The sequence below is a fragment of the Streptomyces niger genome (genome assembly GCF_000718305.1).
In the GTDB taxonomy this organism is placed as follows: domain Bacteria; phylum Actinomycetota; class Actinomycetes; order Streptomycetales; family Streptomycetaceae; genus Streptomyces; species Streptomyces niger.
The window spans coordinates 1-54,899 of sequence record NZ_JOFQ01000027.1 but is presented as its reverse complement, the minus strand read 5'-3'; the positions used below and the strand labels follow the sequence as shown (position 1 = coordinate 54,899).

General features: G+C 70.5%; 59 protein-coding genes and 3 pseudogenes (1 of these 62 running past the window's edge). 31 read left to right on the top strand and 31 right to left on the bottom strand.

The window, feature by feature from the left end; all coding sequences use genetic code 11:
• Together cobF and IF20_RS32985 are read left to right on the top strand one after the other, a co-directional pair.
• Positions 1–326: the 3' portion of a precorrin-6A synthase (deacetylating) gene (gene cobF, locus IF20_RS32990; protein ID WP_052869102.1), read on the top strand. 469 nt of this gene lie to the left of the window's left edge; only the last 326 of its 795 coding nucleotides appear in the window; its start codon lies beyond the left edge, outside the window; its stop codon occupies positions 324–326.
• Between the two features lie 156 nt (positions 327–482).
• Complete coding sequence (locus IF20_RS32985) at positions 483–983, top strand: peptidylprolyl isomerase (RefSeq protein WP_052869101.1); 501 nt, start codon at positions 483–485, stop codon at positions 981–983.
• Here the strand turns inward: IF20_RS32985 and IF20_RS32980 are convergent.
• The 5 genes from IF20_RS32980 to IF20_RS38530 all read right to left on the bottom strand — a co-directional run bounded on the left by IF20_RS32980 (position 961) and on the right by IF20_RS38530 (position 4,938).
• Positions 961–1,461 carry a DUF6314 family protein gene (locus IF20_RS32980; RefSeq protein ID WP_052869100.1) on the bottom strand — a complete coding sequence of 167 codons (501 nt, stop codon included), beginning with the start codon at positions 1,459–1,461 and terminating at the stop codon, positions 961–963. The genes IF20_RS32985 and IF20_RS32980 overlap by 23 nt on opposite strands.
• 112 nt (positions 1,462–1,573) lie before the next feature.
• Positions 1,574–2,800 carry a cytochrome P450 gene (locus IF20_RS32975; RefSeq protein ID WP_052869099.1) on the bottom strand — a complete coding sequence of 409 codons (1,227 nt, stop codon included), beginning with the start codon at positions 2,798–2,800 and terminating at the stop codon, positions 1,574–1,576.
• Positions 2,801–2,833: 33 nt separating this feature from the next.
• Positions 2,834–4,210 carry an NAD(P)/FAD-dependent oxidoreductase gene (locus IF20_RS32970; protein WP_052869139.1) on the bottom strand — a complete coding sequence of 459 codons (1,377 nt, stop codon included), beginning with the start codon at positions 4,208–4,210 and terminating at the stop codon, positions 2,834–2,836.
• Positions 4,200–4,409: a ferredoxin gene (locus tag IF20_RS32965; protein ID WP_052869098.1), complete on the bottom strand. Its 210-nt coding sequence runs from the start codon at positions 4,407–4,409 to the stop codon at positions 4,200–4,202. The genes IF20_RS32970 and IF20_RS32965 overlap by 11 nt, the downstream gene beginning before the upstream one ends.
• A 319-nt stretch (positions 4,410–4,728) precedes the next feature.
• The gene (locus IF20_RS38530) at positions 4,729–4,938 is read right to left on the bottom strand and encodes an AzlC family ABC transporter permease (RefSeq protein WP_324605610.1); all 210 of its coding nucleotides are present in this window, start codon (positions 4,936–4,938) and stop codon (positions 4,729–4,731) included.
• A gap of 20 nt (positions 4,939–4,958) precedes the next feature.
• On the opposite strand from IF20_RS38530, the gene IF20_RS40620 reads away from it, so the two are divergent.
• Positions 4,959–5,090 carry a hypothetical protein gene (locus tag IF20_RS40620; protein WP_267881151.1) on the top strand — a complete coding sequence of 44 codons (132 nt, stop codon included), beginning with the start codon at positions 4,959–4,961 and terminating at the stop codon, positions 5,088–5,090.
• 45 nt (positions 5,091–5,135) lie between these two features.
• Here the strand turns inward: IF20_RS40620 and IF20_RS32960 are convergent, their stop codons facing one another.
• The 9 genes from IF20_RS32960 to IF20_RS32920 all read right to left on the bottom strand — a co-directional run bounded on the left by IF20_RS32960 (position 5,136) and on the right by IF20_RS32920 (position 12,470).
• Complete coding sequence (locus tag IF20_RS32960; RefSeq protein ID WP_052869097.1) at positions 5,136–5,555, bottom strand: TOBE domain-containing protein; 420 nt, start codon at positions 5,553–5,555, stop codon at positions 5,136–5,138.
• Positions 5,556–5,721: 166 nt separating this feature from the next.
• Positions 5,722–6,834 (bottom strand): ABC transporter ATP-binding protein, encoded by a 1,113-nt coding sequence (locus tag IF20_RS32955; RefSeq protein WP_052869096.1) that lies wholly within the window; start codon positions 6,832–6,834, stop codon positions 5,722–5,724.
• Entirely contained in the window at positions 6,831–7,679 is an 849-nt protein-coding gene (locus IF20_RS32950; RefSeq protein ID WP_052869095.1) for an ABC transporter permease, read from the bottom strand. The genes IF20_RS32955 and IF20_RS32950 overlap by 4 nt, the downstream gene beginning before the upstream one ends.
• Positions 7,676–8,497: a molybdate ABC transporter substrate-binding protein gene (gene modA, locus IF20_RS32945; protein ID WP_052869094.1), complete on the bottom strand. Its 822-nt coding sequence runs from the start codon at positions 8,495–8,497 to the stop codon at positions 7,676–7,678. Before modA ends, IF20_RS32950 begins: the two co-directional genes overlap by 4 nt.
• A 323-nt stretch (positions 8,498–8,820) precedes the next feature.
• The gene (locus IF20_RS32940) at positions 8,821–9,630 is read right to left on the bottom strand and encodes an FAD binding domain-containing protein (protein ID WP_052869093.1); all 810 of its coding nucleotides are present in this window, start codon (positions 9,628–9,630) and stop codon (positions 8,821–8,823) included.
• Between the two features lie 163 nt (positions 9,631–9,793).
• A complete protein-coding gene (locus IF20_RS32935) occupies positions 9,794–10,189 on the bottom strand; it encodes a TOBE domain-containing protein (protein ID WP_052869138.1) in 396 nt (131 codons plus the stop codon).
• A 77-nt stretch (positions 10,190–10,266) separates the two neighbouring features.
• Positions 10,267–10,533 carry a hypothetical protein gene (locus IF20_RS32930; protein WP_052869092.1) on the bottom strand — a complete coding sequence of 89 codons (267 nt, stop codon included), beginning with the start codon at positions 10,531–10,533 and terminating at the stop codon, positions 10,267–10,269.
• A gap of 36 nt (positions 10,534–10,569) precedes the next feature.
• Positions 10,570–11,181: a phosphatase PAP2 family protein gene (locus IF20_RS32925; protein ID WP_052869137.1), complete on the bottom strand. Its 612-nt coding sequence runs from the start codon at positions 11,179–11,181 to the stop codon at positions 10,570–10,572.
• A gap of 20 nt (positions 11,182–11,201) precedes the next feature.
• Positions 11,202–12,470 carry a glycosyltransferase family 4 protein gene (locus IF20_RS32920; RefSeq protein ID WP_052869091.1) on the bottom strand — a complete coding sequence of 423 codons (1,269 nt, stop codon included), beginning with the start codon at positions 12,468–12,470 and terminating at the stop codon, positions 11,202–11,204.
• A gap of 165 nt (positions 12,471–12,635) precedes the next feature.
• Here IF20_RS32920 and IF20_RS32915 point away from each other — a divergent pair, with 165 nt between their 5' ends.
• On the top strand, positions 12,636–13,337 hold the full coding sequence (locus IF20_RS32915; RefSeq protein WP_052869090.1) for a response regulator transcription factor: 702 nt from the start codon (positions 12,636–12,638) through the stop codon (positions 13,335–13,337).
• 1 nt (position 13,338) lies between these two features.
• A complete protein-coding gene (locus tag IF20_RS32910; RefSeq protein WP_052869089.1) occupies positions 13,339–14,760 on the top strand; it encodes a HAMP domain-containing sensor histidine kinase in 1,422 nt (473 codons plus the stop codon).
• 103 nt (positions 14,761–14,863) lie between these two features.
• Here the strand turns inward: IF20_RS32910 and IF20_RS32905 are convergent, their stop codons facing one another.
• The 4 genes from IF20_RS32905 to IF20_RS32890 all read right to left on the bottom strand — a co-directional run bounded on the left by IF20_RS32905 (position 14,864) and on the right by IF20_RS32890 (position 17,015).
• Positions 14,864–15,226: an ArsC/Spx/MgsR family protein gene (locus tag IF20_RS32905; RefSeq protein ID WP_052869088.1), complete on the bottom strand. Its 363-nt coding sequence runs from the start codon at positions 15,224–15,226 to the stop codon at positions 14,864–14,866.
• A 47-nt stretch (positions 15,227–15,273) separates the two neighbouring features.
• Positions 15,274–15,918, bottom strand: a complete 645-nt coding sequence (gene folE, locus IF20_RS32900) for a GTP cyclohydrolase I FolE (protein ID WP_234426918.1) — start codon at positions 15,916–15,918, stop codon at positions 15,274–15,276.
• Between the two features lies 1 nt (position 15,919).
• A complete protein-coding gene (locus IF20_RS32895; RefSeq protein ID WP_052869087.1) occupies positions 15,920–16,342 on the bottom strand; it encodes a hypothetical protein in 423 nt (140 codons plus the stop codon).
• Between the two features lie 133 nt (positions 16,343–16,475).
• On the bottom strand, positions 16,476–17,015 hold the full coding sequence (locus IF20_RS32890; protein WP_052869086.1) for a DUF2231 domain-containing protein: 540 nt from the start codon (positions 17,013–17,015) through the stop codon (positions 16,476–16,478).
• A gap of 121 nt (positions 17,016–17,136) precedes the next feature.
• Between IF20_RS32890 and IF20_RS32885 the strand changes: the two genes are divergently transcribed.
• Positions 17,137–17,868 (top strand): helix-turn-helix transcriptional regulator, encoded by a 732-nt coding sequence (locus tag IF20_RS32885; protein WP_052869085.1) that lies wholly within the window; start codon positions 17,137–17,139, stop codon positions 17,866–17,868.
• Positions 17,869–18,106: 238 nt separating this feature from the next.
• Here the strand turns inward: IF20_RS32885 and IF20_RS32880 are convergent, their stop codons facing one another.
• Positions 18,107–19,171: a LacI family DNA-binding transcriptional regulator gene (locus IF20_RS32880; RefSeq protein WP_324605609.1), complete on the bottom strand. Its 1,065-nt coding sequence runs from the start codon at positions 19,169–19,171 to the stop codon at positions 18,107–18,109.
• A 325-nt stretch (positions 19,172–19,496) separates the two neighbouring features.
• On the opposite strand from IF20_RS32880, the gene IF20_RS32875 reads away from it, so the two are divergent.
• From IF20_RS32875 to IF20_RS32825, 11 genes and pseudogenes are all read left to right on the top strand, one after another.
• Positions 19,497–20,825, top strand: coding sequence for an extracellular solute-binding protein (locus IF20_RS32875; protein ID WP_199896867.1), 1,329 nt, complete (start codon positions 19,497–19,499; stop codon positions 20,823–20,825).
• The gene (locus tag IF20_RS32870) at positions 20,822–21,733 is read left to right on the top strand and encodes a carbohydrate ABC transporter permease (protein ID WP_052869082.1); all 912 of its coding nucleotides are present in this window, start codon (positions 20,822–20,824) and stop codon (positions 21,731–21,733) included. Before IF20_RS32875 ends, IF20_RS32870 begins: the two co-directional genes overlap by 4 nt.
• Positions 21,730–22,584, top strand: a complete 855-nt coding sequence (locus IF20_RS32865; protein WP_052869081.1) for a carbohydrate ABC transporter permease — start codon at positions 21,730–21,732, stop codon at positions 22,582–22,584. Before IF20_RS32870 ends, IF20_RS32865 begins: the two co-directional genes overlap by 4 nt.
• Positions 22,581–24,329: a glycoside hydrolase family 13 protein gene (locus IF20_RS32860; protein ID WP_110944770.1), complete on the top strand. Its 1,749-nt coding sequence runs from the start codon at positions 22,581–22,583 to the stop codon at positions 24,327–24,329. Before IF20_RS32865 ends, IF20_RS32860 begins: the two co-directional genes overlap by 4 nt.
• Before the next feature lie 137 nt (positions 24,330–24,466).
• The gene (locus IF20_RS32855) at positions 24,467–25,501 is read left to right on the top strand and encodes a GNAT family N-acetyltransferase (protein ID WP_052869079.1); all 1,035 of its coding nucleotides are present in this window, start codon (positions 24,467–24,469) and stop codon (positions 25,499–25,501) included.
• Positions 25,502–25,579: 78 nt separating this feature from the next.
• Positions 25,580–27,241, top strand: coding sequence for a molybdopterin-dependent oxidoreductase (locus IF20_RS32850; RefSeq protein ID WP_052869078.1), 1,662 nt, complete (start codon positions 25,580–25,582; stop codon positions 27,239–27,241).
• Between the two features lie 101 nt (positions 27,242–27,342).
• A complete protein-coding gene (locus IF20_RS32845) occupies positions 27,343–27,987 on the top strand; it encodes a fasciclin domain-containing protein (RefSeq protein ID WP_052869077.1) in 645 nt (214 codons plus the stop codon).
• Positions 27,988–28,146: 159 nt separating this feature from the next.
• On the top strand, positions 28,147–29,403 hold the full coding sequence (locus IF20_RS32840; protein ID WP_110944781.1) for an NAD(P)/FAD-dependent oxidoreductase: 1,257 nt from the start codon (positions 28,147–28,149) through the stop codon (positions 29,401–29,403).
• Complete coding sequence (locus IF20_RS32835; protein ID WP_199896866.1) at positions 29,400–30,218, top strand: DUF1365 domain-containing protein; 819 nt, start codon at positions 29,400–29,402, stop codon at positions 30,216–30,218. Before IF20_RS32840 ends, IF20_RS32835 begins: the two co-directional genes overlap by 4 nt.
• Positions 30,155–31,523 (top strand): annotated as a pseudogene (locus IF20_RS32830) (class I SAM-dependent methyltransferase). The gene IF20_RS32835 and the pseudogene IF20_RS32830 overlap by 64 nt, the downstream one beginning before the upstream one ends.
• Positions 31,520–32,434, top strand: a complete 915-nt coding sequence (locus tag IF20_RS32825; RefSeq protein WP_052869075.1) for a DUF1295 domain-containing protein — start codon at positions 31,520–31,522, stop codon at positions 32,432–32,434. Before IF20_RS32830 ends, IF20_RS32825 begins: the two are co-directional and overlap by 4 nt.
• A gap of 214 nt (positions 32,435–32,648) precedes the next feature.
• Here the strand turns inward: IF20_RS32825 and IF20_RS32820 are convergent, their stop codons facing one another.
• From IF20_RS32820 to IF20_RS32800, 5 genes and pseudogenes are all read right to left on the bottom strand, one after another.
• Positions 32,649–33,392: an anti-sigma factor gene (locus tag IF20_RS32820; protein ID WP_052869074.1), complete on the bottom strand. Its 744-nt coding sequence runs from the start codon at positions 33,390–33,392 to the stop codon at positions 32,649–32,651.
• Entirely contained in the window at positions 33,389–33,979 is a 591-nt protein-coding gene (locus IF20_RS32815) for a sigma-70 family RNA polymerase sigma factor (RefSeq protein WP_052869073.1), read from the bottom strand. Before IF20_RS32815 ends, IF20_RS32820 begins: the two co-directional genes overlap by 4 nt.
• A 591-nt stretch (positions 33,980–34,570) precedes the next feature.
• Positions 34,571–35,145: pseudogene (locus IF20_RS38520) on the bottom strand (ISKra4 family transposase); the annotation flags it as partial.
• 33 nt (positions 35,146–35,178) lie between these two features.
• Positions 35,179–35,715, bottom strand: coding sequence for a hypothetical protein (locus IF20_RS32805; RefSeq protein ID WP_234426917.1), 537 nt, complete (start codon positions 35,713–35,715; stop codon positions 35,179–35,181).
• Between the two features lie 163 nt (positions 35,716–35,878).
• Positions 35,879–36,592 carry an aspartate/glutamate racemase family protein gene (locus IF20_RS32800; protein WP_199896865.1) on the bottom strand — a complete coding sequence of 238 codons (714 nt, stop codon included), beginning with the start codon at positions 36,590–36,592 and terminating at the stop codon, positions 35,879–35,881.
• 913 nt (positions 36,593–37,505) lie between these two features.
• On the opposite strand from IF20_RS32800, the gene IF20_RS32795 reads away from it, so the two are divergent.
• The 6 genes and pseudogenes from IF20_RS32795 (at position 37,506) to IF20_RS39520 (ending at position 41,548) form a co-directional block, all read left to right on the top strand.
• Entirely contained in the window at positions 37,506–38,402 is an 897-nt protein-coding gene (locus IF20_RS32795; RefSeq protein WP_110944768.1) for a tRNA-dependent cyclodipeptide synthase, read from the top strand.
• Between the two features lies 1 nt (position 38,403).
• The gene (locus IF20_RS32790; protein ID WP_234426916.1) at positions 38,404–39,753 is read left to right on the top strand and encodes a cytochrome P450; all 1,350 of its coding nucleotides are present in this window, start codon (positions 38,404–38,406) and stop codon (positions 39,751–39,753) included.
• A gap of 1 nt (position 39,754) precedes the next feature.
• Positions 39,755–40,351: a nitroreductase family protein gene (locus IF20_RS32785; RefSeq protein WP_052869069.1), complete on the top strand. Its 597-nt coding sequence runs from the start codon at positions 39,755–39,757 to the stop codon at positions 40,349–40,351.
• Positions 40,302–40,670 carry a DUF6092 family protein gene (locus IF20_RS32780; protein ID WP_234426915.1) on the top strand — a complete coding sequence of 123 codons (369 nt, stop codon included), beginning with the start codon at positions 40,302–40,304 and terminating at the stop codon, positions 40,668–40,670. The genes IF20_RS32785 and IF20_RS32780 overlap by 50 nt, the downstream gene beginning before the upstream one ends.
• A gap of 131 nt (positions 40,671–40,801) precedes the next feature.
• Positions 40,802–41,132, top strand: a pseudogene (locus IF20_RS32775) (ISKra4 family transposase); the annotation flags it as partial.
• Positions 41,133–41,398: 266 nt separating this feature from the next.
• Entirely contained in the window at positions 41,399–41,548 is a 150-nt protein-coding gene (locus IF20_RS39520; protein WP_199896863.1) for a hypothetical protein, read from the top strand.
• A 33-nt stretch (positions 41,549–41,581) separates the two neighbouring features.
• On the opposite strand, the gene IF20_RS32770 is transcribed toward IF20_RS39520, so the two are convergent.
• Both IF20_RS32770 and IF20_RS32765 read right to left on the bottom strand, forming a co-directional pair.
• Positions 41,582–42,013: a DUF6234 family protein gene (locus tag IF20_RS32770; protein WP_052869133.1), complete on the bottom strand. Its 432-nt coding sequence runs from the start codon at positions 42,011–42,013 to the stop codon at positions 41,582–41,584.
• Positions 42,014–42,256: 243 nt separating this feature from the next.
• On the bottom strand, positions 42,257–42,781 hold the full coding sequence (locus IF20_RS32765; RefSeq protein WP_052869067.1) for a hypothetical protein: 525 nt from the start codon (positions 42,779–42,781) through the stop codon (positions 42,257–42,259).
• Between the two features lie 435 nt (positions 42,782–43,216).
• On the opposite strand from IF20_RS32765, the gene IF20_RS32760 reads away from it, so the two are divergent.
• Together IF20_RS32760 and IF20_RS32755 are read left to right on the top strand one after the other, a co-directional pair.
• Positions 43,217–44,743, top strand: a complete 1,527-nt coding sequence (locus IF20_RS32760) for a chitinase (RefSeq protein WP_052869066.1) — start codon at positions 43,217–43,219, stop codon at positions 44,741–44,743.
• A gap of 212 nt (positions 44,744–44,955) precedes the next feature.
• On the top strand, positions 44,956–45,363 hold the full coding sequence (locus IF20_RS32755; protein WP_052869065.1) for a DUF3224 domain-containing protein: 408 nt from the start codon (positions 44,956–44,958) through the stop codon (positions 45,361–45,363).
• 130 nt (positions 45,364–45,493) lie between these two features.
• Here IF20_RS32755 and IF20_RS32750 read toward each other — a convergent pair whose 3' ends face one another.
• From IF20_RS32750 to IF20_RS32740, 3 genes are all read right to left on the bottom strand, one after another.
• Positions 45,494–45,979 carry a nuclear transport factor 2 family protein gene (locus tag IF20_RS32750; protein WP_052869132.1) on the bottom strand — a complete coding sequence of 162 codons (486 nt, stop codon included), beginning with the start codon at positions 45,977–45,979 and terminating at the stop codon, positions 45,494–45,496.
• 63 nt (positions 45,980–46,042) lie between these two features.
• On the bottom strand, positions 46,043–46,978 hold the full coding sequence (locus IF20_RS32745; protein WP_110944766.1) for a phytoene/squalene synthase family protein: 936 nt from the start codon (positions 46,976–46,978) through the stop codon (positions 46,043–46,045).
• Between the two features lie 129 nt (positions 46,979–47,107).
• A complete protein-coding gene (locus IF20_RS32740; protein ID WP_234426914.1) occupies positions 47,108–47,893 on the bottom strand; it encodes an immunity 49 family protein in 786 nt (261 codons plus the stop codon).
• 368 nt (positions 47,894–48,261) lie between these two features.
• Between IF20_RS32740 and IF20_RS32735 the strand changes: the two genes are divergently transcribed.
• Complete coding sequence (locus tag IF20_RS32735; RefSeq protein ID WP_052869062.1) at positions 48,262–48,471, top strand: hypothetical protein; 210 nt, start codon at positions 48,262–48,264, stop codon at positions 48,469–48,471.
• Between the two features lie 22 nt (positions 48,472–48,493).
• On the top strand, positions 48,494–49,192 hold the full coding sequence (locus IF20_RS32730; RefSeq protein ID WP_052869061.1) for a restriction endonuclease: 699 nt from the start codon (positions 48,494–48,496) through the stop codon (positions 49,190–49,192).
• Positions 49,193–49,503: 311 nt separating this feature from the next.
• Here IF20_RS32730 and IF20_RS32725 read toward each other — a convergent pair whose 3' ends face one another.
• Positions 49,504–50,397: an NADP-dependent oxidoreductase gene (locus IF20_RS32725; protein WP_052869131.1), complete on the bottom strand. Its 894-nt coding sequence runs from the start codon at positions 50,395–50,397 to the stop codon at positions 49,504–49,506.
• A gap of 70 nt (positions 50,398–50,467) precedes the next feature.
• Here IF20_RS32725 and IF20_RS32720 point away from each other — a divergent pair, with 70 nt between their 5' ends.
• Together IF20_RS32720 and IF20_RS32715 are read left to right on the top strand one after the other, a co-directional pair.
• The gene (locus IF20_RS32720; RefSeq protein WP_052869060.1) at positions 50,468–51,043 is read left to right on the top strand and encodes a TetR/AcrR family transcriptional regulator; all 576 of its coding nucleotides are present in this window, start codon (positions 50,468–50,470) and stop codon (positions 51,041–51,043) included.
• Positions 51,044–51,557: 514 nt separating this feature from the next.
• Positions 51,558–52,253, top strand: coding sequence for a class I SAM-dependent methyltransferase (locus tag IF20_RS32715; protein ID WP_234426913.1), 696 nt, complete (start codon positions 51,558–51,560; stop codon positions 52,251–52,253).
• A 127-nt stretch (positions 52,254–52,380) separates the two neighbouring features.
• Here the strand turns inward: IF20_RS32715 and IF20_RS39515 are convergent, their stop codons facing one another.
• Positions 52,381–52,602 carry a DUF7489 domain-containing protein gene (locus tag IF20_RS39515; protein ID WP_199896871.1) on the bottom strand — a complete coding sequence of 74 codons (222 nt, stop codon included), beginning with the start codon at positions 52,600–52,602 and terminating at the stop codon, positions 52,381–52,383.
• 286 nt (positions 52,603–52,888) lie between these two features.
• Between IF20_RS39515 and IF20_RS32710 the strand changes: the two genes are divergently transcribed.
• Together IF20_RS32710 and IF20_RS32705 are read left to right on the top strand one after the other, a co-directional pair.
• Positions 52,889–53,959 (top strand): hypothetical protein, encoded by a 1,071-nt coding sequence (locus IF20_RS32710; protein WP_199896862.1) that lies wholly within the window; start codon positions 52,889–52,891, stop codon positions 53,957–53,959.
• A 136-nt stretch (positions 53,960–54,095) separates the two neighbouring features.
• Positions 54,096–54,767 (top strand): O-methyltransferase, encoded by a 672-nt coding sequence (locus IF20_RS32705; protein ID WP_052869057.1) that lies wholly within the window; start codon positions 54,096–54,098, stop codon positions 54,765–54,767.
• The last annotated feature ends 132 nt before the right edge of the window (positions 54,768–54,899 follow it).

The following is a 54,899-nucleotide window of genomic DNA, read 5'->3' as shown; positions in this document are numbered from 1 at the left end:
CGCGCCACCGCATTCCGCTGAACCAGGTGGGCAGGCCGGTGCACATCACCCCGGCCCGCAGGCTCTCCGACGTGGGCCGGAACGATGACGGCGACATCGTGGTCATGCTCGACGCGCACGAGTCGTTCACCGGGTTCGAGGGGGCCGACGTGTGGATCTACTGGGGTGCGTACCTCGGCACGCCGGACGAGCTGCTGGTCGCCGGCCCGCTGCGCGAGGTGTCCGACCGCATCCGGCAGCTGCGGGCCGAGGCACGCGCACGCCATGGCTGGATCATGGACACCTACCTGCTGCGCATCCCCGAGCCGGATGCCGAACACCCGTGAGGCAGAGCGTGAGACACAGCACGGGGGCAGGGTGGGAGCCGGGACGGCGGTCTCTTCCGCGGTGCCCACGGTAGGACCGGGTGCGTCGGGAAACGCGCATGCCGGGAGGTTAAGCTTTCCGGATCATTGCATTTCCGAAGCTTTAGGAGCACAGAGATGGCTGAGACCGGAGCCAACGTCTACTTCGACGTCACCGTCAACGACGAGCCCATCGGCCGCATCGTTTTCAAGCTGTTCGACGACGTCGTGCCGAAGACCGCGCGCAACTTCCGTGAGCTGGCCACCGGCGAGAACGGGTTCGGCTACGCCGGGTCCACCTTCCACCGTGTCATCCCCGCGTTCATGCTCCAGGGCGGTGACTTCACCAACCACAACGGCACCGGCGGCAAGAGCATCTACGGCGAGAAGTTCGCGGACGAGAACTTCGACCTCAAGCACGACCGCCCCTTCCTGCTGAGCATGGCCAACGCGGGCCCCAACACCAACGGCTCGCAGTTCTTCGTCACGACCGTCGTCACCGACTGGCTGGACGGCAAGCACGTCGTCTTCGGTGAGGTCGTCGAGGGCCAGGACATCGTCAAGCAGATCGAGGCCCTGGGCTCCCGCAGCGGCGCCACCAGCGCCACCGTCGCCATCAAGGAGTCCGGCACCCTCTGAGTCCAGTGGCCGGGACCCGCTGGGCCCCGGTACGGGCGCGGCGGTAGGTCGAGATGAGGAGCTGGTCCTTCTCGGGGCCGTGGACTTCCCAGCGCAGGTGCCACTCGTCCGGCGACACGACGGTGAAGGTGCCCTCGTAGCGGTCGGCGGCGCACTGGTGCACGGCCGTCCAGCGGCCGTGGCGCAGGTCCAGCGTGTGGAAGGGACGGCCGTCCGCGAAGGACACCTCGGCGGAGCCGTCCGGGAGTGGCACCATGCGCAGGGTCCGGCCGGCTTCCCGCCGCGCGCCGCCCCACTCCAGGACGCCTTCCTCCACGTGCAGCCAGCCGCCGTCCGCGTCCCCGGCACGGAACTCGGCCCGTCCGGTGAAGTGACCGGTGGTACCGCCGGCGGACAGCTCACGCTCCACCGTCCAGTTGCCCGCCAGGTAGGCGAGCGCGTCGGGTACGGCCTGGGCGCCGGTGTCGGATGAGGTCATGCCCTCAGCTTCTCATCGGCCCCAGGGGCGCTCTGCCCCAGGGACGCCTCCCCGCTCCCTGGGGCCGCGCCGGTCCGGGCGGCCGCACTCGCAGGCCGGCGCTGCGGCGACGCTATGTCGCGGGTGCCGACGGGGGCACCTCGATGGGCAGATGCCGTGGGCCGCGCAGGAGTGCGCTGTGCCGGTACGGGGGCGGATCCTCGACGAGGGTGGCGGCGCCGAGCAGGGGGAGGAGCGCGCTCAGGGCGGTCTGGGCCTCGATCCGGGCGAGTGGCGCGCCGTAACAGAGGTGGATGCCGCTGCCGAAACCGAGGTGCTGGTTGTCCTGGCGGGCGGGGGCGAACCGGTCGGGATCGCGGAACCGTTTCGGGTCCCGGCTGCCCGAGGCCAGTGCCAGCACCACGGGCACGCCCTTGGGAAGGGTCGTGCCCGCGACGTCGATGTGGGCGAGCGGCACGCGCGGCAGCAGGTGCACGGGCGGCTCGTAACGCAACAGTTCCTCCACCGCCGCCGGCATCAGCTCCGGTTCGCGACGCAAGCGGTCCCGTTGGTCGGGGTGGCGCAGCAGGGTGAGCGCGCCGTTGGTGATGAGGTTGACCGTGGTCTCGTGCCCCGCGACGAGCAGCAGCGTCCCGTTGGCCGCGAGCTCCTCGCGGGTGAACTCACCGGCCGGGCCCGGGTCGTTGACGAACGCGGACAGCATGTCGTCGGTGGGCCGGCCGCGCCGCCGCTCGGCGAGCTCCACCAGGTAGTGGCCCATCTGCGTCCGGGCCTGGGCTCCGGCCAGCTGACGCTTGGCGGCGTCCTCGCCGGACCGGACGTCGAAGGCGTCGACGATGGTGGTGGACCAGTCGCGGAACACCGGCTCGTCCTCGCGCGGTACCCCGAGCAGCCGGCAGATCACGGTGACGGGCAGTGGGTACGCGAAGTCGTCGACGATGTCGATCCGGGTACGCCCCCGAAGCCCATCGACCAGTTCCTCGGTGATCCGGGCGATCTCACCGCGCAGTGCGTCGATCCGGCCCGGACTGTGCGGCGGACCGAACGGCCGCATGGCCTTGCTGCGCAGGCGGTGGTGCTCGGGGTCGTCGAGCCGGATGAAGGGGACCAGCAGCTCGTCGTCCTCGGACAGGCCGCGGTAGGGCGCGGCGCGGTGGCGGCGGTCCGAGCTGATCCGCGGGTCGTGGAGGAGCGCGACGATGTCGTGGTACCCGCCGATCAGGTAACTGCCGTCCGTCTGCCGCGCCACGCCCGCCGCGCGGAGCTCCGCGTACAGCGGGTACGGGTCGGGGCGGTTGGCGTAGTCGGTGATCCGCTCCAGCAGGGTGTCAAAGGCCATGTGACGGCTCCTCGTGGCAGGAGGGACGGAGGGTCAGCTGCCGGGGCGCACCACGGTGAGCCGGCGGTCCGGCAGATGACCGGTGAGCGCGACGGTGGGGCCGTGGGACAGTCCCTTGGGGTCCGGTACGTCGGAGGGGACCGGGAATTCGGCGACGAGCGGGTGGCCGTCGGCCGCGCCGGGAGCGGGCGGGAACGGCGCTGCGGTCTCGATGAGGCTCTGGTAGTGCTCCAGCCACTTGGCCATGTTGACGGTGACCGCCGCGGTGACGCGGCCCCGGTAGCCGTAGACCGCCACCAGTCGGCGTTCGGCGAGCGAGCCCTGGGCGATGACCACCTGGTCGGAGAAGGTGGGGACGCCCACCGACTTGATGTTGACGCCGAACTGGGTGGACCAGAAGACCGGAACGCCGAGATGCGGGCGCCGGTGCGGCCCCGGGTGCACCATGTTGTGGGCCGCCACTTCGGCCTGCGTGACCGCGTTGCCCCAGTGTTCCAGGGAGAGCAGCTGGTAGTCGAAGAGCGGGTGTGGGAAGCGGGAGACGTCGCCGGCCACGAAGACGTCGTCGGTGACGATGCCGTACATGGTGAAGGCACGGCACCCCGCGTCGCAGGCGACCCCGTGGGGCCCGGCCGCCAGCCCGGTGTCCGCCAGCCACTCGACGTTGCGCACCGCGCCCAGGGCGATGACGCACACGTCCGCGTCGATGTGGCTGCCATCGGAGAGGCCGGCGCCGGTGAACCGCCCCTTGCCGTCGCCGGACAGCGCGGTGACCGTCACGCCGCAGCGGAGGTCCACGCCGTGCGCCCGCTGCAGGCCGGCGGCGAGTTTGGACAGTGTGCCGCCGAGCGCGCCCACCAGCGGCCCCGAACCGCGTTCGGCGACCGTGACCTCGATGCCCTGTTCCCGGCAGGCCGAGGCGATCTCCGAGCCGGTGAAGCCGCCGCCGATCACCAGTACCCGGCGCGGCCCGGCAGCGAGCCGGTCGGCGAGCTGCGCGGCATCGTCACTGGTCCGCAGGGGGAGCACACCGTCCAGGGCGGCCTGTTCCGGATGCGGCCAGGGGCGCGCCCGCGTCCCGGTGGCGATCAGCAGCCGGTCGTAGGGCAGCGACTCGCCGTCGGCCAGCAACACACGCTTGGCGAGCGGGTCGAGCCCGGTGGCGGCCACCCCCAGCCGCCAGTCGGCGTCCGGGTCCCGCCGCGTCGGCAGCCGCGTGGCGTCCGCCGTCGTGGTGCCGAGCAACACCTGCTTGGACAGCGGTGGCCGGTCGTAGGGCGGGCGGGGCTCCTCGCCCACCAGTGTCAGCGGGCCGGTGAAGCCCTCCTCGCGGAGCGTCTCGGCGGCCCGTAGCCCGGCCAGCGACGCACCGACGATGACGATCCGGCCTTCCCACAGGTCACCGGGCATCGGCACGCACCGCCTCCCCGATGAGGATCGCCTGCACCGGGCACGCCGCCGCGGCCTGGCGCACGCGCTCCAGCTGGTCGTCCGGCACGTCCGGGCGGTACAGCAGGGCTTCCTCCCCGGACAGCCGGAACACCTCCGGCGCGAGGAAAACGCACTGCGCGTACGCCTGGCAGCGGGTGAGGTCCACGACGATCTGCATACCGAGCCACTCCCTCCGTCACCACGATTCCCCGGGCCGTTCGGGGCGCGAGGCGGTTCAGACGCGCGTCCGGCTGCTCCGGGGACACCGGAGCCGTGCCGCAGTGTAGGCCGCGCACCCGGCGGCGCGGGCGAGCATGAGCGAGTACCGGCTGTTCGACAGACGGGGCGTCAGGACAGGTGGCGTAGCAGGCAGTTGACCTCTGTACCACGCGGCGCGGGCGACGCGGAGCACAGGGGCGTTCGGCGATCGTGGCCGGCTCGGTGGGAGAAGACGGTGCTGGCCGGTGCCACGTGTACGGCCGTCCCGGCGAGGACGCTCAGCAGGGCGTTGCGGCGCCGCAGGTGTGACGGCCCCGCACACGGTGCAGGGGGGACAGGGTGTAGAAGACGTGCCGCGCCTGTACGAGGAAGGCGGCCACCGCGATGGACGCCAGTGGCGCGACGGCGGTCACCATGCCGATGAGCAGGAACTCGAACGAGCCGCCGTGGACCAACGCGGCGGACAGCCCCGCCCACCACCGGTCCAGCCCGGACTGGACCAGGTGGCGTGGTCGGCCACGGTGACCCGGAGGAAATAGTCGGGGCGGCCGAAGCCTTCATGACCGGAAAGCTCAGCGGCCTGCCCGCCGTGCGCCTCGAACCGCACCTCACCATGAAGACCATCGAGACGGACGGCTGAGGGCCTTCACCTGCGGGCGCGTAGGAAGGCAGGGACCGCGTCGTCTCAGCCGGCGGCCAACGAAACCTCCGTCGACTTGAACAGGACCGTGACGGGGGAGCCGTTCGCGAGGCCGAGGTCGGTCACGGCGTCCTTGGTGATGGCGGCGGTCAGGTCGGTGCTGCCCACCGCGACCTTGACCGAGGCCATGGCGGCGCCGGTGGCGATGTCGCGTACGGTGCCGGGGAGTCGGTTGCGGAGGGAGAGGCCCGCCACCGGGCCGGTGGCGAGGGCGACCTCCGTGGCCTTGACGAGGGCGCGTACCGAGGAGCCTTCGGCGAGGCCGAGGTCCTTGACGGCGTCGAGGGTGATGGCGGCGGTGACGTCCTGGCCGCCGTCGAGACGGACCCTGACCGTGGCCATGACCTCCCCAGGGGTGACGGACACGACGGTGCCGGGAAGCTGGTTGCGGATGCTCAGACTCATGACGGGACGCCTCGCAGAGTGTGGGGATTTGTCTGCCTTGCTGCCTGCGCGGCTACCGTAGCCCGGCGGAGGCGCCCCGTGCCGACGCCATGGCAACCGCGAGGCGAGAGGCGCCGCACGCCTGGCAGATCGACGCCGGTCGGTCGCGTGTCGGCCCCGCCCTCCCTCAGGCGGGGTACGCGTGGGTCTGCGCCGCCTTGACCGCCGCCCAGACCGTGGCGCCGGGGCGCAGGTCCAGTTCGGCGGCGGCGACCGTGGTCAGCGCGGCGGCCAGGGGCAGCTCGCCCGTGAGGTCGGCGCGGATCTGGTCGCCGTGGGTCTCCAGGCCGGCCACCTCGCAGCGCCAGAGGTTGCGGGCACTGGACCCGGCGGGGCGGTCCCGGTACAGGGTCACCGCGCTGGGCGGGAAGGCGACGCACACCGGGCCGGTGAGCTCCTCGGTGGTGGTGATCTCCGGCCCGTCGTCCAAATGAACCGCGTGCCCCTGGGCCTCTCCCCGGTAGAGGTTGAGGCCGACCAGATGGGCGATGTAGTCGGTGCGGGGGTGGCGGGCGATGTCGGCGGGTGAGCCTTCCTGGACGATGCGGCCGTCCTCCACGACGACGAGGTGGTCGGCCAGCACCATGGCGTCCAGCGGGTCGTGCGTGACGAGCACGGCGACCGCTTCGAAGTCGGCCAGGTGGTGGCGGAGCTGGGCGCGGACGTCGAGGCGGGTGCGCGCGTCGAGAGCGGCCAGCGGCTCGTCGAGGAGCAGCAGCCGGGGGTGGGTGGCCAGGGCGCGGGCCAGTGCGACGCGCTGGGCCTGGCCGCCGGAGAGGCGCCGCGGCTTGGACCCGGCGTGCTGGGCCAGGCCCATGCGCTCCAGCCAGGCGGCGGCCTGGGCGCGGGCCGCCGCCTTGGGCGTGCCGTGGCAGCGTGGCCCGAAGGCCACGTTGTCCAGCGCGGTGAGGTGCGGGAAGAGCAGGTAGTCCTGGAAGACGACGCCGACCGGGCGGGACTCCGGAGGAGTACGGTCCAACTCCGCGCCGTCCAGTCGGAGATGACCACCCGACAGCGGGATGAGGCCGGCGAGCGCGCGCAGGGCGGTCGTCTTGCCGGCGCCGTTCGGGCCGAGCAGCGCGACGACGTCACCGGGCGATGCGGTGAGCGCCACGTCGAGCCGGAACGCACCGCGTTCGACCACCAGCCGGGCATCGAGCCCCGCACCGTCCGCACCGTCCTCACCGGCGGAGCCGGCGCGGTGGCGGGCGGATTCTCGAGTGTCGTGCGTATCGGTCATGAGGCGGTCATCCAGCGGTCCCGCAGCCCTGCCAGCACCGCGATCGACACGGCCAGCAGGACCAGGCTGAGCGCGATCGCCGCGTCCGGGTCGTTCTGCAGGGCGAGGTAGACGGCCAGCGGCATGGTCTGCGTACGGTCGGGGAAGTTGCCGGCGAAGGTGATCGTCGCGCCGAACTCGCCGAGCGCGCGGGCCCAGGCCAGCACGGCGCCGGCCGCGATGCCGGGCGCGATGAGCGGCAGGGTGACCCGGCGGAACGCCGTGAAGCGGGAGGCGCCGAGCGTGGTGGCCGCCTCCTCGTACCGCGGGTCGGCGGCGCGCAGGGTGCCCTCCACGCTGATGACCAGGAACGGCATGGCCACGAACGCCTCCGCGAGCACCACTCCGGCGGTGGTGAACGGCAAGGTGATGCCGAAGGTGGCATCCAGCCACTGCCCCAGCACGCCGTTGCGGCCGAGCGCCATCAGCAGGGCCACGCCGCCCACCACCGGCGGCAGGACGAGCGGCAACGTCACCAGGGCCCGGACGAAACCGCGCCCCGGAAACTCGACCCGCGCGAGCAGCCAGGCCAGCGGTACGCCGATCACCAGGCTCACCGCGGTCGCCGCAGTGGCGCAGATGAGGGACAGCTTCAGCGCTTGCCATACCTCCGGGCTGGTCAGCAGCTCCGGGATGGACCGCCACGGGGCCCTGATCAGCAGGGCGACGAGCGGGAGGACCAGGAACGCGAGACCGATCAGTGCGGGCAGGAGCAGGGGGAGCGGGGCGCCGCCGCGGGCACGGCGGCGCCGCGGCCCACTCGTGCGGGGGTCGGCCGCGGCGCCGGTCTTGTCGGGCGGGGTCACGGCTTGAGGAACCCGGCCTGGTTCAGCACCCGCTGGCCCTTGTCGGACCGTACGAGCGCGATGAACGCCTTGGCGGCGTCGGGGTTCTTCGCGTTCTTGAGCCGGGCGATCGGGTAGTCGTTGATGGCCTTGGCCGACTCGGGGAACTCCACGCCCTCCACCTTGTCACCCGCGGCCTTCACATCGGTCTTGTAGACCACCGCGGCGTCGGCCTCCTTCAGCACCACCTTGTTCAGCGCGGACTTGACGTCCTGCTCGTACGAGACGGGAGTGAGTTCGAGGTGGCTGGCGCCCAGGGCCTTCTGCGCGGCGGAGCCGCACGGCACCGTCTTGTCGCACAGCACGACCTTCCGGCCGGACTTGGTGAGGTCCTTCAGGGAGGAGACCTTGTCGGGGTTGCCCGGAAGAGTGGCGATCTCCAGCTGGTTGCGTATGAAGGTGGCCGGCTCGCCGACCGCGTCGCCCTTGTCCGTCACGGTCTTCATCGTCTTGGGGCTGGCGGCGGCGAACACGTCCGCCGGGGCGCCGCTGGTGATGCCCGCCGCGAGGCTGTCGCTGCCGCCGAAGCTGAAGGTGACCTTCGTCCCCGGGTGCTCCTTCTCGAACTCCTTCTTCAGCGTCGTGAAGCTCTCCTTCAGCGAGGCGGCCGCGAAGACCGTCACCTCACCGGACAGCTTGTCCGAGGACGAACCCGACGCGCCGGACTCGGACTTCCCGGCGGAGTCGGAGGACGAGCAGGCGCTCAGAGCCAGCAGGGCGGCGGCGCCTGCGCCGGTCACCTGAAGCATCCGACGGGTCCGGCGCGCGGAACAGGTCATCACGGGTCCACTCCCTCTGGTCCTGAACGGACTCACTTGCGGTCTTTCGACGGCCGTGTCGGCCGGCTCGATCACGCCGACCACCGGAACGCCGGGCTCCGGCCCGGTGGCCGTCGGCGCCGATCATACTGCCGCAGATGCAAGGTGAAAGTCTCCCGTCGCATCGCATGAGCTGAGGCTCCTTGCCTCTGGCATGGCATGTGCGTTTGTACGTACCGGCTGCACGGATACGGTCCTGCGGAAGGCGGTGGCCCGTGCGTCGGTCGTGAGGTGGCAGCCCGGGCTGCCGGTCGGACGGCCACCGTGCGACCGCACCGTGCCGCTCATGCCAGTTCCCGGCGGATCTCCTCCGCGTACCGGAACGTCATGTGGCGCCGCCACTCGGGCAGCCCGTGGATGTCGTCGAACCACTCGTCGTCGGGGACGGCCGAGCCGATCGCCGCCCGCAGCGCCTCGGCGGTCGGCGGCAGCGGGAACCACAGCCGCACGGGCCGGACCGTCGAAGCGGTGACCGTGATCGCGAGTGCGCCGTCCAGCGGACTGGACGCACCGATGACCAGCACGCCGGAGCGCCCGAGCCCGGACAGCGAGGCCTGGCGGAACGCCGTACGGCAGGCCAGCGTCCGGGCCGGCACGGTGACGGACCGCAGCAGCTCGCCCGTTGCCAGGACCTGGCGGCCAGCCCCGGTCACGAAGTCGGCGACCCGTACCCGGCGGCGCGCGCCGTCCTGCGCGATCAGCAGGGTCTCGCCGTCCAGTGCGGCGGTGAGCGAGGTCATGGGGCCGGCCGGGAGGGCGGTGCAGAGGTTGCCGCCGACGGTGGCCATGTTCCAGATCTTGAACGAGGCGAGGAACGCGCGGCAGCACTGCTCGAAGAGGGGCGCCGCCGCGATGGCAAGGCCCTTCGCGAACTCGGACAGCTGGGCGATGGTGCAGGTCGCGGCGATCTCCAGCGAGCCGTCCGGGTGCTGCTGCACGGGCGTCCAGCCGGTGCGACCGAGGTCGATCAGGCGGCGCAGGTGCGGTTGCGGCTCGGAGAACAGATATGTGCCCCCGCCGAGCCAGGCGTCGCCCGGCCGCCAGGGTGCCGGGTGCCGTGCGTCCCGGATCTCCACCACCGTGTTCAGGTCCATGACCGTCAGTGAAGCAACCCGGGCGGGGGCGGGGCGACCGGTACACAGCACGGGAACGACAACCTTCGCCTCCCGGCGGCCCCGGCATCGGAAACCGCCACCCACCGCCCGGCGGCCGTACGAGCAGGGGCACGGCCCCACCACGGCCGACGCGCCCTCTTCCTCACACTCGGTCGATGTGCACGTTCGTCGACTTCACCCGCGCGGTGGCCTCCATGCCGACCTCCAACCGCAGCTCCTCCACGGCCTCCCGCGTGAGCAGCGACACCAACCGGTGCGGACCGGCCTGGATCTCCACCTGCGCCGCGACGTCGCCCAGCTTGATCGCGGTGACGATGCCGGGGAAGGCGTTGCGCACCGAGGTGGAGGAGGCGTCCTCCTCGCCGCTCCCGCCCTTGGCGAGTTCCACGGAGAAGACGGCCAGGTCCCTGCCGTCGATGAGCCGCCGTCCGCCCTCGTCGCGATGGGTCGCCACCCGGCCCGAGTCCGCCCACCGCCGCGCGGTGTCCGGGCTCACGCCGAGCAGCCGTGCCGCCTGGCCGATCGTGTATGACTGCATGAACGCCAAGATAGATCAGCCGCCGAAGCCGGGACGCACTCCCGGCCGGGCGAGCGGGCGCGGGGCTTGGGACGCGGTCAGGGCTCCCGCGCCTCCAGCAGTTCGGTCGACGGCCGGAAGCCGGCGCGTCGGTAGACCGGCACGCTGCGTTCCGACGGCCAGACGATGAGCACGTCCGTACCCCGCTCCCGAATCCACTGCTCAGCCCGTGCCATGGATCGCGTCGGTGCGGAAGAACCGGCTTCCCGGTCGTCGCGATCCTCTTCCTTGAATTCCCATCGCAGCCGCGCCAGGGCGGGCGCATCAGTGGCCTCGGCCCGGCGCACACGAAAGTCGGTGGTCATGGCGGAAGTCTGACGCGCCGCGCCTCGGCCGGCTCCCTATTTTCCGCGGCTCGCACCGAGCGGGCGGACGGAGACGGCGGCGCGGCGGCGGGGGACGGCGCGTGCGTGTCGGCGCAGGGGAAGTACGAGGGCCAGGGCGACGAGGGTGCCGACCAGAGCGCCGGCCGCGACGTCGTGCGGGTAGTGGGCGCCCACCCAGACCCGGGAGGCGGCCATCGCCACGGCGGCGAGCACGGCGACCGCTCCGATGCGGCGCGAGACGAAGAGCAGGACGACCGCTGCCGCGGCTGCGATGGCCGCATGGTTGCTGGGAAAGGACCAGTCATGTGGCGCCGGGCACGCCTCCAACGTGACCGCGCGCAGGCTCCGGCAGGGACGGTCCTCACGCACCAGCAGCTTCACCACGGTGTTGGCGGCGTAGGCCAGCGCCACGATCACCGGCGCGGCGAGTGCGAGCCCCGCCGCGTGCGGCCCGGTACGCCGGGCGCGCCACCAGGCGAGGGCCAGCAGCACCGCAAACAGGCCGAGGCCGTAGGTCGACCACGAGGAGACGAGGGTGTCCAGCCATGACGGGGACCGGCCGGCGAGGCGTACCACGCCGCTGTAGAGGGAGCCGTCGATCGAGGAACCGTCGAAGGCGAGGATCATCCGCATACCTCTTCCGCCGGTCACCGCGCGGGCCGGGCCGGGCGATCGTGTGCTGCGGTACGTACGTGCACCGCGGTACGCATGCGCCGGAGCAGCGCCCTGGAGCGGCCGGTCGCCCGGCCTTTCATGCGCTGCCACGCGCGGCGGTGGCGACTGGTGCGCAGTTCCGTGATGAGGAGTTCGTAACGGCGCAGTATGTGGTCGGGGTCGAAACGACGGGCGCCGGCCAGGGCCGCGGCCCCCATGGCCCGGCGGGCCGGCTCGTCGTCGATCAGCTGCAGCAACGTCTGCGCCAGGGCCTTGGCGTCCCCTTGGGGGACGAGCCGGCCGTCGACGCCGTCCTGGATGATCTCGGCAGGCCCGAGCGGGCAATCGGTGCTGACCACCGGGACCCCGCAACGCATCGCTTCGACCAACGTCATGCCGAACGATTCGGCATCGGACGCGGAAGCGACCAGGGACGCCTGGGCGAATTCCGCTTCGATCGGGGACCGGGCGCCCATCAGCGTGACGTGCGCGTCCAACGCACGGGCCTGGATGAGCTGCTGCAGCCGATCGCGCTCGGCGCCACCGCCGTAGATCCGCAGGCACCAGTCGGGGCGCTTGGCGGCGACGCCGGCGAAGGCGTCGATGAGCAGGTCGAAGCGTTTGCCGGGGACGAGCCGGCCGGCGGCCGCGATCACCTTCGCGGAGTGGTCGGCGGGCGGCACGGCCGGGGCCGGGACGATGTTGGGGATGGCCAGGACGCGGACGCCGGGCAGCGGCATGCGGGCACGGTAGACCGCGGCGTCCGCCTCGGTGGTGGTGATCACGGCGTCCAGCATGCGGTAGTGCCGGGCCAGTTCCCGGCGCAGTTTCTTGCTGTGCGCGTCGTGCCGCAGGTGTTCCTGGGCGATGCGCAGGGCGCGGCGCTGCCCGAAGCGCGCCAGGTAGACGTTGAGGCCCGGCCGTGTGCCGATGACGACGTCCGCGTCGGAGCCCGCCAGGTACTCCTGGACACGTACGTCGTGCAGCAGGCTGTACTGGTGGTGGCGTTTGTCGGTGGCCGGGAAGGCACGGGCGGGCTCGGCCCACCGTGGGTCCTGCGCGTCGGCGCTGCCGATGCGGCCGTCGACCAGCGGCACGATGCGCACCCGCGGATCCACCGCGAAGCGCGGCGTCTCTCGGTGCCGCCCCATCGAGACGACCGCCACCTCGTGCCGGTCGGCCAGTGCGGCCGCGAGGTTGAGCGTGGTACGGACGGTGCCGCCGATGGCGTACGCGTTGTGGAGGAGAAACACGATCTTCATGCAGGGCCTTCCCTCGGCGGCGCCGGACCGGCCGCACGGTAGGGCGCCACAGTGGCGGACGGAGGTAAGGCGGCGGCCCGGCCAAGGTGAGAGCCGGGTAAGAACTGCCGGTCGCGGCCGCCTCGCAGCGCGATCCGGCCCTCTCGACACGGCACAATTCCTGGTGTGCCCCAGACCGTGCTGCTCGCCGAGGACGACCGTGCCATTCGCCACGCCCTGGAGCGTGCGCTGACACTGGAGGGGTATGAGGTCACGGCCGTGGCGGACGGCGTCGAAGCGCTCGCGCAGGCCCACCGGCACCGCCCCGACGTGCTGGTGCTGGACGTCATGATGCCGGGCATCGACGGCCTGCAGGTGTGCCGCGTGCTGCGCGCGGAGGGCGACCGCGTACCCATCCTGATGCTCACCGCACTGGTGGAGCCGGCCGACCGGATCGCCGGTCTGGACGCCGGCGCCGACGACTACGTGGTCAAGCCGTTCGACGTGGAGGAGGTCTTCGCGCGACTGCGGGCCCTGCTGCGGCGTGTGCACGACGGCCCGGCGGGGGAGTGGCCGCAGCCGGCGGAACCACCGCTGACGGTGGCGGACCTGCGGCTCGACCCGCAGGCGCGACGCGTCTGGCGCGGGCAGCGGGAGCTGGAACTGTCCCGGACCGAGTTCGACCTGCTGGAGCTGCTGATCCGTAACGCGGACATCGTGCTGGACCACGCCGTCATCTACGACCGCATCTGGGGCTACGACTTCGGGCCCGGCTCGAAGAACCTGGCGGTCTACATCGGCTACCTGCGACGCAAGATGGACGGGCCGGGTGAGCCACCCCTGATCCACACCGTACGGGGCGTCGGCTACGTCCTGCGCGAGGTGTGACGTGCGACTCGTCCCCGCCAGCCTGCGCACCACCTTCGCCGCGCTCTTCGCGGCGGTCGCCGTCGCCGTCACCCTCACGGTCGGATTCCTCAGCTACAACGCCGCGGCGCGGTTGGTGCGGGTGGACGAGAAGTCGGTGTTCGACGAGGTCGTCCACGACCTGCAGCGACAGGTGCACCAGGAGCGGCTCACGGCTGCCGACTACGCCACGGCCGATCCCGACCACGACGGGCCGCGGGACGACCTCATCCGCCCCACGCGTACGGACGTCCAGGTGCTCGGCCCGCGCGGGACGGTCGCCGACCACGGCAGCCCCCGGCTCACGGTGCTCGACACCGACCGGCGGATCGCCGCCCACGACGTGGCCGGCACCACGTCACACGGGGAGCAGGAGCTGTCCGGTGACGAGTACCGCGTCGCGACCGTCGCACTGGGCGGTGGCCGCGGCGCCGTGCAGGTCGCCCAGCAGTTCAGTGACACCGAGGACTTGCTGAGGCAGTTGCAGCGACGCACCGCACTGCTCGCGCTGACGGTGGTCGTGGCGGCCGCACTGGCCGGCTGGTGGCTGGCGCGCCGGGTCACCGGCCGTCTCGTGCGGTTGACCGCCGCCGCCGAACAGGTGGCGGAGACCGGCGACCTGCGGATCGCCGTGCCGGTGGCCGGCCGTGACGAAGTCGGCCGCCTGGGGCGCTCCTTCGACCGGATGCTCGGCCGCCTGGCGCGTTCGGTGGAGGACCAGCGGCGCCTGGTGCAGGACGCGGGACACGAGCTGCGTACTCCGCTCACCTCCTTGCGTACCAACATCGCGACGCTCCGCCGCATCGACCGGCTGCCGGTGTCCGACCGCGAGGAACTGACCGCGGACCTGGCCGGTGAGGTACGCGAACTCACCGATCTGGTCAACGAACTCATCGAACTGGCCGCCGGCCAGCTGAACGACGAGCCGTACGTGGAGGTGTCCCTGGCCGACATCGCCGAGGACGTCGCGGCACGGGCCCGCCGCCGCACCGGGCGGGCCGTCGTCGTCGAAGTGGACAACACGAACAACGTGAACAACACAAACAACACAGACGACACGGGCGACACGGCCGGCACACTTGTCACCGGCCGCCCCGGCGCCTTGCAACGGGCCGTGACGAACCTCGTCGACAACGCCACGAAGTTCGACGCGGGCGGAACCGAGCCCGTCACCATCGTCGTCACCGGCACCCGCGTCGCCGTGCACGACCGCGGCCCGGGACTCACGGACGAGGAGTGCCACCGCATCTTCGACCGCTTCTACCGCGCCCCCACCGCCCGCGCCCTGCCCGGCTCGGGGCTGGGCCTTTCCATCGTCCGCGAGGTGGCCGGCGCGCACGGCGGCACGGTCTTCGCCGAGCGGCGCGACGGCGGCGGCGCGGTCATCGGCTTCACCATCGGCTGACCGGTGGATGAGCGGGTCCGGAGCGACCTGGGTTCCCGTTGCGGGAAACCCAGGCCGGCGCCGTTGACGGCGCTGTGGCGAACCGCGCTACGGCAGGATCACCTCAGGGCTGCCGCAGAACGGAGCGGACCGCGTCCGGTGAGCGGCCCACCACCGCGCTGCCGTCGTCCGCGGTGATGATCGGCCGCTGGATCAGGGTCGGGTGGGCGGCCAGCGCCTCGACCCAACGAGCGCGGTGGGCCGCTTCCCGCGGCCACGAGGCGAGGTCCAGCTCGGCGGCTGCGGGCTCGTTGGTGCGCGCGATGTCCCAGGGCTCCAGGCCGAGGCGGCGCAGCACCTCTTCCATCTCCTGAGCGGTCGGCGGGTCCGTCAGGTAGTGCCGCACGGTGTACGAGGCGTTCTCGGCGTCCAGCAGCGACAGCGCCGAGCTGCACTTGCTGCACGCGGGATTGATCCAGATCTCCACGACTGAGGTCTTTCGGTAGGTCTTGGCGCAGGGAGCGTTGTCGGGGCTCAGCCCGGCAGGCCGGTGAGGGTCAGGAATTCGCTGCGTGAGCGGGCATCGGTACGCAGCAGACCCAGCAGTGTGGAGGTCATGGTCGTCGTACCGGTGGCCTGGACGCCGCGCAGGGTCATGCAGGTGTGTTCGGCCTGGATGACCACTCCGACGCCCTTGGGCTCCAGTTGGGTCTGCAGCCAGTCCGCGACCTGCTTGGTGAGCCGCTCCTGCACCTGGGGGCGGCAGGCGAAGTGCTCCAGGATGCGGGCGAGTTTGGACAGTCCCAGGATCCGCTGGCCGGGGAGGTAGCCGATGTGGGCGGTGCCGACGAACGGCAGCAGATGGTGTTCGCACACCGATCGCAACGGGATGCTGCGGGCCAGGACCAGCTCGTCGTACCCCTCGTCGTTGGGGAAGGTCGTCAGGTCGAACGGGCGCGGGCTGAACAGTTCGGCGTAGGCGCGGGCCATCCGGCCGGGCGTACCGCGCAGGCTCTCCGAATCGGTGCTGATGCCGAGGGCGTGCAGGAACTGCGCGGCGGCCTGTTCGGCTGCCGCCAGATCCGTCTCCTGCGCGGTCGGGGAGACCACGTGCAAGGGCCGTACCGGGGGTATCTCCGGCTCGGCCGGCGCGGGCAGGGAGGGGGAGGTCCGGGTCATGTCAGCTGTCTCCGATTCCGAGTGCGGACAGCAGGACGAGGACCACAGTCACCACGGCGAACAGCCCGTGCGCGCCGACCACGGCGACGGGGAAGTGCCGCTCGGCGGGAGCGGTCTGCTCGGCGTCCGCCGGGGCGGTGGCGCGGGCCCGGTGGACGGGGAGCCAGCGGGCCAGCATGACGAAGCCGAGCAGCGCGACGGGGACCAGCAGGATGAAGGCGGTCCAGGCCAGCGCGTCCTTGTCGGCGAAGAGGTAGACGATCCATACGACCAGGCCGATCGCGGCGAGCGCGAAGTGGCCGAAGATCACCGGGACGGGCAGGTGGCTGCCGCCGCGGGCGCCGCCGCGTGCGAGCCAGGTACCGAGCATGTAGAAACCGCCGAGAGCGGTGATCACCCAGGTGATCAGTGCGGCGATGTCCATGAGGACTCCAGAGGATGGATGTGTTGGGAGGGGACAGAGAGTCGTTCGTGGCAGAGAAGCGGCCGGGAAGCGGAAGGGAAGTGACAGGGAAGCGGCAAGGAGTTGTGCGGCTCGGTCGGGGGTCAGTCGGGGGTCAGTCGGGGGTGCGTGCGGACCCGGGACGAGTGGGTGTGAACCCCTCGGCCTGGGTCGCCTCGTCCGCGACCCGGACGCCGTAGCGGTACGCGAGCTTGCCGCCGAGCCATCCGGACACGCCGAGCACGACGAAAGCGACGACGTTGAGCGCCAGCGGCCCGGCCGGCACGCTCCCGGTGGGCTCGGGGCCCGTCTGCCGCCACCGGAAGTTGCCCGCGTACGCGACGGTCACCAGCAGGTTCAGCGTCATGTGGAGCAGACCGATCCGGAACGCGCGGGTGCCGGTGGGGATGGCGAAGAGGTCCAGGAAGCCGACCAGCGCCGCACAGAGTGCGCCGATCACGCCGAGCGCGATCAACCACATCGCGCCTCGGGACAGAAAGGCCCCGTCGCCCACGAGGTGGGAAGCGATGTCGAAGACCAGGCTGCCTGCCCAGGCCCCGATCGGAACGGTGACCAGTATCGGATGGAACGGGTGCCCGTAGGGGCCGGCGAGTGCGGCACTGACCGGCTGCTTGGCCTGATGTGGCTGAGCCATCGCGGCCACCTCCTTATTTCACCAACAAATCTTGGTCTTATTCCGGGCGGCGGTCAAGCGCACCAGCCCACGCACGTGCGCTCCATGCATCGCTCACGCGATTTGGAGTTACCGTGAAGGGGTGGCTGCCGACCCGAATCCGCCGTCCTCCGCCGACGACACCGCGATCGACTCCGTCAGCGTGCTCGGCGAGAGCACCCGGCGGCAGATGTTCGCCTTCATCCGCCGCGCCCGTCGGCCGGTCACGCGCGACGAGGCGGCCGCCAGCGTCGGCATATCGCGCAAACTCGCCGCGTTCCATCTCGACAAGCTCGTCGACGCCGGCCTGCTGCGCGCCCGGTACGGACACCCCGCCGGCATCCGCAAGGTCGGCCGGCAGCCCAAGGTCTACGAGCCCACCGACACCCCGATACAGATCAGCATCCCCGACCGCCGCCACGAACTGCTGGCCGATCTGCTCGTCCAGGCCGTCGTGACCGAAGGCGAGGACGAGACCGCCGTCGAAGCGGCCCTGCGCACCGCCAAGGAGCGAGGCGAGCAGCTCGGATCGGAAGAACACGCGCACCTGCGCCCGGGCCGGCTCGGCACCGAACGCGGCCTGACCCTGTGCGAGCGCATGCTGGACCGCTACGGATTCGAGCCGGCCCGAGAGGCGCCCGACCGGGTACGGCTGCGCAACTGCCCCTTCCACCCCCTCGCCGCCCAGGCCCCCGACCTCGTCTGCGGCATGAACCACGCCTTCCTCACCGGATACCTCCAAGGGCTCCGCGCCCCGGCGGTCCAGGCGATCCTGGCCCCCAGCCCCGGCGAATGCTGCGTCGAGCTCCAGGACGCCACGGAAGACGGCGCATAAGCGGCGGACTGACGCTCGCCGCTACTGGCGCTTCCGCGTGCCGGCCGAGGCGAAACCGACGCAGCCGATCGAGGCGACGGAGACGCAGCCGACCGCGGCCCACTGAGGACGGCGACCATCGCCCGCGGCCTGACAAGCACTACGCAACACCGCCACCCGTGCCGCACGACTCGGTACACCGACGTCCGGCCGAAGGGGCAGGGGCGGCGGGCGGCGGGTGTCCTCGCCCCGCGGGGCCTCACGGCTGAGCGGAATCCGACTCCCGCTTCGGCTCCCGATCCGGCTGTGGCACCGGCCCCGTGGTCCCCCGGGGGATCAAGTGTGTGGGCAGTACGACGTGCCGTGTTGCATCGGCGGTCGGGTCGTCGATGAGGGTGTGGGCGAGGGTGCCGGAGGCGCGGCCGACTTCGATGGCGGGTTGGGCGATGGTGGTGAGGTCCAGCCACTCGGCGTGGTCGTGGTCGTCGAAGCCGAGGACGGAGAGGCGGTCGGGTACGGCGATGCCGGAGGAGCGCAGCACCGACAGCACCTCGATCGCGATCTCGTCGGTCTCGGCGAACACCGCGGTCGGTGGGTCGGCCAGGCAGAGCAGTTGCCCGACGGCCTCGGCGGTGGCGCGCCGGCCGCGGGAGGTGGCGACCACCAGGTCCTCGTCGTAGGGGAGCGCCGCTTCGGCGAGCGCCTCGCGGTAACCGAACAGGCGGGTGCGGGAGCTGCACGTGAAGCCGGAGTCGGGCGCCGCGCGGAGGAAGGCGATGCGGCGGTGGCCGAGGCCGCGCAGGTAGCGGGTGCCGCCGCGGGCCGCCGCGACGTCCTCGACGTACACACTGGCCCGGCCCGGGGCGTGCTGGCTGACGTACACCACCGGCACGCCCAGCCCGTCCAGCCGCGCGAACTCTTCTTCCGTCAGGTCGAAGGAGATGACCAGGAGGGCGTCGGCGTTGCGGCGGGCCGGCAGCTGGTCGAAGAAGGCGGCGCGTTCGGCGAGGTCCGCGACGCTGTAGACCTTCAGGTCCAGGCCGGCGTCGCGCAACACCTCGCTCAGACCGCGCAGTACCTGCCCGACGAACCACGAGCCGAGGGTGGGCGCGAGCACGGCGACCGTGCCGGTCTTGCCGGTGACCAGGCTGGACGCCTGCCGGGAGATCACGAAGGACAGCTCGCGGGCCGCCGCCTCCACCTTCGCCCTGGCTTCGTCCGAGACGGTGGACAGGCCGCGCAGGGTCCGCGAGACGGTGGAGACCGAGACTCCCGCCCGTTCGGCCACGTCGGCCATGGTGGGGTGACGCTGCGCTGGAAGCATGGTCCGGAACGTAGCACAGGTGTAGCACGCATGGACCCGGTCGGTGACAGCGTTATCATCGACGGGAAAGATCAGGAGTCCGGAGGGATCCCGTGTGCCCGGAGGGATCCGATCAGGCCGGGCGGGTTGGGCAATCTGCGGCAACCCGGCCATGTCGGCTGCTTCTTCGTACGAGTGGACGCCTCTTCCCGTTGCTGCGCACGCCATTGACAGCCCCTGAGGCCGTCCCTAGCGTGCAAGCGTTGTCAGGGGTGCTCCCCGAGAGCCTCCTTGCCGCACCCTCCCCTCAGCGTTCTCCCTCGGTCAGGAGCGCAGCGTCATGCCGTTGAGCCGCAGATCCCTCTTCAGAACCACCGCCGGGGCCGCCGTCCCGCTGGCCGCCGCGACCGGCTGCGGACGTGCCCTCGCACGCGGCCCGGACCTCTCGCACGTCACCGAGGTGCCGCGCGGCCCGGTCACCATCCGCTGGTGGGCCGGGCGGGTCGCGGCCCGCGACGGCAGTGACCTGCGACCCGTCCTGGTCAGCGCGTTCCGGCGGAAGTACCCCGACGTCACCGTGCGGCTGATCGCCGCGCCGCCGACCACGGACGTGTCCCGCGCGACCCTCACGACACAGGTGGCGAGCGGCAGCCCGTCGCCGGACGTCTACATGGGCGACCTGGCCTGGCCGGCCCAGTTCGCGCACAACTCGCTGGCCCTGGCGCTGGATCCACTGCTGCCGAAGGGCTATTGGCAGCGCTATCCCGAGGAGTTGGTGCGGGCGCTGACGTACCGGGGACAGGTGTACGCGTTTCCGTTCTACCTGGACGAGGCGTTCCTGTACTACCGCAAGGACCTGCTGCACAAGCACGGGCTGCGGCCGCCCGGTTCGTGGGAGGAGCTGGCGGCCACCGCCACCAAGGTCCAGCGGGCGGGCGACGCCGACTTCGGCTTCGTCTGGCAGGGCACGGTGTACGAAGGGCTGACCGCGAACGTCGCGGAGCTGGTCGCCGACGCGGGCGGCAGCATCCTCTCTCCCGACGCCCGCAAGGTCACCTTCGACGGCCCCGCGGGGGAGCGGGCCCTGTCGTACCTGCGCGACCTGATCACCCGTGGGGTGACCCCGCCCTCGGTGACGACCTTCGTCGAGCAGGACAGTCTGGACGCCTTCACCAGCGGCCGGTCGGTGTTCCTGCGCAACTGGCTGTACGCGTGGGGGGTGGCGGACAACCCGGCGTCCTCGCAGGTGGCGGGCAAGATCGGGGTGATACGGCGGCCCGGCTTCGAAGACGGCACGGGCGGCCGCAGCTGCCTGGGCGGCTGGTGCAACTACCTCAACCCGCACTCCCCGAACCTCGGCGCGGCCCTGGCGTTCGCCCGCTTCCTCGCCGAGGAGGAGGGCCAGTCGATCCTGGCCCGCAAGGCGGCCGTGCTGCCGCCGCTCCTCTCCCAACTGCACGGCAAGGCCATGGCCCGGTCGGCCAACCCCGCCTTCGCGCTCGCCCGCGACGTACGGCTGGTCGCCCGGCCGACCCGCACCCCGGAGTACCCCATGGTCAGCAAAGCGGTGTTCACACCGGTCAACGAAGTGCTCAGCGGGGGCATGAGCGTGCGGCAGGCACTGACCCGCGCCCGCGGCGACCTGCAGGCGGCGCTGCGTGGGGAGGCGCTGTGACGGCCCCTCGGCCGACCGGCCTCGCGCGCCGCCGGGCCCGCATCGGCTGGCTCTACACCACCCCGGCGCTCGTGGTGATCGCGCTGGTGACGATCTTCCCCATCCTCTACTCCGTCGTCCTCAGCTTCAGCAAGGTCCGCTTCACCTTCGGCGGCCTGCACGTCGAGGAATGGACGCTCGGCAACTACACGACCATGCTGGCCAGTCCGGCCTGGCTGGAGGCGCTGCTCTTCACGGTCGGGTACACGCTGGTGACGGTCGCCGTGGAGATCGCCCTCGGCATCGCGGTGGCGGTGTTGCTGGACCGGCTGGAGGCCGGACGCGGCTGGATCCTCGCCCTGCTGCTCATCCCCTGGTCGCTGATCACGGTGGTCTCCGCGCAGCTGTGGGACTTCCTGTACGACGCCACCTTCGGCGCCGTGACCTGGCTGTTCGGGCTGGTCATGGACCAGCCGCCGGTCATCCTCGGCACGCCCGTACCCGCGATCACGGGGATGGCGGTCGCCGACATCTGGAAGACCACGCCGTTCGTCGCGGTGATCATCCTGGCCGGCCTGGTACGCATCCCGCAGGAGCGCTACGAGGCGGCGGAGGTGGACGGCGCGGGAGCGTGGACCACCTTCTGGAACGTCGTCCTGCCCGCACTGCGCCCGGTGGTGTCGGTGGCGGTCCTCTTCCGCGTCCTCCAGGCCTTCGGCATCTTCGACCTGCCGTTCGTCCTCACCCAGGGCGGCCCCGGCACGGCCACCCAATCCCTCGCCGTACTCGGCTACAAGACGCTCTTTCAGAACCTCGACATCGGCATGGGAGCGGCGATCGCCACGAGTACGGGCGCACTGGTCATCGTGGGCTGCCTGTTGTGCCTGCGGATGTTCCGCAACCAGGTCGACGAAGGGGGTGCGGCATGAGCGTCAGGCGCGGCCGCGGGCGCACGGGCGTGCGCCGGTATGTGAACGTGGTGAACCTCGGGGCGCTGATGCTGGTCGCGGTGACCGCCCTGCCACTGCTGTGGATGGCGGTGACCTCGTTCAAGACGGCGCGGGAGAACGGCACGCTCCCACCGACCCTTGTCCCGCACCACCCCACCCTGGCCAACTACCGGCAGGCACTGGGCTCGGCAGGCTTCGACGGCTATCTGCTCAACAGCGCGGTGGTGGCCGTCAGCGCCACCGCCCTCGTCCTCGGCCTCGGACTGTTCGCCGGATACGCGCTGGCCCGCATGCCGATGCGTGGCCGCGGCCCGGTGATGACCGCGCTGTTGATGATCTCCGTCTTCCCGACCATCGCGGTGGTCACCCCGCTGTACCTGGTCGAACGCCAACTGGACCTGCTCAACAGCTACTGGGGCCTGATCATCCCGTACACCGCCTTCCACCTGCCGTTCGCGATCTGGATCCTGCGCAACTCGCTGCTGGGCATCCCGTACGAACTGGAGGAGGCGGCGACCGTGGACGGCGCGGGGCCGACCCGCACACTGCTGTCCGTGATCCTGCCGCAGGCCCGGCCCGCGCTGTTCACGGCCGGCGTGTTCACCTTCACCGCCACCTGGACGGAGTTCCTGATGGCGCTCACCTTCAACAGCGAGGACGCCTACCGCACCGTGCCGGTGGGCATCGCACTCTTCAGCAGCCAGTACGAGATCCCGTACGGGACGATCTTCGCCGGCGCGATGGCCGCGACCGTACCGATCGCCCTCCTCGTCCTGGTCTTCCGGCGCGCCGTACTGTCCGGCCTGACCGACGGCGCGGTCAAGGGATGACCGGATCGACCTCCGATGTGCCCGACCTGCTTCCCGAAGGAGTCTTCGTGACCGTCCCCGCCTCGCCCGATCTGTCCTCGCAAGACCCCGACTGGTGGCGGCAGGCCGTCATCTACCAGGTGTATCCGCGCAGCTTCGCCGACAGCGACGGCGACGGCATCGGCGACCTGCCCGGCATCACCGCCCGGCTGACCCACCTCGCCGCCCTCGGCGTGGACGCGCTGTGGCTGAGCCCCTTCTACCCCTCCGAACTGGCCGACGGCGGATACGACGTGGCCGACTTCCGCGACGTCGACCCGCGGCTGGGCACCCTCGCCGACTTCGACGCGATGGTCGCCGAAGCACACCGGCTGGGCTTGAAGGTGTTGGTGGACCTGGTGCCCAACCACACCTCCGACCAGCACGTATGGTTCCAGGAGGCGCTGGCGTCGCCACCCGGCTCGGCGGCCCGCGCGCGTTACGTCTTCCGCGACGGGCGCGGCGAGAACGGCGAGCTGCCGCCCTCGGACTGGGTCTCGCGGTTCGGCGGCAGCGCCTGGCAGCGGGTGCCGGACGGCCAGTGGTACCTGCACCTCTTCGCCCCCGAGCAGCCGGACCTGGACTGGAGCAACGAAGAGGTCCGCGAGGACTTCCGGCACACGCTGCGCTTCTGGTCCGACCGCGGGGTCGACGGCTTCCGCATCGACGTGGCGCACGGGCTGGCCAAGGACCTCGCCGAACCGCTGCGCGACATGGGCGAGAACCAGTTCAAGGGCGACCACGACCTGATGCCGGACGGCACCCACCCGCACTGGGACCGGGACGAGGTGCACGAGATCTACCGGGACTGGCGCATCGTCCTGGACTCCTACACCCCGCCGCGGATGGCGGTCGCCGAGGCCTGGGTGAAGAACTCCCGCCGGGTCCTCTACACCCGGCCCGACGAACTCGGCCAGGCCTTCAACTTCGAATACCTCCAGGCGGAGTGGACGGCCCGCGCGCTGCGCAAGGTCATCACCGAGTCGCTGGCCACGGCCGCCGCCGCGGGCGCCTCGGCGACCTGGGTGCTCTCCAACCACGACGTCGTACGACACGCCTCCCGGTACGCACTGCCCCTCGGCACCGACACCGACGCCTGGCTGCTGAGCGGCGGCAAGGACCCGGCCCCCGACCCGGAGCTGGGCCTGCGCCGAGCCCGCGCCGCGACCCTGCTGATGCTGGCCCTGCCCGGCGCCTCCTACGTCTACCAGGGCGAGGAACTGGGCCTGCCGGAGGTCGCCGACCTGCCCGCCGAGGCGCTCCAGGACCCGGTGTGGGAACACACCGGGCACACCCGCAAGGGTCGGGACGGCTGCCGGGTGCCGCTGCCGTGGGCCAGGGAAGGCGCCTCGTACGGCTTCGGGCCCGGCGGCACCTGGCTGCCGCAGCCGCCCGTCTTCGCAGAGCTGTCGGTGGCGGCCCAGGACGGCGTCGAGGGCTCCACACTGGAGCTGTACCGCACGGCCCTGCGGCTCCGGCGCGAGCTCCAGGGTGACGAGTCGCTCGAATGGCTGACACCGCCCGACGAGACGGCGACGGACGGCCCGGCGGGCGACGGCACCGCCGACCTCATCCACTTCGCCCGCTCCACCGGCTGGCAGTGCCTCGCCAACCTCTCCGACCGGCCCGTACCACTCCCCGCCGGCCACCTGCTCCTCACCAGCGCCCCCCTGACCGACGGGCTTCTGCCCCCGGACACCACGACCTGGCTGCGCATCGAGGGCTGACCTCCCGGCGTACACCGACGCCGGATACAGGCGGTGCGACCGGGTGTGCGGGGCGGCGCTCCCGGTCGCGCTGCTCGCCGGATCTTGGAAGAGTGAGGTGGTGGGACAGGTGTGACCAGGCGAGAGGAGCGGCTGCCATGGGAGGACAGGTTCCCGCGGAGAGCCTGGAGGCCCGGCCGCTGCGCGAGGACAGCGCCCCGGCCTGGCTGGAGCTCCACCATGCCGTCGAGCGGGCCGACGCGACCGGCGAGCACGCCGATACCGAGGAGTTCCTGGAAGTGCTGGCCGACCCCAAGCTGGACCCGGACCGGGACAGCCTGGGGCTGTGGGACGGGCCGCGCCTGGTCGCGTACGCCGTGCTGCACACGCCGCACGGAGCGCTGGACGCGGCCCGCTTCCAGGGTGACGCGCAGGTCCACCCCGGCTGGCGGCACCGCGGCATCGGGGACCGGCTCTTCGCGTGGCTGGAGGAGCGTGCGCAAGCCCGGCAGGCGGCGGACGCCGAGCTGTCCGGCCTGCGGGGTGAGCTGCTGCTCGAAGGGATGGCGGACCAGGAGGACCTGGCGAAGCTGGCCGAGCGGCGCGGGTTCACCCCCTGCCGCTGGTGGTTCCGCATGAAGCAGCCGCTGGACGGCGGCCGCCCCGAGCCCCGCCCGGCTCCCGAGGGCACCCGTCTCGTGACGTACGAGGCGGCGTACTCGGAGGCCACCCGGCTCGCGCACAACGACGCGTTCCGCGACCACTGGAACTTCACCCCCTTCGACGAGACCGACTGGCAGACCTGGGTCACCGGAGCCAAGGCGTTCCGGCCCGCGATGTCACGACTGCTGGTGACGGACGAAGGTGTGGCGGACAAGGAAGTGGCGGACAAGGAAGTGGCGGCGTACCTCCTGGCGGAGGAGAGCACCGCGGAGACCGCAGCAACGGGCAGCCGGGACTGCCACGTCGGCTACCTCGGCACCCGGCGGGCCTACCGCGGCCGGGGCGCTGCGCCCGCGCTGCTCAGAGAGGTACTGCGCACTGCGCGTGACGCCGGGTACGACACGGTGTCGCTGACCGTGGACACCGCCAATCCCTCCGGTGCGTTGGGTTTCTACGAGGAGTCGGGGTTCGTGGTGGAACGCGAAACCGTCACCTACACCCGCCCCTTGGCCGCGTCCCGCCCGTCCTGAGGCATCCCTCCGGCCCCTCCGGCGGATTCGAAGCGACGGGCGACCAATCCGGCAGCGCCGTGGCTCCGAACCAGGGGTGTGAAGCAGCGAAACGGAGAGCTTGGGCGACGGGCCCTGGCTTCGTCGGGTGGACTGGTCGCCGGTTACGCGGCGCTGGCCGTGGCGGAGCTGGTGTCCGTGGCCGTGCGGCCGGAAGCGAGCCCGGTCACGGCGGTCGGCGGCGCGGTCATCGACCGGACCCCGGCCGCGGTGAAGGACTGGGCGATCCGCCAGTTCGGCACCGCCGACAAACTGGCGCTGCAACTGGGCATCCTGGGCGTACTCGCCGTCCTCGCCGGTGTACTGGGGCTGCTGGGCCTGCGGTACCGGCGATCGGCATCGGCCGGCGTGCTGCTCTTCGGCGTGGCCGGAGCCGTCGCCGCGACGGGGCGGCCGGACACGGTGGGAGCCGTCGACGCCGTGCCGTCGCTGGTCGGGGCCGTCGCGGGAGCAGGAGTGCTGTACGTGCTCCGCGCGCGGCTGCCGGTGGGTGCGGGTGGCGGTACGGGCCAGGGTGCGGGAAGGAAGACGGAGGGCTCGGAGCCGGAAAGGGAGACGGAGAGCTCGGAGCCTGAGCGGTCCTCGGAGCCTGAGCGGTCCTCGGGGCCGGGTCCCGGGCGCAGGGGGTTCCTGATGGCGGCCGGTGCCGTCACCGCCGTCTCCACCGGGGCCGGGCTGTGGGGCCGGCGGCTGAACGCCTCGGCGTCGGTTGATGCGGAGGCGTCCCGTGCAGCGGTCGAGCTGCCGGCCCCCGACTCACCGGCGCCGCGCCTGCCCCGCGGGGTGGATCTGAAGCTCCCCGGACTGACGCCGTACCGGACCCCGACCCGGGACTTCTACCGGGTCGACACGGCGCTGACAGTGCCGCGCCTGGACGCCGGACGGTGGCGGCTGCGCATCCACGGCAAGGGGGTGCGCAACCCACTGACGCTGGACTTCGACGCGCTGCTGCGACGCCGGCTGATCGAGCGGGACGCCACCATGACCTGCGTGTCCAACGAGGTCGGCGGCCCCTACGTCGGCTCGGCCCGCTGGCTCGGCGTGCCACTGGCCGAGGTGTTGCGGGAAGCAGGCGTACGGCCGCCCTCCCAGGGCGGACGCGCCGACCAACTGGTGGCCCGATCGGTGGACGGCATGACCCTCGGCACGCCGGTGGAGACCGTCATGGACGGCCGCGACGCGATGCTCGTGGTGGGCATGAACGGTGAGCCGCTGCCCTTCGAGCACGGCTTCCCGGTCCGCATGCTGGTGCCCGGTCTGTACGGCTACGTATCGGCGTGCAAATGGCTCCAGGACCTGGAGCTGACCACGTTCGCGGCGTACGACACCTACTGGGTCGAGCGGAAGTGGGCGCGCAAGGCGCCGATCAAGACCGAGTCCCGGATCGACACCCCCAGGCCGTTCGCCTCGCTCAAGACCGGCACCGTCACGGTCGCCGGAGTGGCCTGGGCGCAGCACAAGGGCATCGAGCGGGTCGAAGTACGGGTGGACGACGGCGGCTGGCACGAGGCGGAGCTGGCCGCACAGGGCCCGGTCGACACCTGGCGGCAGTGGATGTGGCGGTGGCCGGCCAAGCCCGGCACCCACACCCTCCAGGTCCGCGCCACCGACCGCACCGGCGCCACCCAGACCTCCGCCCGGGCCCGTCCCATTCCTGACGGTGCGTCCGGCCACCACTCGGTGGTGGTCACCGTGACCTGACCCACTGACCCGACTCGGCCTGATCAGCCTGTCCCGACTCGACCTGACCTGACGTGACTTGGCCTGACCCATCGTCCCTTCTGCATGAGGAGAAGAACACCATGAACACCCTGCGTATGCGCCGTACCGTCCTCGCCGTCACCGCCGCCGCGCTCCTGCCCGTCTCACTGGCCGCCTGTTCCAGCGACGACGGGGGACAGGACAAGGCGTCGAACTCCGACTCGTCCGCCGCGCCCAAGGGATCCAAGAGCAAGTCGATGGACCCGATGGCCGGCCCGTTCGGCCCTGCCTGCGCCACCGTCCCCAAGGAAGGCAAGGGCAGCTTCGACGGCATGGCCCAGGACCCGGTGGCCACCGCCGCATCGAACAACCCCGCACTTTCCACGCTGGTCTCCGCCGTGAAGAAGGCCGGCCTGGTCGACACCCTGAACAACGCCGAGAACATCACGGTCTTCGCGCCGACCAACGACGCCTTCGACAAGCTGCCCAAGGACCAGCTGAACAAGGTCATGAACGACAAGGAGCTGCTGACCAAGATCCTCACGTACCACGTCGTCGGCCAGAAGCTCACTCCGAAGAAGCTGGAGAACGGCAGCTACCCGACGCTGGAGAAGAGCAAGCTCAGCACGTCCGGTTCCGGCACGTCGTACAAGGTCAACGGCGTCTCGAACGTGGTCTGCGGCAATGTGCCCACCGCCAACGCCACCGTCTACATCGTCGACAACGTCCTGATGCCGAAGGGCTGATCCCGATCCCTGAGTCCCTGGCCTCCGGGCCGGTACCGGGCGGGCGTCCCCGTGGGGGACGCCCGCCCGGTCGACCAATCCGGTCGGTCGCCCGCTCCGAATCCTCAGGGACAGGCGGTGCATTCGGCGCCGCCGCGGCCGTGGAGGAGACGGATGCCGATGGTGCGCACCGCAGTGGTGGGCAGTGGGATAGCGGGATTGACAGCCGCGTACGTGCTCCGCAACGCGCACGAGGTGACGCTGTACGAGGCGGCGGATCGGCTCGGTGGCCACGCCCACACCCACGACCTGGCCTCGGCAGACGGGCGGGTGCACCAGGTGGACTCCGGGTTCATCGTGCACAACACGCGCACCTACCCCCACCTGCTGCGCCTGTTCGACGAGCTGGGGGTGGCGACCCAGGAATCCGAGATGAGCATGTCGGTGCGGTGCGCCGGCTGCGGCCTGGAATACGCAGGCGCACGCGGCCCGAGCGGACTCTTCGGCCGGCCTCGCAACGCGGTCAGCGCACGCTATCTGCGACTGCTGGCGGAAGTACCGCGCTTCCACGCGCGAGCCCGCCGACTCCTCGCCAACGACATCCAGGACGACCGTACCCTCGCCGCCTTCCTTGCCGAGGGCCGCTTCTCGCCCTACTTCGTCTCCCACTTCCTCACGCCCCTGGTGTCGGCGGTGTGGTCGTGCGATGCCACGACCGCACTGCGCTACCCGGCGCGGTACCTCTTCCGCTTCCTGGCCCACCACGGCATGCTCTCCATCGGCACCTCGCCCACCTGGCGAACGGTCAGCGGCGGCTCGCGCGCCTACGTGGAGCGCGTCGCCAAGCAGGTCGCCACGGTCCACACCGCCGCTCCGGTGCGGGCCGTCAGCCGGACCGGCCGCGGGGTGCGGATCACCACCGAGGACGGCACCTCGGACCGGTACGACTCCGTGGTGATCGCCGTCCATCCGGACCAGGCACTGCGCCTGCTCGCCGACCCGACCGACGACGAGCGGGCGGTGCTGGGCGCCTTCCGCTATTCGCGCAACGCCACACTCCTGCACACCGACACCTCCCTGTTGCCCCCGCGCGCGGCGACCGCCTCCTCGTGGAACTACCTGATGCCGTCCTGCCGGTCCGCCGCCGACCAGGTGCTGGTCAGCTATGACATGAACCGGCTCCAGCGACTGGAGGCCCCCGAGCGGTACGTCGTCACCCTCAACGGCGGCGAACGCGTCGCACCGGACCGGGTGCTGGCCCGCATGACGTACGAGCACCCCGTCTACACGCCCGAGTCCGTCGCGGCCCAACGCCGGCTGCCCGGCTTGAGCGGCCCGGTCACCGCCTATGCCGGTGCGTACCACGGCTGGGGGTTCCACGAGGACGGCTGCCGCTCAGGCGTGGCGGCGGCCCGAGCGCTGGGGGTGGAGTGGTGAGCACCGCCGCCTCCGCACGCACTGTCGGCCGGCCCAGTGGTGCCACTGCCCGCACCCCCGCGTTGTATCCCAGCCTCATCACGCATGTCCGCACCCGGCCGCGACGCCATGTGCTCCGGCACCGCACCTATCTGTGGCTGGTGGACCTCGACGCCCTGCCCCGACTGCCCCGGATCCTGCGCCCGCTGGCCCGATTCGACGCCCGCGACCACTTCGGGGGCGGGCGGCGCGAGGGCGCCCCGGCCACGATCCGGGAAGGGCTGGAGGCCTTCCTCGCCGCGCGCGGTGTGGCACTCCACGGCGGCCGGGTGCTCATGCTGGCGCACGCCCGGGTGTTCGGTCATGTCTTCAACCCGCTGTCCCTGTACTGGTGCCACACCCCGGACGGTGTCCTGCGGTGCGTGGTGGCCGAGGTGCACAACACCTACGGCCAGCGCCACTGCTACCTCCTCGAACCGCAGGCGGCCGAGCACGGCAGCGGCCGGACACACCAGGAGTTCCGTACGGAGAAGGAGTTATACGTGTCGCCGTTCTTCGGTGTCGACGGTGCGTACCGGATGCGGCTGCCCGTCCCCGATGAGCGGCTCGACCTCGGCGTGCGGCTCGAAAGCGACGGCTCCCACCGGCTGACCGCCACCGTACGCGGCGTCCGCCGGCCCGCCGGCACCGCGGGACTGCTCCGGGCCGCCGTCCGCCATCCCTGGTCCACCGCCGCCGTCTCCCTGGGCATCCGCTTCCACGGCCTCCGCCTGTGGCGGCGCGGCCTGCCCGTTCAGCCCCGTCCCCCGCATCCCCACCAGGAAGGTATGCAGTGACCAGCCCCACGATTCCCACCACCGCGGCCGTCGACGCCGAGCGGTGGCCCGATGTCGCCGCGCTGCCGCCCTGCTCCGCCGCCCGCGGGGCGGTGGCCGAACGCCTCGTACGGCGCGCCCTGGCCCGGCTGCCGCTCACCGTGCACCTGGGCCCCCACGAACGACTCGCCCCCCTCACCGACGAACGGCTCGCCCCCATACGATTCGCCCACGAACGACTCGGCCTCGGCGGTCCGGTGCTCACGGTGCGGGCCCCCGACGCCTTCTTCCGGCGTATCGCCGCCAGAGGCCTCACCGGCTTCGGCGAGTCCTACATGGCGGGGGAGTGGGAGGCCGAGGACCTGGTGGGCGTGTTGCAGGTCTTCGCCGACCACGTCACCACCCTCGTCCCCGCCGCACTGCAACGTCTGCGCCGTTTCTGGGCACTGCGGCAACCGGTCGGCCAGCGCAACACCCACGACGGGGCACGCGCCAACATCCACCACCACTACGACCTGTCCAACGACCTCTTCGCCCTCTTCCTGGACGACACACTCACCTATTCCTCGGCCGTCTTCGACGCTCTGCCCGCCCGCTGGGAGGGGCTGGCCGGGGCGCAGCGGGCGAAGATCGATCAGCTGCTGGACCTGGCCGGTGCGGGCCCCGGCACCCGGCTGCTGGAGATCGGCACCGGCTGGGGCGAACTGGCCGTCCGCGCCGCCGCGCGCGGCTGCCACGTCCACTCGGTCACGCTCTCGGCCGAGCAGCGAGACCTGGCGCTGGCGCGCATCCGCGCGGCCGGCCACGAGGGGGCGGGCCGTCGTCGAACTGTGCGACTACCGGGACGTGCGCGGGCAGTTCGACGCCGTCGTGAGTGTGGAGATGATCGAGGCGGTCGGCGCGGAGTACTGGCCCCAGTACTTCGCCACCCTCGCCCGAAGGCTGCTGCCCGGCGGCCGCATCGCCCTGCAGGCGATCACCATGCCGCACGACCGGATGCGGGCGACCCGCAACACCCACACCTGGATCCAGAAGTACATCTTCCCCGGCGGCATGCTGCCCTCCGTGACGGCCATCGCACACCACGCCCGAGCCGCCGGGCTGGGCATACGGGACCGCACGGCCTACGGCGCGCACTACGCCGAGACCCTCCGGCTGTGGCGGGAGCGCTTCACGGCGCGGGAGAGCGCGGTGGCCGAGCTGGGTTTCGACGCCGTCTTCCGCCGCATGTGGGCCTTCTACCTCGCCTATTCCGAGGCCGGCTTCCGCTCCGGCTACATCGACGTGCACCAGATCCAGCTGACCCACGAGGGACTGGGCCGATGACTCCGGCGACACACGCCGTGCTCGTCCTGCCGTACGCCGCAGGCGCACCGGCCCCGTTCGCGTGGCGCGCCTTCGCCGTCAACCTGGCGGTGGCGGCGGGCGCGGCGCTCGCGGTCCTGCTCGGTACGTTCGCCGTGGCACTGCGCCGGGGCCGGCACCGCATCGTGGACGTCGCCTGGGGCCTGGCGTTCGCCGCGGTGGCACTGACCACGTACGGCATGTCGGCCGGCGAGGGGAACGCCGGCCGACGGCTGCTGGTCACCACGCTGACCGTGGTCTGGGGACTGCGCCTGGCCGGCCACATCGCCCGGCGCGGCCGGGGCAGGGGCGAGGACCCGCGGTACGAGAAGCTGCTGGCCAAGGCGCCCGGCAACCGCAACGCCTACGCCTTCCGCATGGTCTACCTGCTGCAGGCCGCCCTCGTCTGGCTGGTCTCGCTGCCCGTCCAGGCCGCCCAGTACATCCGCGCAGCGCCCGACGCGCTCATCGCCGTGGGGGTGGCATCGTGGCTGGTCGGCCTGGTCTTCGAAGCCGTCGGCGACCACCAGCTCGCCCGTTTCGCCGCGGACCCGGCCAACCGGGGAAAGATCATGGACCGCGGTCTGTGGGCGTGGACCCGGCATCCGAACTACTTCGGCGACTTCTGCGTCTGGTGGGGGCTGTTCCTCTTCGCCTGCGGCGACCTGTCGGTGGCCGCCGCCACCGTCCTCGCGCCCGTGGTCATGTCCTTCCTGCTGACCCGGGGCAGCGGCAAGGCCCTGCTGGAGCGGCACATGGCGGGCCGACCGGGGTACGCCGAGTACGCGGCCCGCACCAGTGGATTCTTCCCCGTGCCACCTGGCCTGCGCGCACGCGCACGCGCACGCGCACGCGCACGGACACGGACACGGACACGAGCACCTCGCCGCTGACAGTCCGGTGCCGCCCCGGTACCACGCCGGTACCCCCCGGTACTGCCCGGCCGGCCTCGGGCGTGGGAGGCGCGGGACAGCTTGACGGGCGCCGGCAGCAGTACGCCGGCGCCAGTCAGCCGTTGACCGTTGCCAGTCAGCCGTTGACCGTCAGCCGTTGACCGTTGGCCGCTGTCGGATATCAGGTGTCGGGTGTCGGGTGTCGGGCCCTGCCTCACGTACGGGCCGGGAAGTCCATCAGCGCGACCGGCCGGGTGGTGGGCTGCCGCGAGCCGCCGGCCGGCTCCACCGTCACCCCCATACCGCTGGCCTTGCCCAGGTCCCCGTCCAGCAACGTGGCGGTCGCACCGCGGGCAGGGTGGAACGTACCCGCCGCACGCATCCTCCCGCCGTCGTTGAACCACAGCTGGTAGACCTTGTCGCCGGGCGGGTCGGCCAGGCCGGAGGCGACGAAGGCCGCACGGTTCTGTGCGCGCGAGACCACGACCGTACCGCTGCCGCCGTCGCTGAGCTTGCCGGTCGTCACCCGGGCGTCGGGCGCGGCCAGCACCGCCGCCAGCTCCGCCGCCTGCTGCTGCGCCGCCGAGCGCGCCTCCCGGGCCTCCTGATGCTGCCAGACCGCGACCCCACCGAACGCCACCGCGGCGGCAAGACACGCGGCCAGCGCCAGACGGGGCAGCGAACGCCGCCGCACCCGCCCGGAGAAGCGGTCACCACTCACCGGGGGCGGCTCCTGGCGCACCGTGGCGATGTGGTGCAGCACGCGGTCCTTCAACTCCGGCGGCGGCACCGCGGCCACGGCCTGCCCGAGGCGCGCGGCCGTGGCGGACAGCTCCGCGACCTCCTGCCGGCAGGCCGCGCAGTCCCGCAGATGATGTTCGAAGCGGATACGCTCCTCCTCCGGAAGAGCATTGAGCACATACGCTCCGGTCGCCGTGTGCAGATCGGCGTCGTTCATGCCGTCACCCCCAGGCAGTCGCGCAGCCGGATCAACCCGTCCCGCAACCGAGTCTTGACGGTACCCAACGGCAGCGCCAGCAACTGCGCCACCTCCCGATAGGTCAAGCCGCGGTAGTAGGCCAGCGTCACCGACTCGCGCTGCCGCTCGGTGAGCGCACCCAGACACCGGCGGACCCGCTGGCCCTCCAGCCGCGCCTCCACCTGCTCACTCACCTCGTCATAGGCCGGAGTGCGCTCCAGCAGCGCCGCCTTGCTCTCCCGCTCGGTCCTGGCCTGCGACGCCCGTACCCGGTCCACCGCACGCCGGTGCGCCATCGTCAGTACCCACGTCATCGCGCTGCCCTTGTCCGGGCGGAAGCGGGCCGCACTGCGCCAGACCTCGACGAGCACCTCCTGAGCGACCTCCTCGGATTGCCCCGGATCCCGCAGTACCCGCGTCACCAGTCCCAGCACCGGCCCGCTCACCAGGTCATACAGCTGCCCGAACGCCTCCTGGTCGCCGAGCGCCACCGCGGTCAGCAACGCTTCCGCATCCGGCCCGGCCGGCCGGGGTCCCGGCGCTCTCCCTACCCCTGGCGCTTCCATTGCGCTCCTTCGCTCGGTGCTGCCTCACATCACACCTTCGTTCCGGTCAGCACGCCGTCCGGACACGCAGATGTCTCCCACGTCCTTTCTTCGGAGCCGAGACCCGACCGGATTGGTCGTCGAACGAAGAACGCGTTCATGCCGACGACGAAGGGGGCGCGGAGGGCCCCGGAAGGGGCGCGCCCTGCCGTAAGGCAACGGCTGACCGGGACCCCGAGGCCCCCGGGGTCGCCCTCTCTTGAAGAGCACAGCACTCTCCTCGGCCGCGACGGCGAACTGGCCCACGCGCGATGCACGCCCGGCAGGTGGCCGAGGAGTACCCCGACGGAGTGGTCCCTGGGCGTGGCGCTCACGCTGCAAGGGGAGTACGACGAAGCGCGGCGCGTCAGTGAACTCTGTACCCAGCCTCCCGCAGTGGTAGCGAGGACGACCGCCTCGACGCCGCCTACCTGGCCGGTTTGATCGCTCCGCTCACCGGCCGTCCGCTGGCGGCGACGATCGCGGACGAGGCGGCGGGCCCGACGGACCCGGGCCCCGAGCCGTACTCGGCTCGACGGCCCGGCTGCGTTGCCGTCTGGTCTCCGTCTTTTTCTGCTGGTCGGCGCTTGGGTAGAGGCGTCGATGCTCGCGGGCTGCGTGGAAGGTCCAGTAGTCGTCGAAGTCGCCGTTGGTGATCAGGGCGCGGAGTTCGAGGACGGCGTCGGCGCCGTTTCGGCCGCGGCGCGGGCGGCGTGTCCGGCGAGGATCGCGGTGAGTTTGTCCGCGGCCCAAATCTCGGCCTCGCGGCTGCCGGCCGGGGGGAAGGCGTGCGCGGCGGTCCAGCAGTACTCGGCGACGTGCACGAAGTCGAGCAGACTGTGCAGGCGGACGCCGCGGCGAGCGGCTTCGGCCTGGATCAGGTCGAGTTGATGGCGGGCGCCGTCGACGAGCATGACCCAGTCCCGCAGATGGTCCGGGTCGCGGGCCTCGGCCTGGGCGAACGCATCGGCGATGACCTGCTCCGGCGGGTGGATCAGCGAGGCAGTGCACCATTTCTGTGCCGCTTTCGGGCCTGGCCTGGGTGGTCGGTCCTGGCCGCGGCCGCCGGGCGGATGGATGATGTCGTACGGCCGACGCGGGGCGGGTGCGGGCTCTTCTTCGGTTCTTCTTGCGATTCGGTTTGGTTGGCACCGTCGAATCTACGAGGAAGAGCCCCTTGGTCACCGGGGGTTGAGGGGGCCGGTGACCGCATCACGGCGGGCGAGGGCGAAACGTCCCGGCGCGTCCTCGGCCAGCCAGCCCCGCTCCACCAACCGCTTGAGCTTGGCCCGCGTCCCCTCGATCTTCCCGGCCGTCGCGGACAGCCCGATCCGCGGCACGACCTGCTTGGCCTGCAACGGGCCCGGCGCGTCCGCCAGCGCTTCCATGATGTCCCGGTAGACATCCGGCAACACCTTCGCCTCCAGGCCCTCCCGCCACGGCGGGACCATCACCACGCCGGCCCCGTGCGGCTGGGACTTCTGTGCAGGCTCCACCGGCACATCTGCATCGCTGTCCGGCTCCGCGGCCGACAGCTCAGCCAGCGCCTTCGTGACCGTCTCCCGCGTGATCTCCCACCGCGACAGATCCTCCTGAGCCACCTCCAGCATCAGCGCCAACTCCGCCATCTCGGACGGAAGTTCCTCGACGCTGCGCCGGGCCGCGACCTCCCGCGCCTCGAGTCCTCCGGCAAAGACACCATGGCGCCCCACCTCCACCCCAACACGGTGGAAGCAAGCCCCCGCCCCGACACCACCGCTTAGCGTCTGCCCAGGTCAATCATTCCCCCGAGAGGATCCACACCCATGAACGATTGGCTTGGCATGTCACCCACACCCGGCAGTCCGCAGGCAGCAGAGGGGCTGCGGCCCCGAGTGGCCCCTACCAGCCTTCAGGTGCGGCGACGGATGAGTAAGCGGTCCGGCTGGGGTGCACACCGAGCCGCACCATGCTCTCCAGGAGCATCAGCGCCGCCCCGGTGAGATCCACTACCGGGACGAACGGGCCACGTTCGGCCAGGTGGTCTTGCACGGCGCGCGTCGCCCCCGAAAGACCGGTGCAGCTCAACACCAACACGTCAGCCTCGTCGGATGTGACTGCCTGAACCGCTCCGGCGTTCAGCGCACGCACCAACGCTTCTTTCTCGAACCCCGATTCCCCGGACCCAAACGGCACCGTGAGGACACGACAGCGCCCGGACACCCCTTCCTGGGCCAGCAGCTGGCGGAAGACGGACGCGGCGCTCGGCAGCGTGGTCAGCACGCCCACCCGCAGCCCAAGATTCATCGCTACGTGCAGCGCCGGCAAAAGCCCGCCCACCACGGGCACATCAACCACTTCACGGGCGGCGTGGACCACTGGTTCAGCCGCACAGTCGATCATTACGCCGTCGCTACCACTGTGGGCAGCGCGCACCACCTCGGCAAGGATGGCGGGCCCGGCGGCAGCCAGACCGTAGCGCGAGGCAGACATCTCATCCGGCACGGCGGCCGCCACCACGTCGACTCCCACACCGTGTCCGGCCCAAGCTCCGACTTCTTCCCGTACCGTCGCGACATGCTCCGCGAAGCCCGGCAACACCACTGTCAGCCGCATGCACTCCTCCTTCGCCAGAAACGGCATACCCGTCGGAAATGTTCTTGATCCTTCCGCCGCCGAGCCGAGGGGCCTGCGCGATACCGTCGTGCCCACCGCGCACCACCAGCCCCCGCCCGCCATCAACCCTGGACGGCCCTCTGGGCGGCCCCGTCCGCGGCTGCTGTTCGGGCTAGGACTCCGGCCGCGCACCTGGAGTGATCCGAAAGGATGTGGGACGGGCGGAACGGCTTGACGTCCCCGGCCGGATCTCGACCTCCCTGACCGTCAGTCCGGCTCGCTCGGTGCGGTGCCGCGGGAAGGCCTGGCGCGTGTACCGCGGCGGCAGATACATCCCGTAAAGCCCTTCGTTAGGGGCCTCACCCGGGCGTTTGAGAACGCTGACGATCGCTTCCGATACGTCGATCCCGGTGACGTCCGCCCCCGCACGCAACTGTTCACAGGTGGGCCGTCCGGTGCCGCCGAAGTCCGCATTGAGCGCCCGCGCCCCGCGCGGCAGGCCCGTCACAGCCGCTCGACGGCGGCGATCTGGGCGTGCTGGTGGACGGGCGGCACTTCGGAATAGCGCGCGGCGACTCGATCGGCCTTTTGCCATAGGGAGTCATTTCCTCTGCCGTTATGAGGAGTGCACCTTTTCGGGTGCACTTCATTCACAAGGTTGTCCCGCTTGCCATTCTCGTAAGCGGCGCTAAGCTGAAAAGTTTGTACGCGCCGACGCACGCCGGAGTATTTATTGCTCCCGAGTGTCACGGGGAAACATCCGTGCAGGCCGAATGGGTGAACTGGGCGGGGGGAAGGTCGGCAGGGGTCGGCTCCGGGAACGCTCAGAAGGTAACGCGCTCGCTAGTAAGGGGTAGGCCGCAGGGGCGGAGGGGCGACTGTTTCCCTTACCTCATTTCCGACAGTCAGGAGGATGGATGTGGAGGCACCGCTACCCGCTATGAGTTTCCGCACCCGACCTTTCACTGATCGGTGCGACCGTATTCGACGGCGTGGCGATCACGCACTGATCGGAGTGAGCACGAACAACAGCTATTTCAGTGCTGAACGGCTCACTGTGCTGGTGCACTGGGCGCAGGAACACTTCCGGGCCGTCGACATCGTCTGCGCCGACCTGCACATAGACACCGTGCTGTGCGCTGAGGGCGGAGATCCGGGGGATGTTGGCCGGCGTTCTCGCCGACGCGTCACCGACGTGCGCCGCAGAATCCGTAAAGCCGTCCACGCCGCCTCGTCCGACGGCCCGCAACCCGGAGACCACCTACTGTCGGACTTTCAGGATAATCCCGCCTATCAGCGCCTGCGGGCCGACATCGACAAGGCCCTGCGCGAGGACAGAGAATTCGCGAACGCCTGCCGCGATATGATCCGCCTCCATCTGCTGGGCAAACCACAAGCGGTGGGCGACACGAATGCTGCGATCAGTTCAGTGGGTGACGATCCGGCAGACGCGGTGGAATCCGAACAGGTGCGGGCCGGCCTGCAGTACCTAGGCAGCGAACTGCCATTCTTCGTGGACACCCCGAGCATTCTGGGAGTTCCCTCGTCAGTGTCGTGCTACCACATGTTCACGCCCATCCTCGGGCCGCTGCGCCTGAGGAAAACCGGTCTGCGGGCCGCGGACAACCAGGCGTTCCTGGCGGTGACTCCGGCTGACGTCCCCACGAACCCGTGCCACACCGGCCGCCCGGAAGACACCGGCTCCTCCGCGCCCGGGCGGCCCGGCGGTTTCGTACAGGACGACCCCGCTCCGCGAGATCGTCACGCCGCTCGCCCCACGCACGGACAGCCGGGCGGAGAAAGGGACTGAAGTGAACGAACATTCTGCACCGGTCGGCCCCCCGGCGCCCGGAGCCCTCCCGGCGGATGCGGAAGCGGACCGGACGCCGCGGCCGAACAGGAACAAGACGGCCTGCCCGGCCGCGGTAAGCGCCGTCTCGCCCGGCAAGAACGCCACCCACCCCGCCCACGCGGACGTGGCCTTCCCGCTCTCCCGGCGCGGTGATGTCGTCCCCGACGTGTGCGCCTGGCTGCGCGACCAGCGCCCGGTAGCCCGGGTGCGCACGCTGGCCGACGCCCCGGCATGGCTGGTGTCCACCTACGACCTGGCCACCCGTGTCCTGGAGGACGAGACCTTCAGCCTCTCCGCCACCGCCGCCCCCGGCGCACGTCAGCAGTACGCACCCACCTTCCCCCTCCAAGTCCGCAACAACCTGGCGCGCATCAAAGACGAGGGAATGCGGGACGCCGTAATGCAGGCCCTGTCACCTCGCGCGATCAAGCAGGCGTCCGGCCAGTTCCGCCACCACGCTGATGCGCTGATCGACGAAGTGTTGGCCGAGGGCCCGCCCGTCGATCTCAAGGCCCGGTTCGCCGACCCCTACACCGCGTACGTGATGTGCACCGTCCTGGGGCTTTCTCACGCCGACTGGCGGCGGCTGATGAGCGGCCTGGACATCAGTATCATGACCGCGCCCCGTCCCTTCGAAGGCGCCCTCGCCAACTGGGACAAGGGGATGTCCTACATGGCCGAGCGCCTACAGGCGCCCGATGCCGTCGACGCGCCCGGTCTGTTGGGCGCGCTGGCGCGGGTCCGCGCCGACGGCGGCGACGTGGAAGGAGCGGGCACCGACGAACACCTCACGATGACGCTGCACTCCCTGTTCGAGGCGGGGGCGGTCAGCACTTCCGCCTTCCTGACGCTGGCTATCATGCTGCTGATGCAGGACGGCGATCGACTACGGTGGCTGAGCGAGCACCCCGAGGCCATCGGCCCGGCGGTGGAGGAACTGCTGCGCTACAACCTGTCCATCGGTGACGCTCTGCCGCGCATCGCCACCCAGGACACGGAACTGGGCGGTACGCCCATCGCTGCGGGCGACCTCGTGCTTGTCCTGGTCGAAGGCGCCAACCACGACCCGGCCGTCTTCCGCGACCCTGGCCGACTGAACCTGACCCGGACCCCCAACCCGCACCTGGCGTTCGGCAGCGGGCGTCACTACTGCCCGGCCACCGCACTGGCCCGCGCGCACGCGGCCACCGCGCTCACCACCCTGCTCGCGCGCCTGCCCGGCCTGCGGCTCGCCATCCCCGCCGACGAGGTCAATTGGCGCTCCGGCTGGATCAAGCGCACCCCCGAACGCCTGCCGGTGCTGTGGTGACATGCGCATACAGGAGACCACACCGGAGGTGACCGACTCCCCGGCGGCATCAGCGGCATTCTTGGATCTGCTGCGGTCGCGGGCGGCGGTGCGCCGCTACACCGACGAACAGATCGATGACACGCTGCTCGACGCCCTGTTGGACGTCATGCCGACGGCACCCACCGCCGCCAACAAGCAGGCGTGGGGGTTCGTGGCCGTCCAAGACGCCTATACCGTGCGCTGTCTGCGGGCCTTCGCGCCAGGCATGATCGGCCTGCCGCCGCTGGTGGTGACGGCGTGCTTCGACCGCGACCGTGCCGTCCGCGAGAACAGCGGCAGCACCGACACCGGACTGTTGTGCGTGGCCATGGCCGTACAGAACCTTCTGCTGGCCGCGCACGCGGCCGGCCTCGGCGGCTGCCCCGTCAGCAGCTTCTCCCACACCGCCGTACACCGCCTGCTGGCGCTGCCGCACCACCTCGAACCCGTTTTCCTCGTACCGATCGGCCACCCGGCGAACCCGGTGTGTCCCTCCGCCCGACGCGACCGCGACGAAGTGATCCGCCATGACACTTGGACACCCCCCACCGGCCACAGCACCGGACCTGACCGATGACCTCATCCTGCTCGCCGCCTTCCTCCTCAGCAGCGCCCACGGCCTCCTGGACGAGCCTCCGGCCTACGGCCCGGCCCGCTGTGCCGACGGCGCCCGCCGCGCCTTGGAACTGCTCGACGCGCACGGCGCCCCGGATCCGGCCCTCACCCAGGTCCGCAAGCAGTTGGAGGACGCGATGTGCGGCTCCATGGCCGAGGTGGATCTGCCGTCCCTGCTCCGGACGACGTGTGACCAGGTCCTGGACGTAGTCATGGCCCGCCGTACTCGCACCTATCGGCCACCCGCCCCGGAAGCGCCGAGCGAGCTGAACGGCCGGTAGCCGCTACGTCACGGGGGCACGCCCACAGGCGGCGGGGACAGGACGCCCGGCGCAGCCGGACACTTCCTGCCCCGCCCCGAGATACGGGGCCGCGCGATCGCCGCCGCGATGAACGGCCTCGTGCTCGGCACCGCCGCGGCGTCCGCCTGCACAGTCTGCTCGACTTCGTGCACGTCGCCGAGTACTGCTGGACCGCCGCGCACGCCTTCCCCCCCCCCGGCCGGCAGCCGCAAGGCCGAGACCTGGGCCGCGGACAAACTCACCGCGATCCTCGCCGGACACGCCGCCCGCGCCGCCCGCGCCGCGGCCGAGATGACCGCCCAGGCCGCAGCCGAGCATCTGCCCGCCACCCGCCGCGACGCCGTCGGCGACTTCGACGACTACTGGACCTTCCACGCAGCCCGCGAGCATCGACGCCTCTACCCAAGCGCCGACCAGCAGAAGTACAGCCTCACTGCCTGACTTTGACCGTCACTTCAGAGGAGCCGCACCCATCTGAGTTACCAACTGGCACTCATCGCCCTGCTCCGGAGCGAGCCACGAGAGGCAGCCGACCATGCGCGGGCCATGCTGATCGGCAAGCGAGGGCTGGGGGACAGCTTCGGCGTGGCCCTCGGCCTGGCCTGTTCGCCGCCGCCCTGGCCGCTCAGGGAAAGGGTGAGGCGGCGGCGTTCGTCTCCGGCACCGGCGGGGCGTACCGGCGCGCCACCGGCCACCCGCAACGCCGCATGCCCGAACTCAGCACCATGCGCGAGGAAGGCGAGCGAGCGGCCCGCGCGGCGGCAACCGACGACATCTACGAGAAGGCCTTCCGCCAGGGCCGCACCGAAGACCCGGTGCGGAACCTGACACTGGCCCTGGAGAGCGTACGGGCCTGAGAGGCGGCGCCTCAGCTGCAAAAACAGTGGGCGTCAGCCGATGCACCACGGTGCGGAGGGGGAGTGGCGGCAGGGGTTTGCACCGGTCGAGACCGCCGCCTCGTGGTCGGCTTCCATCATGGCTCCGCCGGCGGCGAGGAGGGTGATGAGGACGGCCATGGTCGCCTGGCTGAAGACGGTGACCAACGCACCGGCACGGGCGGCGATCAGTGCTGCCACGATCGCCACCGCGGCAACTGCTGCGATGGCCGTCAGGTAACCCCACAGGGGGTCGTACTCGACGGTCTTCTCCGGGTCGAGGTTGAAGCCGGACACATACCACACCCCGACGATCACCACGACGGCCATCACCTCCAGGAGCAGGAGGCAGGAGCCGATCGCGATGTCGACGCCGAGGTTGGCGCGGTCGCGCTTCCGCGGGCCGGTCGTGGCGTCGAAGGCCGGTGGCGCAATGGGCAGGTCCATGCCGTCACCCTGCATGCGCGCGTGAGGCGACGCATGAGCACGTGTACTCAACTTGCGACGACGGCCTGCGTCATGAACGCTTCGAACGCAAGGAAGCCCTGCTGCTCGACCGCCTCCAGGCCGCGCGCTTTCCGCGTCCCGACTGTCGTGTCCGGCAGGGCGGTCGGCGCCACCAGCCTGCGGAAGTGGTGGCGCCGACATCTGCCGCCGGTCTCGCGTCGAGTGTGTCGAGCGCGTCGCGGCTTACTTGATGTACCTGTAGCGGTACGGCTCGAACTTCCCGTTGCCCGCGTAGTAGGGGTACGGAACGGTGCGGTTCTTGACCCTCGGCGGGGTCTGCTCGTACGTCCAGTACCGGGTCTTCGCGGCGTTGGCCCAACCCGCGAAGATCACGACGTGCTTGGTCGGGTTGAGGAGCAGGTCGCCGACCTGGAGCTCGGCCTTGGTGATCTTCCTGGTGATGGCGGGGTCAGCCAAGCCCTGGGTGTTGCGTCCGGGCGCGGGCAGCCTCAGCGCCATGGAGGCGTAGCCGCTGGAGTCGGTGCGGTACTGCCTGCCCTGCGGGTCGGGGTAGGTGCGCTTCTGGCTGTAGGGCACCTGGCGATCGAACCAGAATTTCGTACGGGCCAGCACTTCGTTGCGGGTGATGGAAACCGCGGCGGTGGGTGCGGACGTGTCAGGGGTGTCGGCGGCGTGCGCGCTGGGTGCTGTGAGCGTGGCGGCAGCAACGGCCAGCGCGGCGAGCGCGGCCGAACGGCGCGTGATCAACAAATGCTCCTCGGTCGTTGAACGCAGGATGGGGCCGGTCGCGCAGCGACTCGGACCCCTGGCCGCGCTTGATCCTTCCTGCCGACCGGTCGCCGCGTCAGTCGGATTCGCGTCATTCCCTCCAAACGGCACTAATGAGACCAAATGATCATGCCTCAAGACGCAGGCGGGGCCCTGAAGTCCATCGCTCCACGTGCGTTGTGCCAGACCTGCCCGGCGCCGGCGCGCTCGGGGCTGCTGGCCGGAACGCAGGTGGTCCAGTGGGTCATCGCTGCCTCTGTGCAGGCGGGTAAGCCGCAGGACCGGCAGATTGGTCTAGTCCCATTTTGGTCCAGACCATTGACCCGCCCTGCGAGTGGGCGCTATCCCATACGCATCAACTTCGCACCTTCGTACGGGAATTGGTGAAATCCCACTCCTCACACCGGGACTGACATGAGACTCATGCGTTCCTTCCGCGCGGCCTTCATCGCCGCCGCCACCGCGGCGGCCTCGGTGGGCCTCGCCCTGACGGGCACCGGCACGGCGCAGGCGGCGACACCGCTGCCTGTCCATGTCTTCGCCCCCTACTTCGAGGCCTGGACCGGCGAGAGCCCGGCCGCCCTGGCCGCCCAGTCGGGCGCAAAACACCTGACGATGGCGTTCCTGCAGACGGCGTCGAAGGGCTCCTGCACGCCGTACTGGAACGGTGACACCGACATGCCGGTCGCCGCATCCACCTTCGGCAGCGACATCAAGACCATCCAGTCCAACGGTGGGGACGTCATCCCCTCCTTCGGCGGCTACACCGCCGACACCACCGGCACCGAGATCGCCGACAGCTGCACCGACGTCCAGCAGATCGCCGCCGCGTACGAGAAGGTCATCACCACCTACGACATATCGCGGCTGGACATGGACATCGAGGTCGACTCGCTGGACAACACGGCCGGCATCGACCGACGCAACAAAGCGATCAAGCTGGTTCAGGACTGGGCGGCGGCCAACGGGCGCAAGGTGGAGATCTCGTACACCCTGCCCACCACCACGCACGGCCCCGGCGACACCGGCGTCGCCCTGCTGCGCAACGCGGTCAGCAACGGCGCACGCATCGACGTCGTGAACCTCATGACGTTCGACTACTACGACAACCAGCCCCACGACATGGCGAAGGACACCCAGACCGCCGCCCAAGGCTTGGTCGACACCCTCGCCGAGCTCTACCCGGGCAAGACCTCCGCCCAACTGTGGAGCATGGTCGGCGTCACCGAGATGCCCGGCGTCGACGACTTCGGGCCGGCCGAGACCTTCACCCTGGCCAACGCCACCACGGTGTACAACTGGGCGGTCTCCAAGGGCATCAACACCCTCTCCTTCTGGGCGCTCCAGCGGGACAACGGCTCGTGCCCGGGCGGCGCGGCGGCGGACAACTGCTCGGGCATCCAGCAGAACACCTGGGACTTCACCCACATCTTCGCGCCCTTCACCGGCGGCGGCAGTACCCAGCCGACCAACGACTTCTCCGTCGCCCTCAGCCCGGACTCCGGCACCGTGACGGCGGGCAAGTCGGCAACGGCGACGGTGAAGACGGCCGTGACCGCGGGACAGGCCCAGACGGTGAACCTCAGCGTCAGCGGTGCCCCGGCAGGCGTCACCGCCTCCCTCAGCCCGGCCTCCGTGACGGCCGGTGGCTCCGCCACGCTCACCCTGGCCACGACCTCGGCCACCGCCTCGGGCACGTATCACTTCACCGTCACCGGTACGAGTGCCTCCGGCAGCCACTCGGCGCGGTACGCCCTGACCGTGACGGGCGGCAGCGGCAACCAGTGCACCGCCGCCCCGTGGGCCAAGGACAAGGTGTACACCGGCGACCAGCAGGTGTCCCACAAGGGTCACACCTGGAAGGCCAAGTGGTGGACGACGGGCGAGGAGCCCGGCACGACGGGGGAGTGGGGCGTGTGGCAGGACCTCGGCCCCTGCTGACGCGGGGCCCGCTTCCCCGGTACTGACGACACCCCGGCCCGCGAGTGGTCCGAAGCAAGCGGTCGAGTGGTCCGGAGCGAGTGGTCGAGTGGTCCGGAGCGAGTGGTCGAGTGGTCCGGAGCGAGTGGTCCGGATCCCTCCGCCCCGGCGGCGAGGGCTCCGGACCACTCAGCCGTGCTCGCATTGTCAGACCCCCTCGGTACGGTCGGTACATGAGAGCTACGGGAAGATTCACCGTCAAGACGTTCGTCCCGACCGAGTTGAAGCCCGAGCCGGCCGTATCCACGGGGCTGCCGGTCGGTGTCGCAACGATGGAGAAGCACTTCGAGGGGGAGGCCGTCGGGCACTCGGCGACCTTGTTCACCGCCGCGTTCGACCAGACGACCGGCGTCGGCACCTACATCGCCATGGAGTCGTTCGAAGGCTCGCTGCACGGCAGGGAAGGCGCCTTCAACTTCGTGCACTCGGCGACCACGTCGGGCACCGACCGCACCGCGGAGTTCTTCACCATCGTGCCCTCCAGCGGCACCGGTGAGCTGGCGGGGATAGCCGGCGCCGGCGGGATGACCGTAGACGCCGACGGCACGCACCGCATCTGGTTCGACTACGAGCTCAGCTGAACAGCGGGAGCGGGCTCGGGACCGGAGACGCCCGGAACATGTCGGTCTTCCTCCCGCTGACCGGCCAGGGCGGACCGAACAGCAAGTTCGGCCCGCCCGCATTCAGCCCGCCCGCACCAGCCTTCCTCGATCAGGACTGGCCGCCGCTGTCCAGGCGTTCCGTCGGCCCGCCGAAGGGCAGGACAAGAGTCCGTGTCGCCAGGAGCCAGGTGCCGTCCAGCTTGCGGAAGGTGTCCTGGTAGTGCCCGATGTTCGCCGGCAACCGTGGCGCCACCAACGCGCCCTCGACGTATCCATCGACTCGGTAGGTCGCGAAGTACGTGGTCGCCGAGGCACTGTCCGGCGAGTCGACGGTGACCAAGATGTTCGTACACATGCGACGGGACAAGCGGTCCACCGGCCGAGAGCCGAAGTACTTTCGAAGCGCCTCCCGACCTTCGATCCGCCGCTGGTCGTACGGCCACTCCCAGACACCGTCGGGAGTGAAGAGGTCGGCCACCGAGCTCGGCTCGCCGAGGTCGAGCCGGCGAACGAGGTCCAGGACCAGCCGTTCACAGGCGCGTTCCGCCAGCAGACGCTCCATCGGCTCCATCGGATCGAGATCTCCAGTGGTCATCTGCACTTCCTACCCGCCCGACCTACGCACCCACCACTCCTTTGTTCCGGCTTCTGGGCGAACCTAGGAGTGTGCGCGTCGCTGCTTGCCGACGGCGCGCCATTGCTGGAAGAGCACCGCCAAGGCGGCCGTCTTCGACGCCCCTGCCTCCTGGTGCAGAAGTTCACCGCCCTTGCGCTGTACGTCCTCCAGCTCCAGTTCCGCCACGCGCACGAAGGCGCGCAGGAACGGCCCGGCCTCCGCCGCCACCAGGTCCGGAAGGCCTCGGCAGGCACGCAGGCCCGCACTGGCGGTACCGGCCTGGGCCGCCACGAGCCGCTCCAACGCGGGGACACACGACGGAGCCCGACGCAGCACCTCATCGACTTCCAGCCCGAAGCGCGCCAGTTCCACGCGAGGGATGCCGATCCGCCCCTGCTTGGCGTCCTCGGACAGATCCGCCAGGAAGTCGGTGCGCTGCATGGCCTCGATCAAGGTCCGGCAGCCACGCAGAAAAGCCTCGTCCTCATGCGCCGGCGGTGGGGGCGCGAGCAGCGAGGCGGTGAGCATGAGGGCCGGCAGCGAGTAGGCGTCCACGTACGTCTGGAAGTCGCTCTCGGCCTCGAAACCGGTCCAGTCGGCCTCCACGGGCGCGCCGTCGAGGAAGGCCTCGATGTACGTGCGCAGCTGCGGATGGCGCTGGGCGGTGTCGGCCAGCGCTCTGAGAAGGGCCTGGTCGGACGTGCCGTGCTCCACTGCCTCTCGGACCTGCTGGTCCCAGATCCGCAGCGCCTCACGCCGGGTACTCAACTCACCCGCGTCGATGCGGTTGTCGGTCTCGTGCATGAACGCCACCGCGGCGACGATGCCCGGCTGGAGGCGTGCGGGCAGCAGCAGCCGAACAGCCAGGAACTGGTCGGGCTTGAACTTCCGCACCAGCCGGCGCTGGGCGTCGTAGTCCCGCCGTAGGGAGGGGGCGTCGATGCCGGCCTGGGTCAGCGCGGCGGACCACCTGATCAATGCGTTCCTCGTTCTCATTGCTCGACTGCTCGAAGACTGCTCGAAGGCCGCTCAGCCTCTACGGAGAGGCTACGGAGAGGCTGCTGGGGCGTCGGTTGTCGTTCGTTGCTCGTGAACTCGTCGGACTTCTCAGTGGTGCGGGGCGCGCAGCAGCCCGGTCGGCAGGTAGTCGGAGCGGACGCCCAGCGTCCAACCGTGCGCGAGGACGGCCAACGCCGTCCGGGCGATGGTGCGCACCGGCAGCAGACTTCGGGCCGCCGGGTCGGTCTCCAGCCCTCGGCGGTGCGCAATCAGCCGCTCGACGAGGGCTTGCTCGAACCGCGGCCGGTCGTCGTCGAGCAGGACCCGCAACAGCTGCTGGTCGGCGCTCAGCGTGCCCGCCGCGTCGAGGCGCTTCGCCGCTTGCTCGCGCTGTTCGGCATCCGGCTTGCGCACGGGGACCGGCCCCTGCGCCACCCACGGCGAACGGGCCGTCTTCACCACGTACAGATAGTCGGCGAGCGCGTCCATCTCGGCCAGGTCAGCCGGCGCCGAGACCGACTCCCACCGCGAATACGGCACCCCGTCCCGGATCGCGGGCGCGTAGTCGTCCCGCAGCAGCGGCCCGAGCATCTTGGCCCAGTCCCAGAGCATCCCACTGATCAGAGACAGGGCGAACGCATCGACCCACGTACCGGCGGTGGCCGCCGCTTGTGCCGGGTCCCGCCCCTCGTCGTACGACTGCTCGTCACTGGTCAGCACCTCGGCGACCAGCGGCAACGGGATGTCCCAGTCGCCGTCGGGGAAACAGCCGAGCGCCAACACCGCGTTCGCGCACTCCGCCGCGGTGAGCAGCGCGTTCCGGACCGACGACGTGGTGAGCTCCGGGTCCTCACGCGCATCGGCCGCCACATGATCCAGCAAATCGTGTTGCATCGCCCGCAGCCGGCCCACCGTCACCGACCCGTGGCACATCCCCGTCCAGTGCTGAACGGCCCGGCCCGCAACGCCGTGCAGCGCTGTCGCCAGTCGATGCACTGCTACCTCGTGACCCGGCACGTACCGCACTGCCGCTCTCCCGCACTCTTCCGCGCTCCCATGATCCTGACTCCGCGGCACGCTATCAGCGAGCCCTGACAGCCCGGCCCGTCCAAGATCGAGGCGCTGGTTCCGGCCAGGGGGAGTGCTTTGCGTCAATCCAGTGGGAAATCGGCCCGTCAATCGTCTGCGGCGCGCTACACAAGGAGGCTGAGAGGCCGTCATCGACCAGCGACGGCCCCGAAGGGGGAGGGGGAGGCCGCCCGGTGCTGACGATCAACGTGGCATTGCTGCTCGCCATCGTCGTCATCCTGCGGTTGCGACGCCGTACGGAGGCGCGGAGCCGGTTCGATGAGAAGCTCACCGTGATCATCGTGCTCACGCTGGGCATCCTTATCGCACCCACGGCATTGGGCGAGGGCATCCTGGACGCTCTGACCCAACTCGTCTCCGGCATCTCCCAGACCAGCCGGTGAACGCCCGAGTGGAGGCGGGGCGATGACCACCCGGCGCTCGCCGGCGCGGCGGCGGCCTGCGCGGCCGGGCAGACGCCGGCGGCGGAAGAACGACCCTGCCGGTCTTGCCGTGCCGGCGATCGCGGCCGTGGCGCTGTCGGCGGCCGTGGTCGACTGGCTGCTGATCCACTGGTGGCTGCTGGTCCTCGCCGGCGTCCTCGTGGCGTTGGCAGCGGGCGGGTGGATCTACCAGCAACAGCAAAAGAGCCGGTGGGAGGCGGTGCGTGCCCAGGGGCTCCGCTTCGGGCTGCCGCAACTCGATGCGTTGCACCACACGCGGTTCGAGGAAGCGGTACGGGACCTGATGCGCCGGGACGGTTGCCGCGACGCGGTGCGGGTGGGCGGCGGCGGGGACCTGGGCGCGGATGTGAAGGCCACCGATCCCTTCGGCCGGCGTTGGGTGATCCAGTGCAAGCACCGGCGCAAGGGGCTGGCCGGCTCCGCGGTCGGCACGCCTGACCTGCAGGTGCTGAACGGTACCGCCCGCCAGGTCCACGGCGCCGACGTCGCGGTGATCGTGACCAACGGCCGGGTGACCGCGCCGGCCGTGACGTTCGCCGAACAGCAGCGGCTGCACGTCGTGGACCGGCACACCCTGGCCGTGTGGGCGGCCGGTTCACAACCCCTGTGGGAACTGCTCCGCGCCGTCCCACCACCCCGTAGGCCGACCTCCCTGTCCTGAGCCTCGTTACTGATCCTGCGTTGCCGATCTCGCGTTGCCGATCCTGCGTTGCCGATCTCGTGTTACCGATCCTGCGTTACTAATCCCGTATTACCGATCCCGCGCGGTGTGTTGTCCAAGGCCGCCGTAATGGTCGCCGTAAGGCCGCGCCGCCAAGGCCCCTGCCGCGACTGCTGTCACTGCCCCTGTTACGACCACTGTTACTGTCCCTGTCGCGACCGCTGCCACTGCCCCTGTTACTTACGATCGCTGTCACGGCCGCCGCCAAGAAGCGCGGCTCGTTGGGGGCGTGCCACCGCGCGGGAACCGACTCAGACGACGATGACCCGGCGCCCTCGCGTGTGGCCGGCTTGGCTGTCGATGTGCGCCGCGGCGGCCTCGGCGAGTGAGTAGGACTTCTCGATCGGGATGTGGAGCTTGCTCCGGGAGATCAGGTCGGCGGCCTCGGCGAGCGCGTCCGGCATGCTCCCGGCCACACCGGAGAAGCGGACACCGAGATCCGGCGCACCGAGATCCGCGATGGAGACCACCTTCTGCGGATCCCCGGTCAGTTCGACGAGCTCGCGGATCACGCCCGAACCGGCCAGGTCGAGAGCCGCGTCGACGCGGCCGAGCCGCCGCACCCGCTCGACCCAGCCCTCCCCGTACGTCGTGGCGAGGGCACCCAGGCTCCGCAGGTAGTCCTGGTTCGCGGCCCCGGCCGTACCGATCACTGTGATGCCACGGTCGCGGGCGATCTGCAGCACCGCCGAGCCGACTCCTCCGGACGCGCCGCTGACCAGCAACGTCTGTCCGGGCTGCACGCCGACCTCGCGGATGATGCGCAGCGCGGTTTCCATCACGGAGGGGTACCCGGCCGCCTCCTCGAAGGACAGGCCCTCAGGCATACGGGCCCAGGCCGACAACACGGCGAATTCGGCATAGGTGCTGGAGCCTTCACCGAACACCCGGTCGCCGACCTCGACCCCTTCGACGCCCTCGCCGACCTCGTCCACCACGCCGGCTGCGTCCAGCCCGACTCCCGAGGGCAACTCGGTCGGGTGGGCTCCCAGGACCTGGCCTTCACGGATCCTCCAGTCGACGGGGTTCACGCCCGCCGCCCGCACGGCGATGCGTATCTGGCCGGGGCCTGCGTGGGGCTCCTCGGCGTCTATGAGCTGCAAAACGTCCGGACCGCCGAACTCGGCGAAGTTCATCTTCTTCATGCAGCCGAACATAGCACTAACGGTTAGCTTTTCGGAACTGCTTCACCTTCCTACCTGATAGTGTCCGGACATGACCATGCCGCCCGGACGCCGTGAGCGTAAGAAGGCCGCGACCCGCCAGAAGATCGCTGACACCGCCCTGCGGCTCTTCCTGGAACGCGGGTACGACGCGGTGGGCATCCGCGAGGTGGCCGCCGAAGCCGACGTGGCCGTCACTACGCTCTTCTCCCACTTCGCCTCGAAAGAGGCCCTGGTGTTCGAGCAAGATCAGGACTTCGAGCAACGCCTCATGCGGGCGGTAACCGACCGGGCGCCGCACGAGCCGCTCATCCCCGCGCTGCGCCGTGAGGTCCACGCCCTGGTACGACACTGCACGGCGGACAGCGCAGCGCCGATATGGCGCATGATCGACGAATCACCTGCGTTGCGGGAGTACGAGGAGTCGATGAGGCTGCGCCATGCAGAGTCGCTGGCAACGGCCATCGCCGCCGATCCCGACCTGTCACGGTCCACAACGGCCTGTCGAACGATCGCGAGGTTCGCGATCGACGCCTATTCGCTGGCCCGCGAGGCGGCCGACCCAGATGCCGCGGTGGACGAGATTTTCCGAATGATCGAAGCGGCCTGGGAAGCCACCTCCCCGTGACTCACAACCGCCGAAACTCGCAGCTGCCAAAGCCGTCAGGCCCGTCAGAGTCGTCGGAGTTGCCGGAGTAGTCCAAGCTGCCGGAGTCGCAAGAGCTGCCGGGGGCGTCGGAGTCGTCAGGGTTGTTGGTCCTTCAGGGGCCGTGAACGACCGTCACTCGTCACTGACCCGCGCGAGCCCTCTCCGAGCGGGCCGTACTCCGAGCGGGCCGTCTTCCGGGGCGGGTCGTGCTTCGGGCGGGGTGTCTTCCGGGACGGGTCGTGCTTTGGGTGGAGCGTCTTCTGAGCGGGCCGTTCTCCGGGCCGGCTGTGCTCCGAGCGGGCCGTGTCCGCACGTGGGCGGCTGGTCTCGTATCGCCGTACGGATGAATCGACGCAGGCGGACCCGCGGCCGGATGTGGGCTCGACGGGATCGGCCCGATGGGACGGGGCCGAGGGGATGGGCCCGACGGGACGGGTCGATGGGACGGGCCGATGGGTCGGGTCCGATGGCATGGGCCCGACAGGATGGGCCTGTGACTTCATCATCGCCTTCCCCCGCCGGCGAGCCGGACCTGTGGCACCACTACGGCCGCCATGGTGAGACCGATGTCCCCGACCGCCTGCACTGGGACTGGTACCAGCGCCGCGGCCCTGGCGCCGAGCTCCTGGGAGATGTCGCCGGACAGAAGGTTGCCGATCTCGGGGCCGGCGGCGCGCGACATGCTGCCCATATCGCCCGAGCCCTCCGGCCCGCCCGCGTGGTCGGGATCGACAGCTCACCCGCACAACACGCACGTGGATGCGAGCGGTACGGCCACCTCGCCCGCCTGGAGCTGGTGCGCGCGGACGCGGTCGCCTACCTGCAGGACCACCCCGGCGCCTTCGACGCTTGTTACTCGGTCTTCGGCGCCGTGGACTTCACCGACCCCCGCAAGCTGCTGCCGACTGTCGCCACGGCGCTTCGCCCTGGCGGTCTTCTGGTATTCAGCACGCTGGCCCACTACACGACGGGCGAGGCGCCGGAATCGGAAGTGCGCTCCGCGCGTATCCCCATCCGACTGCCGGGCGGCAGCGACGCCACCTTGGACCGTTGGGTGCTAGACATCCCGGTGCGGGAAAGGCTCCTCACCGAGACCGGTTTCAGTCTTATAGGCACCGACACCCTTCGCGATCGCGCGCCGGACTCACCCGTGGCCACGAACATCTTCCGCGCGCGGCGATCCTGCTGAAAGCAGCCACCGATGGCAGCACTGTGGCGCATGCGCATGTCTACGCGCATGTCTACGCGCATGTGTATGCGCATGTGTATGCGTACGTGTATGGGTATGGACATGTCGTCGGAGGGCTGCCACGTGGCTACCCCTTGGCCGGGTCGGTGCCCGGCTGCTTGACGATGCGATCGCCGACCGCGATCGACTTCCAGAGCTGACGACTGATGCGGACCTTCACCGATTCGCCGTCGGCCAGACTGACCTCGACGAAGTGGTACATATTCGACCCGTCGAGCATGCCTCGAGACCTTTTGGTGACGACACCTTCCCAGGAGTCGTCCTGCCCTACTTTGTGAGATTTGAACATGCTGTAAGCCTACGAGGATCGGCAGCTCATCCTGCAGATTCACGAGTCACCTCCTGGCACTGACATATGTCACGGCAGTCACATGTCACGGCAGCCATATGCCACGGCAGCCACCTGTCACGGCAGCGTGTGACTGTGCCCAGCGGACCGAAGCGTGCCGCAGCCGCGTTACCGGACCTGGCCCGTGCGCCCAACAGGGCAAGTCCCGCTGCCCTTCCGCTACTTGGCTGACCCCGGGCGCCCTGCTAGGAAGACGGAGACGGCAAGAGTCTCGGAAGGTGGTCGAGTGCACGAGCGGGAGCAAGTCGTGAACGCTGCGGCAAAGCAGGAAGGCGTGGCCCATCAGCCTCGGCTGCCGGTACACGAGCGGGCGACGGAGCAGGCCACCAGCCATTCGAGCGGATTGACGCCGGACGACCTGATGTCGTTGCAGCGATCAGCAGGGAACTCCGCGGTGGCCCGCACTCTGCGGACGAGACTTCCTGGCCGAACCCCCGGCCCCGGCGCCGGCGACGCTTCGGCACCCCGCACGGTGCAACGTCGTAAGCCGACGGCCAACGCGCCCAAGGAGCATTTCGCAACCAAGGCGAATGACCACCCGGAATGGCCGCTGTTCCAGGAGCTGATGCAGAAGGGCGGCTTCCCCTCCGAAGTGACGGAGAATGCCTGGCAACTCGTTCTCGGTGGCCTCGTCGAACAGGATCAGCTGAATCAGGAATCGGCCGACACGTCCATCGACCCAGCCGAGAGACGTGCCCGCCGCGCCTCGAACAGTTGGTACCGGGAACTGGTCAATCTCGTGGGCGACCATCTCCGGGTCACCACGCCCACAATGGCGCTCTGGTCGGGTGGCTTCGACGTGAGCAAGTACGCGCAGTCGAAGGGGCACACTTCTCTGGAGTTCACCCGGCTCGGGAAGATCGTCGACCAGTTGGAGCTGCACGCCAACTGGAAGCTGCAGGCACCTTTGTGGAACGTGCTCTCCCGCGCGTTCGTCGAGCGAGCGACCGGCCCGGTGCACGTCTTCCTGCGGGCCTACAACCCGGACAGCGTTCTCATCGCGCAAGAGATCCCGCAATTGCGCATCATCCAGAAGCTCAACCCGGCCGTCGAGCTCCTCTGGCATCCGCTCTACACCAATGCCGACGGCACGATCAAGGAAATCTCACCCAACCTGCAACTCACCGATGATGCCGCCTATCGCAGTCGCGACAAGTGCGTGAGCGTGATGTACAACTACCTTCTGCGTATTCACGACACGAACAACAATGCGGCATCCATGGCGTACAAGGAGATGAACGAACTCCTTGAGGGGAACGTCAACCCGAAGGCGCAGCAAGATCCAAAGCCAGGGTGATCAGCACTCTCGTCAAGAATGCGAGAAGGAGCGTAGGGTCAGGCACCGATCCCGCTCCGGTTCGGGGCGGCCGGGTCGACGTAGACCCCTCTGCTAGATTCCTTAGCGAAGCTAACTGGATAAGGGAAAGGACTCCATGTCTCAGCAGCAGTGGACCGCAGTCGACGACTACTTCTCCTCCCTGCTCGCACCCGCCGACGAGGCACTCGAAGCCGCCCTGCGCGACAGTGACGCTGCCGGCCTGCCCCGCATCAACGTCACTCCCAATCAAGGCAAGTTGCTGCACCTCCTCGCTCAGACACAGGGCGCTCGCCGCATCCTGGAGATCGGTACCCTCGGCGGCTACAGCACCATCTGGCTCGGCCGCGCGCTGCCCGCTGACGGCCGCCTGATCACCTTGGAATACGACGCCCACCACGCCGAAGTCGCCAAAGCCAATCTCGACCGCGCCGGGCTCGCGGACCGGACCGAGGTCCGCGTCGGCCCAGCGCTCGACAGCCTCGCCAAGCTCGTCGCCGAGGGTGCCGAGCCCTTCGACGTGGTCTTCATCGATGCCGACAAGCCCAACAACCCCCACTACCTCGACTGGTCGCTGAAGCTCACCCGGCCCGGCAGCCTGATCATCGGCGACAACGTCGTCCGCGGCGGCAAAGTCGCCGAAGCCGACAGCACCGATCCGACGGTGCAGGGAACCCGCCGCTTCCTGGAGCTCATGGCCAAGCACCCGAAACTGTCGGCCACCGCGCTGCAGACGGTCGGCAGCAAGGGCTACGACGGCTTCGCCTTGGCCCGCGTCATCGCCTACTGACCTTTCCGCTGCGTTGTCGGGAGTGACGTCGGTGGGTGTCCGCGGTATGCCGTTGCTATGCGGTATGCGCAAGGGGGAGGACTGAGGCCGCAGGAGCAGGCGGCACGGGAACGGATACGGATGGATGCGGCT

Excerpts from the sequence above, each read along its gene's own strand:
- IF20_RS32985 (WP_052869101.1), top strand. The coding sequence starts at position 483 with ATGGCTGAGACCGGAGCCAACGTCTACTTCGACGTCACCGTCAACGAC.
- IF20_RS32980 (WP_052869100.1), bottom strand. The coding sequence starts at position 1,461 with ATGACCTCATCCGACACCGGCGCCCAGGCCGTACCCGACGCGCTCGCC.
- IF20_RS32975 (WP_052869099.1), bottom strand. The coding sequence starts at position 2,800 with ATGGCCTTTGACACCCTGCTGGAGCGGATCACCGACTACGCCAACCGC.
- IF20_RS32970 (WP_052869139.1), bottom strand. The coding sequence starts at position 4,210 with ATGCCCGGTGACCTGTGGGAAGGCCGGATCGTCATCGTCGGTGCGTCG.
- IF20_RS32965 (WP_052869098.1), bottom strand. The coding sequence starts at position 4,409 with ATGCAGATCGTCGTGGACCTCACCCGCTGCCAGGCGTACGCGCAGTGC.
- IF20_RS32960 (WP_052869097.1), bottom strand. The coding sequence starts at position 5,555 with ATGAGTCTGAGCATCCGCAACCAGCTTCCCGGCACCGTCGTGTCCGTC.
- IF20_RS32955 (WP_052869096.1), bottom strand. The coding sequence starts at position 6,834 with ATGACCGATACGCACGACACTCGAGAATCCGCCCGCCACCGCGCCGGC.
- modA (WP_052869094.1), bottom strand. The coding sequence starts at position 8,497 with ATGACCTGTTCCGCGCGCCGGACCCGTCGGATGCTTCAGGTGACCGGC.
- IF20_RS32940 (WP_052869093.1), bottom strand. The coding sequence starts at position 9,630 with ATGGACCTGAACACGGTGGTGGAGATCCGGGACGCACGGCACCCGGCA.
- IF20_RS32935 (WP_052869138.1), bottom strand. The coding sequence starts at position 10,189 with ATGCAGTCATACACGATCGGCCAGGCGGCACGGCTGCTCGGCGTGAGC.
- IF20_RS32930 (WP_052869092.1), bottom strand. The coding sequence starts at position 10,533 with ATGACCACCGACTTTCGTGTGCGCCGGGCCGAGGCCACTGATGCGCCC.
- IF20_RS32925 (WP_052869137.1), bottom strand. The coding sequence starts at position 11,181 with ATGATCCTCGCCTTCGACGGTTCCTCGATCGACGGCTCCCTCTACAGC.
- IF20_RS32920 (WP_052869091.1), bottom strand. The coding sequence starts at position 12,470 with ATGAAGATCGTGTTTCTCCTCCACAACGCGTACGCCATCGGCGGCACC.
- folE (WP_234426918.1), bottom strand. The coding sequence starts at position 15,918 with ATGACCCGGACCTCCCCCTCCCTGCCCGCGCCGGCCGAGCCGGAGATA.
- IF20_RS32895 (WP_052869087.1), bottom strand. The coding sequence starts at position 16,342 with ATGGACATCGCCGCACTGATCACCTGGGTGATCACCGCTCTCGGCGGT.
- IF20_RS32890 (WP_052869086.1), bottom strand. The coding sequence starts at position 17,015 with ATGGCTCAGCCACATCAGGCCAAGCAGCCGGTCAGTGCCGCACTCGCC.
- IF20_RS32880 (WP_324605609.1), bottom strand. The coding sequence starts at position 19,171 with ATGCTTCCAGCGCAGCGTCACCCCACCATGGCCGACGTGGCCGAACGG.
- IF20_RS32865 (WP_052869081.1), top strand. The coding sequence starts at position 21,730 with ATGAGCGTCAGGCGCGGCCGCGGGCGCACGGGCGTGCGCCGGTATGTG.
- IF20_RS32860 (WP_110944770.1), top strand. The coding sequence starts at position 22,581 with ATGACCGGATCGACCTCCGATGTGCCCGACCTGCTTCCCGAAGGAGTC.
- IF20_RS32855 (WP_052869079.1), top strand. The coding sequence starts at position 24,467 with ATGGGAGGACAGGTTCCCGCGGAGAGCCTGGAGGCCCGGCCGCTGCGC.
- IF20_RS32845 (WP_052869077.1), top strand. The coding sequence starts at position 27,343 with ATGAACACCCTGCGTATGCGCCGTACCGTCCTCGCCGTCACCGCCGCC.
- IF20_RS32840 (WP_110944781.1), top strand. The coding sequence starts at position 28,147 with ATGGTGCGCACCGCAGTGGTGGGCAGTGGGATAGCGGGATTGACAGCC.
- IF20_RS32825 (WP_052869075.1), top strand. The coding sequence starts at position 31,520 with ATGACTCCGGCGACACACGCCGTGCTCGTCCTGCCGTACGCCGCAGGC.
- IF20_RS32820 (WP_052869074.1), bottom strand. The coding sequence starts at position 33,392 with ATGAACGACGCCGATCTGCACACGGCGACCGGAGCGTATGTGCTCAAT.
- IF20_RS32815 (WP_052869073.1), bottom strand. The coding sequence starts at position 33,979 with ATGGAAGCGCCAGGGGTAGGGAGAGCGCCGGGACCCCGGCCGGCCGGG.
- IF20_RS32800 (WP_199896865.1), bottom strand. The coding sequence starts at position 36,592 with ATGCGGCTGACAGTGGTGTTGCCGGGCTTCGCGGAGCATGTCGCGACG.
- IF20_RS32795 (WP_110944768.1), top strand. The coding sequence starts at position 37,506 with ATGGATGTGGAGGCACCGCTACCCGCTATGAGTTTCCGCACCCGACCT.
- IF20_RS32785 (WP_052869069.1), top strand. The coding sequence starts at position 39,755 with ATGCGCATACAGGAGACCACACCGGAGGTGACCGACTCCCCGGCGGCA.
- IF20_RS32780 (WP_234426915.1), top strand. The coding sequence starts at position 40,302 with ATGACACTTGGACACCCCCCACCGGCCACAGCACCGGACCTGACCGAT.
- IF20_RS39520 (WP_199896863.1), top strand. The coding sequence starts at position 41,399 with ATGCCCGAACTCAGCACCATGCGCGAGGAAGGCGAGCGAGCGGCCCGC.
- IF20_RS32770 (WP_052869133.1), bottom strand. The coding sequence starts at position 42,013 with ATGGACCTGCCCATTGCGCCACCGGCCTTCGACGCCACGACCGGCCCG.
- IF20_RS32760 (WP_052869066.1), top strand. The coding sequence starts at position 43,217 with ATGAGACTCATGCGTTCCTTCCGCGCGGCCTTCATCGCCGCCGCCACC.
- IF20_RS32755 (WP_052869065.1), top strand. The coding sequence starts at position 44,956 with ATGAGAGCTACGGGAAGATTCACCGTCAAGACGTTCGTCCCGACCGAG.
- IF20_RS32750 (WP_052869132.1), bottom strand. The coding sequence starts at position 45,979 with ATGACCACTGGAGATCTCGATCCGATGGAGCCGATGGAGCGTCTGCTG.
- IF20_RS32740 (WP_234426914.1), bottom strand. The coding sequence starts at position 47,893 with ATGCAACACGATTTGCTGGATCATGTGGCGGCCGATGCGCGTGAGGAC.
- IF20_RS32730 (WP_052869061.1), top strand. The coding sequence starts at position 48,494 with ATGACCACCCGGCGCTCGCCGGCGCGGCGGCGGCCTGCGCGGCCGGGC.
- IF20_RS32725 (WP_052869131.1), bottom strand. The coding sequence starts at position 50,397 with ATGAAGAAGATGAACTTCGCCGAGTTCGGCGGTCCGGACGTTTTGCAG.
- IF20_RS32720 (WP_052869060.1), top strand. The coding sequence starts at position 50,468 with ATGACCATGCCGCCCGGACGCCGTGAGCGTAAGAAGGCCGCGACCCGC.
- IF20_RS39515 (WP_199896871.1), bottom strand. The coding sequence starts at position 52,602 with ATGTTCAAATCTCACAAAGTAGGGCAGGACGACTCCTGGGAAGGTGTC.
- IF20_RS32705 (WP_052869057.1), top strand. The coding sequence starts at position 54,096 with ATGTCTCAGCAGCAGTGGACCGCAGTCGACGACTACTTCTCCTCCCTG.